This window comes from Peribacillus simplex NBRC 15720 = DSM 1321 (assembly GCF_002243645.1).
In the GTDB taxonomy this organism is placed as follows: Bacteria; Bacillota; Bacilli; order Bacillales; family DSM-1321; genus Peribacillus; species Peribacillus simplex.
Genome location: NZ_CP017704.1, coordinates 1,865,960 through 1,923,630, shown reverse-complemented (window position 1 = coordinate 1,923,630; position 57,671 = coordinate 1,865,960). Strand labels below are relative to the sequence as shown.

58 protein-coding genes and 1 pseudogene (2 of these 59 running past the window's edge) are annotated in these 57,671 nt (G+C 39.7%); 38 read left to right on the top strand and 21 right to left on the bottom strand.

The features are described from left to right. The 7 genes from BS1321_RS09165 to BS1321_RS09135 all read left to right on the top strand — a co-directional run. Positions 1-472, top strand: the 3' portion of a protein-coding gene (locus tag BS1321_RS09165) for a M20 peptidase aminoacylase family protein (protein WP_063234754.1). Its footprint begins 671 nt before the window's first position; only the last 472 of its 1,143 coding nucleotides appear in the window; its start codon lies off the left edge, out of view; its stop codon occupies positions 470-472. A 452-nt stretch (positions 473-924) separates the two neighbouring features. Further along, complete coding sequence (locus BS1321_RS09160) at positions 925-1,929, top strand: LLM class flavin-dependent oxidoreductase (protein WP_063234755.1); 1,005 nt, start codon at positions 925-927, stop codon at positions 1,927-1,929. Between the two features lie 88 nt (positions 1,930-2,017). Then, complete coding sequence (locus tag BS1321_RS09155) at positions 2,018-2,851, top strand: MetQ/NlpA family ABC transporter substrate-binding protein (RefSeq protein WP_063234756.1); 834 nt, start codon at positions 2,018-2,020, stop codon at positions 2,849-2,851. Positions 2,852-2,896: 45 nt separating this feature from the next. Next, the gene (locus BS1321_RS09150; protein WP_063234757.1) at positions 2,897-3,976 is read left to right on the top strand and encodes a methionine ABC transporter ATP-binding protein; all 1,080 of its coding nucleotides are present in this window, start codon (positions 2,897-2,899) and stop codon (positions 3,974-3,976) included. Next, positions 3,918-4,568 (top strand): methionine ABC transporter permease, encoded by a 651-nt coding sequence (locus BS1321_RS09145; RefSeq protein WP_063234758.1) that lies wholly within the window; start codon positions 3,918-3,920, stop codon positions 4,566-4,568. The genes BS1321_RS09150 and BS1321_RS09145 overlap by 59 nt, the downstream gene beginning before the upstream one ends. A 35-nt stretch (positions 4,569-4,603) precedes the next feature. Beyond that, positions 4,604-5,455 carry a MetQ/NlpA family ABC transporter substrate-binding protein gene (locus tag BS1321_RS09140; RefSeq protein WP_081113016.1) on the top strand — a complete coding sequence of 284 codons (852 nt, stop codon included), beginning with the start codon at positions 4,604-4,606 and terminating at the stop codon, positions 5,453-5,455. Between the two features lie 16 nt (positions 5,456-5,471). Then, the gene (locus BS1321_RS09135) at positions 5,472-6,824 is read left to right on the top strand and encodes an LLM class flavin-dependent oxidoreductase (RefSeq protein ID WP_063234760.1); all 1,353 of its coding nucleotides are present in this window, start codon (positions 5,472-5,474) and stop codon (positions 6,822-6,824) included. A 156-nt stretch (positions 6,825-6,980) separates the two neighbouring features. On the opposite strand, the gene BS1321_RS09130 is transcribed toward BS1321_RS09135, so the two are convergent. Both BS1321_RS09130 and BS1321_RS09125 read right to left on the bottom strand, forming a co-directional pair. Beyond that, complete coding sequence (locus tag BS1321_RS09130; protein ID WP_063234761.1) at positions 6,981-7,766, bottom strand: glucose-1-dehydrogenase; 786 nt, start codon at positions 7,764-7,766, stop codon at positions 6,981-6,983. Positions 7,767-7,784: 18 nt separating this feature from the next. Then, on the bottom strand, positions 7,785-8,636 hold the full coding sequence (locus BS1321_RS09125) for a GRP family sugar transporter (RefSeq protein WP_063234762.1): 852 nt from the start codon (positions 8,634-8,636) through the stop codon (positions 7,785-7,787). A 216-nt stretch (positions 8,637-8,852) separates the two neighbouring features. Here BS1321_RS09125 and BS1321_RS09120 point away from each other — a divergent pair, with 216 nt between their 5' ends. Then, positions 8,853-9,413 (top strand): thioredoxin family protein, encoded by a 561-nt coding sequence (locus BS1321_RS09120; RefSeq protein ID WP_063234763.1) that lies wholly within the window; start codon positions 8,853-8,855, stop codon positions 9,411-9,413. A 184-nt stretch (positions 9,414-9,597) separates the two neighbouring features. On the opposite strand, the gene BS1321_RS09115 is transcribed toward BS1321_RS09120, so the two are convergent. Continuing rightward, positions 9,598-10,143, bottom strand: a complete 546-nt coding sequence (locus tag BS1321_RS09115; RefSeq protein WP_063234764.1) for a helix-turn-helix domain-containing protein — start codon at positions 10,141-10,143, stop codon at positions 9,598-9,600. A gap of 384 nt (positions 10,144-10,527) precedes the next feature. Between BS1321_RS09115 and BS1321_RS09110 the strand changes: the two genes are divergently transcribed. From BS1321_RS09110 to BS1321_RS09100, 3 genes are read left to right on the top strand one after another with little or no spacing between them, the layout of a single operon-like run. After that, a complete protein-coding gene (locus tag BS1321_RS09110; protein WP_063234765.1) occupies positions 10,528-10,767 on the top strand; it encodes a PLD nuclease N-terminal domain-containing protein in 240 nt (79 codons plus the stop codon). Then, a complete protein-coding gene (locus BS1321_RS09105; protein ID WP_063234766.1) occupies positions 10,764-11,669 on the top strand; it encodes an ABC transporter ATP-binding protein in 906 nt (301 codons plus the stop codon). The genes BS1321_RS09110 and BS1321_RS09105 overlap by 4 nt, the downstream gene beginning before the upstream one ends. After that, positions 11,666-12,451 carry an ABC transporter permease gene (locus tag BS1321_RS09100; protein ID WP_063234767.1) on the top strand — a complete coding sequence of 262 codons (786 nt, stop codon included), beginning with the start codon at positions 11,666-11,668 and terminating at the stop codon, positions 12,449-12,451. Before BS1321_RS09105 ends, BS1321_RS09100 begins: the two co-directional genes overlap by 4 nt. 276 nt (positions 12,452-12,727) lie before the next feature. On the opposite strand, the gene BS1321_RS09095 is transcribed toward BS1321_RS09100, so the two are convergent. Then, on the bottom strand, positions 12,728-14,119 hold the full coding sequence (locus BS1321_RS09095; RefSeq protein ID WP_063234768.1) for a hypothetical protein: 1,392 nt from the start codon (positions 14,117-14,119) through the stop codon (positions 12,728-12,730). Positions 14,120-14,631: 512 nt separating this feature from the next. Here BS1321_RS09095 and BS1321_RS09090 point away from each other — a divergent pair. The 5 genes from BS1321_RS09090 to BS1321_RS09070 all read left to right on the top strand — a co-directional run bounded on the left by BS1321_RS09090 (position 14,632) and on the right by BS1321_RS09070 (position 19,416). Further along, on the top strand, positions 14,632-15,696 hold the full coding sequence (locus BS1321_RS09090; protein WP_063234769.1) for a C45 family autoproteolytic acyltransferase/hydrolase: 1,065 nt from the start codon (positions 14,632-14,634) through the stop codon (positions 15,694-15,696). Positions 15,697-15,912: 216 nt separating this feature from the next. Then, on the top strand, positions 15,913-16,203 hold the full coding sequence (locus tag BS1321_RS09085; RefSeq protein ID WP_063234770.1) for a DUF3817 domain-containing protein: 291 nt from the start codon (positions 15,913-15,915) through the stop codon (positions 16,201-16,203). A gap of 180 nt (positions 16,204-16,383) precedes the next feature. Further along, entirely contained in the window at positions 16,384-17,151 is a 768-nt protein-coding gene (locus BS1321_RS09080; RefSeq protein ID WP_063234771.1) for an ABC transporter ATP-binding protein, read from the top strand. Then, entirely contained in the window at positions 17,138-19,057 is a 1,920-nt protein-coding gene (locus BS1321_RS09075) for an ABC transporter permease (RefSeq protein WP_063234772.1), read from the top strand. Before BS1321_RS09080 ends, BS1321_RS09075 begins: the two co-directional genes overlap by 14 nt. A 5-nt stretch (positions 19,058-19,062) precedes the next feature. Continuing rightward, a complete protein-coding gene (locus tag BS1321_RS09070; RefSeq protein WP_063234773.1) occupies positions 19,063-19,416 on the top strand; it encodes a YxeA family protein in 354 nt (117 codons plus the stop codon). Between the two features lie 58 nt (positions 19,417-19,474). Here BS1321_RS09070 and BS1321_RS09065 read toward each other — a convergent pair whose 3' ends face one another. Next, positions 19,475-20,875, bottom strand: a complete 1,401-nt coding sequence (locus BS1321_RS09065) for a sensor histidine kinase (RefSeq protein ID WP_063234774.1) — start codon at positions 20,873-20,875, stop codon at positions 19,475-19,477. Beyond that, positions 20,872-21,582 carry a response regulator transcription factor gene (locus BS1321_RS09060; protein WP_063234775.1) on the bottom strand — a complete coding sequence of 237 codons (711 nt, stop codon included), beginning with the start codon at positions 21,580-21,582 and terminating at the stop codon, positions 20,872-20,874. Before BS1321_RS09060 ends, BS1321_RS09065 begins: the two co-directional genes overlap by 4 nt. 378 nt (positions 21,583-21,960) lie before the next feature. Between BS1321_RS09060 and BS1321_RS09055 the strand changes: the two genes are divergently transcribed. Then, positions 21,961-23,136: an MFS transporter gene (locus BS1321_RS09055; RefSeq protein ID WP_063234776.1), complete on the top strand. Its 1,176-nt coding sequence runs from the start codon at positions 21,961-21,963 to the stop codon at positions 23,134-23,136. Between the two features lie 72 nt (positions 23,137-23,208). Here the strand turns inward: BS1321_RS09055 and BS1321_RS09050 are convergent, their stop codons facing one another. The 8 genes and pseudogenes from BS1321_RS09050 to BS1321_RS09020 form a co-directional block, all read right to left on the bottom strand. After that, a complete protein-coding gene (locus BS1321_RS09050) occupies positions 23,209-23,946 on the bottom strand; it encodes an amino acid ABC transporter ATP-binding protein (RefSeq protein ID WP_063234777.1) in 738 nt (245 codons plus the stop codon). Positions 23,947-23,975: 29 nt separating this feature from the next. Continuing rightward, positions 23,976-24,680 (bottom strand): amino acid ABC transporter permease, encoded by a 705-nt coding sequence (locus BS1321_RS09045; protein ID WP_063234778.1) that lies wholly within the window; start codon positions 24,678-24,680, stop codon positions 23,976-23,978. Next, on the bottom strand, positions 24,664-25,488 hold the full coding sequence (locus BS1321_RS09040; RefSeq protein WP_063234779.1) for an amino acid ABC transporter substrate-binding protein: 825 nt from the start codon (positions 25,486-25,488) through the stop codon (positions 24,664-24,666). Before BS1321_RS09040 ends, BS1321_RS09045 begins: the two co-directional genes overlap by 17 nt. A gap of 312 nt (positions 25,489-25,800) precedes the next feature. Next, a complete protein-coding gene (locus BS1321_RS09035; RefSeq protein WP_063234780.1) occupies positions 25,801-27,390 on the bottom strand; it encodes a PHP domain-containing protein in 1,590 nt (529 codons plus the stop codon). A 240-nt stretch (positions 27,391-27,630) separates the two neighbouring features. Continuing rightward, a complete protein-coding gene (locus BS1321_RS09030; protein WP_063234781.1) occupies positions 27,631-28,215 on the bottom strand; it encodes a YjgB family protein in 585 nt (194 codons plus the stop codon). A 91-nt stretch (positions 28,216-28,306) separates the two neighbouring features. Beyond that, positions 28,307-28,456: pseudogene (locus BS1321_RS27450) on the bottom strand (IS5/IS1182 family transposase); the annotation flags it as partial. Between the two features lie 315 nt (positions 28,457-28,771). After that, positions 28,772-29,242 (bottom strand): DinB family protein, encoded by a 471-nt coding sequence (locus BS1321_RS09025; RefSeq protein ID WP_063234782.1) that lies wholly within the window; start codon positions 29,240-29,242, stop codon positions 28,772-28,774. A gap of 450 nt (positions 29,243-29,692) precedes the next feature. Further along, positions 29,693-30,103: a GNAT family N-acetyltransferase gene (locus tag BS1321_RS09020; protein WP_063234783.1), complete on the bottom strand. Its 411-nt coding sequence runs from the start codon at positions 30,101-30,103 to the stop codon at positions 29,693-29,695. 560 nt (positions 30,104-30,663) lie between these two features. Here BS1321_RS09020 and BS1321_RS09010 point away from each other — a divergent pair. The 5 genes from BS1321_RS09010 (at position 30,664) to BS1321_RS08985 (ending at position 34,792) form a co-directional block, all read left to right on the top strand. Next, positions 30,664-31,554, top strand: a complete 891-nt coding sequence (locus BS1321_RS09010) for a TIGR01777 family oxidoreductase (protein WP_063234785.1) — start codon at positions 30,664-30,666, stop codon at positions 31,552-31,554. Between the two features lie 62 nt (positions 31,555-31,616). Continuing rightward, positions 31,617-32,795 carry an LL-diaminopimelate aminotransferase gene (locus BS1321_RS09005; RefSeq protein ID WP_063234786.1) on the top strand — a complete coding sequence of 393 codons (1,179 nt, stop codon included), beginning with the start codon at positions 31,617-31,619 and terminating at the stop codon, positions 32,793-32,795. Between the two features lie 436 nt (positions 32,796-33,231). Continuing rightward, positions 33,232-33,522: an ATP-binding cassette domain-containing protein gene (locus tag BS1321_RS08995; RefSeq protein ID WP_094246598.1), complete on the top strand. Its 291-nt coding sequence runs from the start codon at positions 33,232-33,234 to the stop codon at positions 33,520-33,522. Between the two features lie 316 nt (positions 33,523-33,838). Then, positions 33,839-34,111: a phage holin gene (locus BS1321_RS08990; RefSeq protein ID WP_063234789.1), complete on the top strand. Its 273-nt coding sequence runs from the start codon at positions 33,839-33,841 to the stop codon at positions 34,109-34,111. A gap of 201 nt (positions 34,112-34,312) precedes the next feature. After that, on the top strand, positions 34,313-34,792 hold the full coding sequence (locus BS1321_RS08985; RefSeq protein ID WP_063234790.1) for a C40 family peptidase: 480 nt from the start codon (positions 34,313-34,315) through the stop codon (positions 34,790-34,792). 89 nt (positions 34,793-34,881) lie between these two features. Here the strand turns inward: BS1321_RS08985 and BS1321_RS08980 are convergent, their stop codons facing one another. Both BS1321_RS08980 and BS1321_RS08975 read right to left on the bottom strand, forming a co-directional pair. Further along, entirely contained in the window at positions 34,882-35,418 is a 537-nt protein-coding gene (locus BS1321_RS08980; RefSeq protein WP_063234791.1) for a GDYXXLXY domain-containing protein, read from the bottom strand. Further along, positions 35,411-36,469, bottom strand: a complete 1,059-nt coding sequence (locus BS1321_RS08975; RefSeq protein ID WP_063234792.1) for a DUF2157 domain-containing protein — start codon at positions 36,467-36,469, stop codon at positions 35,411-35,413. Before BS1321_RS08975 ends, BS1321_RS08980 begins: the two co-directional genes overlap by 8 nt. Positions 36,470-36,702: 233 nt before the next feature. On the opposite strand from BS1321_RS08975, the gene BS1321_RS08970 reads away from it, so the two are divergent. From BS1321_RS08970 to BS1321_RS08960, 3 genes are read left to right on the top strand one after another with little or no spacing between them, the layout of a single operon-like run. Beyond that, positions 36,703-37,023 carry a PadR family transcriptional regulator gene (locus BS1321_RS08970; RefSeq protein WP_061461705.1) on the top strand — a complete coding sequence of 107 codons (321 nt, stop codon included), beginning with the start codon at positions 36,703-36,705 and terminating at the stop codon, positions 37,021-37,023. Next, the gene (locus BS1321_RS08965) at positions 37,020-37,574 is read left to right on the top strand and encodes a DUF1700 domain-containing protein (protein ID WP_063234793.1); all 555 of its coding nucleotides are present in this window, start codon (positions 37,020-37,022) and stop codon (positions 37,572-37,574) included. Before BS1321_RS08970 ends, BS1321_RS08965 begins: the two co-directional genes overlap by 4 nt. Then, positions 37,567-38,361 carry a DUF4097 family beta strand repeat-containing protein gene (locus tag BS1321_RS08960; protein ID WP_063234794.1) on the top strand — a complete coding sequence of 265 codons (795 nt, stop codon included), beginning with the start codon at positions 37,567-37,569 and terminating at the stop codon, positions 38,359-38,361. Before BS1321_RS08965 ends, BS1321_RS08960 begins: the two co-directional genes overlap by 8 nt. A 46-nt stretch (positions 38,362-38,407) precedes the next feature. Here BS1321_RS08960 and BS1321_RS08955 read toward each other — a convergent pair whose 3' ends face one another. Beyond that, entirely contained in the window at positions 38,408-38,596 is a 189-nt protein-coding gene (locus tag BS1321_RS08955; RefSeq protein WP_063234795.1) for a hypothetical protein, read from the bottom strand. 146 nt (positions 38,597-38,742) lie between these two features. Here BS1321_RS08955 and BS1321_RS08950 point away from each other — a divergent pair, with 146 nt between their 5' ends. From BS1321_RS08950 to BS1321_RS08940, 3 genes are all read left to right on the top strand, one after another. After that, positions 38,743-39,705: a sensor domain-containing diguanylate cyclase gene (locus tag BS1321_RS08950; RefSeq protein ID WP_063234796.1), complete on the top strand. Its 963-nt coding sequence runs from the start codon at positions 38,743-38,745 to the stop codon at positions 39,703-39,705. Positions 39,706-40,114: 409 nt separating this feature from the next. Next, the gene (locus BS1321_RS08945; protein WP_063234797.1) at positions 40,115-41,320 is read left to right on the top strand and encodes an MFS transporter; all 1,206 of its coding nucleotides are present in this window, start codon (positions 40,115-40,117) and stop codon (positions 41,318-41,320) included. Between the two features lie 173 nt (positions 41,321-41,493). Next, positions 41,494-46,164: a hypothetical protein gene (locus BS1321_RS08940; protein WP_063234798.1), complete on the top strand. Its 4,671-nt coding sequence runs from the start codon at positions 41,494-41,496 to the stop codon at positions 46,162-46,164. A gap of 114 nt (positions 46,165-46,278) precedes the next feature. Here the strand turns inward: BS1321_RS08940 and BS1321_RS08935 are convergent, their stop codons facing one another. Beyond that, positions 46,279-47,205, bottom strand: a complete 927-nt coding sequence (locus BS1321_RS08935; protein WP_063234799.1) for a glycine-rich domain-containing protein — start codon at positions 47,203-47,205, stop codon at positions 46,279-46,281. 261 nt (positions 47,206-47,466) lie between these two features. Between BS1321_RS08935 and BS1321_RS08930 the strand changes: the two genes are divergently transcribed. The 5 genes from BS1321_RS08930 (at position 47,467) to BS1321_RS08910 (ending at position 51,559) form a co-directional block, all read left to right on the top strand. Continuing rightward, on the top strand, positions 47,467-47,697 hold the full coding sequence (locus BS1321_RS08930; protein WP_063234800.1) for an excisionase family DNA-binding protein: 231 nt from the start codon (positions 47,467-47,469) through the stop codon (positions 47,695-47,697). Between the two features lie 222 nt (positions 47,698-47,919). Then, positions 47,920-48,939, top strand: a complete 1,020-nt coding sequence (locus BS1321_RS08925; protein ID WP_063234801.1) for an AI-2E family transporter — start codon at positions 47,920-47,922, stop codon at positions 48,937-48,939. Between the two features lie 341 nt (positions 48,940-49,280). Beyond that, a complete protein-coding gene (locus BS1321_RS08920) occupies positions 49,281-50,105 on the top strand; it encodes a basic amino acid ABC transporter substrate-binding protein (protein ID WP_063234802.1) in 825 nt (274 codons plus the stop codon). 78 nt (positions 50,106-50,183) lie between these two features. Next, a complete protein-coding gene (locus BS1321_RS08915; protein ID WP_063234803.1) occupies positions 50,184-50,840 on the top strand; it encodes an amino acid ABC transporter permease in 657 nt (218 codons plus the stop codon). After that, positions 50,837-51,559, top strand: coding sequence for an amino acid ABC transporter ATP-binding protein (locus BS1321_RS08910; RefSeq protein WP_063234804.1), 723 nt, complete (start codon positions 50,837-50,839; stop codon positions 51,557-51,559). Before BS1321_RS08915 ends, BS1321_RS08910 begins: the two co-directional genes overlap by 4 nt. Before the next feature lie 62 nt (positions 51,560-51,621). On the opposite strand, the gene BS1321_RS08905 is transcribed toward BS1321_RS08910, so the two are convergent. The 3 genes from BS1321_RS08905 to BS1321_RS08895 all read right to left on the bottom strand — a co-directional run bounded on the left by BS1321_RS08905 (position 51,622) and on the right by BS1321_RS08895 (position 53,627). Continuing rightward, on the bottom strand, positions 51,622-51,993 hold the full coding sequence (locus BS1321_RS08905; RefSeq protein WP_063234805.1) for a hypothetical protein: 372 nt from the start codon (positions 51,991-51,993) through the stop codon (positions 51,622-51,624). 159 nt (positions 51,994-52,152) lie between these two features. Further along, positions 52,153-53,037, bottom strand: coding sequence for a cidABC operon transcriptional activator CidR (cidR, locus tag BS1321_RS08900; protein WP_063234806.1), 885 nt, complete (start codon positions 53,035-53,037; stop codon positions 52,153-52,155). Between the two features lie 164 nt (positions 53,038-53,201). After that, positions 53,202-53,627, bottom strand: coding sequence for a universal stress protein (locus BS1321_RS08895; protein ID WP_063234807.1), 426 nt, complete (start codon positions 53,625-53,627; stop codon positions 53,202-53,204). A 164-nt stretch (positions 53,628-53,791) separates the two neighbouring features. Here BS1321_RS08895 and BS1321_RS08890 point away from each other — a divergent pair, with 164 nt between their 5' ends. The 5 genes from BS1321_RS08890 to BS1321_RS08870 all read left to right on the top strand — a co-directional run. Then, positions 53,792-54,187, top strand: coding sequence for a MerR family transcriptional regulator (locus tag BS1321_RS08890; RefSeq protein ID WP_063234808.1), 396 nt, complete (start codon positions 53,792-53,794; stop codon positions 54,185-54,187). A gap of 73 nt (positions 54,188-54,260) precedes the next feature. After that, positions 54,261-55,028, top strand: coding sequence for a 3-hydroxyacyl-CoA dehydrogenase (locus BS1321_RS08885; protein ID WP_063234809.1), 768 nt, complete (start codon positions 54,261-54,263; stop codon positions 55,026-55,028). Positions 55,029-55,108: 80 nt separating this feature from the next. After that, entirely contained in the window at positions 55,109-56,254 is a 1,146-nt protein-coding gene (locus BS1321_RS08880) for an acyl-CoA dehydrogenase family protein (RefSeq protein WP_063234810.1), read from the top strand. Positions 56,255-56,281: 27 nt separating this feature from the next. Next, positions 56,282-57,433 (top strand): thiolase family protein, encoded by a 1,152-nt coding sequence (locus BS1321_RS08875; RefSeq protein ID WP_063234811.1) that lies wholly within the window; start codon positions 56,282-56,284, stop codon positions 57,431-57,433. A 132-nt stretch (positions 57,434-57,565) separates the two neighbouring features. After that, positions 57,566-57,671: the start of a fatty acid--CoA ligase gene (locus BS1321_RS08870; RefSeq protein ID WP_063234812.1), read on the top strand. Its footprint extends 1,475 nt past the window's final position; the window shows 106 of its 1,581 coding nt (coding positions 1-106); it begins with the start codon at positions 57,566-57,568; the stop codon falls past the right edge of the window.

Genomic DNA, 57,671 nt, shown 5'->3' with positions numbered 1-57,671 from the left:
TGCTGTGGTGAGTGTCACGAGAATAACAGGCGGAAACACTTGGAATGTAATTCCGGGCGACGTCATATTGGAAGGAACGATTCGAACCTTTAATTCTGAGATACGCGAAGAAGTAAAAGAAAAGTTTTATTCAATTGTGAATCATATTGCAGCTGCTTTTTCACTGGAAGCTGCGATTGGTTGGTTTCCTGGGCCCCCCGCGCTTCTTAATCATCCGGCAGTCACCGAGATGGCCCGCTTGTCTGCTCGGCAACAATCATTGCATGTAATCCATCCAGAACCTTCAATGGGTGGTGAAGATTTCGCTTATTACCTACAACATATCCCCGGTACCTTTGCCTTTTTTGGTACAAACGGAAACGAAGACTGGCATCATCCAGCTTTTACTGTTGATGAAAAATCCATTATTAAAGCCGCTCATTTTTTATCTGAAAGTGCCAAGGATTTATTATCTAACCATGGTAAGTGGTGAACATATTTGACAAAGGTGCCAGACACGATTTCGTGCCTAGCACCTTTGTTGTTATAATTCCAAAGGCTTCGTTCCAACTTGATTTCAAGCATAGTCATGATGCGAACATTCCCCCCATTTTACCTACCATACATAGCCACTCTTCATTCTTTCATTCCAGCTTTTCATAGACTTCTCTCTCCTTTTCTCTTCCTCTCATTGATGAATCCTATTCTGATTGCGGTAAGAAGAATAGATCTCAAACCATGATAGGCGGGAGCTTGGTTAATTATTAGGCAAAGGCATTCCAAATTCATAAGCAATTGATAGAATTTTTTTATCAATTAAATAAATTTTTCTATCAAATAAGGTGTTGTCAAGTGCTTGTTTACAATGTTAGGATGAATTTCAATTACATTAAAACAACTAATTCGATTTGTTAACTCGGTATTAATGATTGGAGAGAAAGTCATATGAGTTTTAAGCTTGGAATATTAGATCAAAGCCCCATTTTTCCTGGGAATTCGGCAGTTGATGCACTTAAGCAAACCGTAAACCTAGCTCAAAAAGCTGAAGAATGGGGATATAGCCGTTTTTGGGTATCGGAACATCATCATATGGAACAAGTTGCTGGATCTTCACCAGAAGTATTAATTTCTTATTTATTATCGATAACCACATCCATTCGTGTAGGTTCGGGAGGTGTCATGCTTCAGCATTACAGTCCTTATAAAGTCGCTGAAAATTTTCATGTTTTATCCACTCTTGCCCCGGGCAGGGTAGATCTTGGCATTGGTAAAGCACCAGGTGGATTTCCTTTATCAACAAAGGCGTTACAATTTGGAACTGTGAATGATGGAAAAGATTTTGGGGAACGTGCATCCTTATTGCAAAAGATAATTGAAAATTCAATCGATGATGATCACTTGCTCTCTGGTATTCAAGCAACACCGATACCTCCTGAAAAGCCAGAAACCTTTCTGCTAGGTGCAAGTTCAGACAGCGCTCAACTAGCCGCTAACCTCGGAATGGATTTTGTATTCGCCAGATTTATTAATAGTGATGATACCATGCTGTATGAAGCGTCTTCTGCTTACCGAAGCAAGTACCCAGAAGGTCGCTTTATCGTATCAGTAGCGGTTGTGGCAGCTCCTACCCAGCAAAAAGCAGAGGAGCTGGCAAGCGAACACAAACTGTTTAAAGTTCATCTACAAAGTGGACGGACGCTGACAGTTCAATCACGTGAGCAGGCTGAGTCATTTGAGAAGCAGGCTGGTGAAGCTTACGAAATAGAAGAGCAGACCGCAAGTGTTATTGCTGGGACTCCAGGATATGTTAACGGGATTTTAAAGGAACTTCAGAAAGTTTTTCAAGTGGATGAATTTATTTTGCATACACCGCTTCGAAGAGAAGCAGAACGGATCCAATCCTTTCAGTTGTTGAGTCCGCTTCTCTTAGGGGAAGAGACTATCATATAGAAGGAAAAGAAAAGATCCAGAGGGCATGAAGCAGCTGATAAATATTTGTTATTCCAATATAAAAGGATAAAAAAAGGAGCGAGAAACATTGAAGAAAATTAAATGGCTGTCCGTAACGGTTTTAACAGTAGTATTGCTGATATTGGGTGCTTGTGGAAGTAATGAGCAAACATCATCGGAGAGTAAAGGAGACAAGGATGAGGAAGTGACTTTGAAAATTAGTGCAGCCTCAATACCACATGCAGAAATTTTAGAGTTTATTGCACCGGATTTAGAAAAACAAGGCGTGAAACTGGATGTAGTGATTTCTACGGATGGTATTCAAACGAATCAACAAACAGCAGACAAAGAATTGGATGCAAACTTCTTTCAACATACCCCTTACTTAGAGCAAGTAAATAAAGATAGTGGTCTGAATTTGGTTAATGTGAAGGGTGTACATATTGAACCATTTGGTGTCTATTCCAAAAAAATTAAGTCTATAGGTGAATTGTCAGACGGAGCGAAAGTAGCCGTACCGAAAGATCCAGTAAACTTTTCGCGATCGTTACAGCTTTTTGCGGCAAATAATATCATTGAGTTGGAAGCTTCCAAGTCAGGTGATTATACGATTGAGGACATTACAAAAAATGCTAAAAAAATAGAATTCATTCCAGTCGATTCCCCTCTTTTAGTTCACTCGCTAGATGATGTGGAAGCATCGGCCATTAACACAAACTATGCTTTAGAAGGAGGGTTAAAACCTCTCGATGATGCACTGATAATTGAAGGGAAAGATTCACCATATGTTAACATTTTAGTTGCTCGTCCAGACAATAAGGACGATAAAGCGATCCAAAAGCTTGCGAATGCATTAACGACGGAAAAGGTCAAAGAATTTATTTTAGATCAATATGAAGGAGCCGTCGTGCCCGCGTTTTAAGGGTGGCTTCTATACCAAGCTGATTAAAAAGAGGAGGTGGCCACTTTGATAGAATTTCGTCGGGTTTCAAAAGTTTTTGATGACGGGGAGAAGAAAATTGAAGCGTTAAAGGAGATTAATATAACCGTTGAAAAAGGGGATATATTCGGGGTTATCGGTTTTAGTGGAGCCGGAAAAAGTACACTCATCCGAACTGTGAATCTACTGGAATATCCTACTTCAGGTGAAGTGATTGTAGAAGGAAAAAATCTTGCCAAGATGTCTGAAAAAGATTTGCGTGAAGCTAAGAAAAATATTGGCATGATTTTTCAGCATTTTAATTTACTTAATTCCAAAACAGTCTTTGATAATGTGGCGATGCCATTATTGTTAAGTAAAAAAAAGAAAAATGAGATTGAAGAACGAGTTAATGAGATTCTCCGCTTTGTTGGTCTAGAAGACAAAGCAATGAACTATCCAAATCAGCTTTCAGGTGGACAAAAGCAGCGTGTCGGGATTGCCCGTGCTTTGGCCACAAACCCTTCGATTTTATTATGTGATGAAGCAACATCAGCATTGGATCCACAAACAACAAAATCAATCCTGAATCTGCTGAAACGGATAAATGAAGAATATAAAATTACCATTCTAATTATCACGCACGAAATGGAAGTGATTAAAGAAATTTGTAATCGGGTTGCAGTGATGGAGGATGGGAGCGTGATTGAATCAGGAAATGTGATCGATATTTTTGCCCGTCCGCGAACAGAAACAACTCGTAACTTCATTCGATCGGTTGTTCGCGATGAAGTGCCATCAAGTGTTTATGGATTGCTCAATGAGGATGCCTATTTCAGCCGGATTTTTAAAATTGATTTTTTGGGATCGAGCTCTGGGCAGCCTATCGTTTCAAAAACAGCGAAGAGGTTTAATGTGGAAATAAACGTTCTGTTCGGCAATATTACTGAGTTACAAGGCATCCCATTTGGTAATTTAATTGTTGAAATAATAGGTAATGAAGATGAAATTGATCGGGCATTACAGTTTATAAAGAATCAAAATGTCAAAGTGAAGGAGGTGACGAAGGATGGAAGTAAGCCAAGAGCTCATTTTAAACGCCTTGTGGGAAACGCTGTACATGGTTAGTATTTCACTTTTTTTTGGAAGCATCATTGGAATATTCTTAGGCATTTTATTGGTTGTAACAAGAAAAGGTCATATTTATGAAAATAGATTTATTTTTTCTATAGTGAATCCGATTGTAAACATTTTCCGGTCGATTCCGTTTATTATCTTGCTTGTGGCGATTATTCCATTTACAAGACTAATTGTTGGTACGTCGATTGGTACGACAGCAGCAATTGTGCCACTAGTGCTTCATATTGGCCCATATATCTCAAGACTTGTGGAGAATTCACTATTGGAAGTGGATGAAGGCATTATTGAAGCCGCGAAAGCCATGGGAGCAACGCCGTTACAAATTATTTTCAGGTTTTTAATGCCTGAAGCTTTTGCGTCATTAATTCTAAGTATAACAACTGCAACAATTGGTTTAGTGGGCGCTACAGCAATGGCAGGAGCTATAGGTGGCGGTGGACTTGGAGATGTAGCGATAACATATGGCTATCAACGCTTTAGCACTATTACGATATTCGTCACCGTTGTAATTCTAGTAATTGTTGTTCAGGGAGTACAAAGTTTAGGAAATATTTTCGAACGGAAAATTAGAAGAGTGTAGTTGCGGTAGTATACAGAGGGAGAGTGGAATGAATGATGAAAAAATGTATTTTACCTATACTGCTTATCTTGGGGGTGTTATTGGCAGGTTGTTCAAGTGATTCAACGAATGCAGGAGGGAAACAAACGAAAGTGAAGGTAGGGATTAGAAATTCTGAACTTCGAACATGGGAATTTTTAAAGGAACAGGCTGAAAAAGAAGGGGTGGAAATTGAAATTGTTAATTTCTCATCGGCTTATGATCCGAACGAAGCGCTGGCAGAAGGGGATATTGATATCAACGCCTTTCAACATGTTGCCTATTTAGATTCATTTAATGCGAATAATAATACAGACATCGTTCCAATTGGGACTACAATTATTGCTCCTCTCGGTTTGTATTCAAGCAAATATAAATCGGTGGAAGAGATCCCAAATGGTGCACAAATTGCTGTGCCCAATGACCAAGCTAACTGGGGAAGAGCTTTATTGTTATTACAAGAAGCAAAACTCTTAAAGGTTGTGGAAGACTTTGACGGGAATGGTGGACAGGACAAAATAAAGGAAAATCCGAAGAAAATCAAAATTGTTCCTGTCGATGGTGCCAGTGCCCCACGTGTGATGGAAGATACAGCTGGTTCGGTGATTAATAATGGAGTTGCGGTAGAAGCGGGACTAAATTTAAAAGATGCTCTTATTTATGAAAGTAGTACTGCAAAGCCTTATATTAATATCATAGCGGCTAGGAGTAAAGATCAAGACAATGAAATTTACCGAAAATTAGTTGATCTCTATCAATCAGAGAAAACGGCTAAATTTATTGAAGAAACTTACAATGGAAACTATATTCCAACATTCATTTCCTTGAAAGAATTGAGCAGTTATAAAGAGATATATTCTAATAAATAAGGAAGGAGAGATTAGAATGGCTCAAGACAGAAAGATGAAGTTAGCTGCTTATCTGATTGGAACAGGTATGCATGTTGCGTCGTGGCGGCATCCGGCATCAAATCCGAATGCAAGTATTGATGTGAAAGCTTTGCAAAGACTCTCAAAAATTGCGGAAAAAGGGAAATTTGACCTTGCCTTTGTGGCAGATAGCTTGGCCATTAATCATGAATCGCATCCTCAAATACTTAATCGATTTGATCCGATTGTACTAATTACAGCATTAGCTGCAGCGACAGAAAAAATCGGCATTGGGGCGACAGCTTCTACAACGTACAGTGAACCATATGTACTCGCTCGCCAATTTGCTTCTGTTGATCATATAAGCGGCGGACGGGTGGGATGGAATGTTGTTACTACAGCTGATGCGACCGGAGAGACGGCCTTGAATTTCAGTCGTGATAAACATTGGGCACACGATCATCGTTATGAACGAGCGGAGGAGTTCCTCGACGTTGTCCAAGGGTTATGGGATTCGTGGGAAGATGATGCGTTTGTGCATAACAAAGAAACGGGACAATTTTTTAATCCTGATAAAGTGCATGAGCTTCGGTATAAAGGCAACTATTTTTCGGTAAAAGGTCCGTTGAATATTGCACGTTCGGCGCAGGGGCAGCCCGTTATCATTCAAGCGGGTGCGTCAATACCAGGGCAGCGATTAGCCGCTCGAACAGCCGAAGTCGTTTTCACACATTGGGATAACATTGAAGAATCCAAACGATATTATCAAGAATTAAAATCGTCTTTAATGGATTTTGGAAGAGGTGTGGAAGAGCTCCACATCCTTCACGGCATTTCCCCTATTATCGGAGAAACCGAGGAAATAGCCATTCAAAAATACAATAAACTCCAAAGTCTCGTCGACCCTTATGAGAGTTTGAAATTCGTTTCTGGTTATATGGGCAACGTAGATTTTTCAAAATATTCTTTAGATACACCAGCGAAGGATGTTGAATTTCCATCAGTAAATAGCATACAAAGTAACTTTAATGAAATGAAGAAAATTATTGGTGAAGAAGACATAAAAGTGGGTGAATTATATGCGAGATTTTTCAGTCCTGCCAGACGAGATAGATTTGTCGGTACACCAACTCAAGTAGCTGATGAAATGGAGGTATGGTTTACTGAAAAAGCTGCAGATGGCTTTATGCTTCAATTTCCACTGTTACCAGGCGACTTAGAGGATTTCGTCGAGAAGGTTGTTCCAATTTTACAAGAGAGGGGTTTGTTCCGTTTGGACTATGAAGGAGACACTCTCCGTAATCACCTTGGATTAAAGAATCCAAAAAATCGCTTTGCCAATGAAGAAATAGCAAATTATTTGGAATAAGGAATATCTCGCATTTTCATTAGAATCTATTCAAATAAGGTCATATATATGGTGAGGACAAAGAAAAGAGAGACTAAGGAGAAATCCCCAGTCCCTCAAATTCTTTTCTCCTACTCCATATACATAAATGTTTCTTGCTAATAAGCTAAGTTAAGTTCAGCCTTTTCCTGCTTGGAATCCTGGATATTTGGTCATTCCGCCATCAGCATATAAGGTCATTCCCGTTACGTAGCTAGATTCTGCGGACGCTAGCCAAGCGGCACAAGCGGCAATTTGTTCCGGTTTTCCGATGTATCCCATTGGTATCAGGTCGATGACTTCTTGTTTGGCTTTTGGGTCATTGAATTTTTCGGCATTGATGGGTGTGTCGATTGCCCCAGGTGAAATATTATTAATGCGAATCCCTTTAGGAGCATATTCAAGTGCAAGTGTTTCAGTCATCATCTTCACTCCGCCCTTACTTGCTGCATAGTGGACAAAATGAGGCCAAGGTATCCGGTCATGAACGGATGACATGTTAATGATATTGCCCTTGATACCATGATCGAGCATGTAACTGATTGCTTCCCTGCTTGTCAGGAACATCCCCGTTAGATTTACATCGATGACTTTCTGCCAATCTTCCAGAGCCAATTTTTCGCTGGGCACTTCATTTTCAATACCAGCATTGTTGATCATGATGTCGATTGTACCAAAGGTGTCCGCAGCGAATGAAAGCAATTTCTTCACATCAGCTTCCTTTGAAACGTCGCCTTGAATAGCTGCGGCTTTCCCGCCTGCTGTTTCAATCGTTTTGATGATTTCCTCATGGTCACCATTTTCAGTGTGATAATTTAATACGACATGTGCTTTTTCTTTACCGAACCTTTCGGCTATGGCTTTTCCTAACCCTTTTGCCGCCCCAGTAATGACTACCACTTTTTTCTCTAAATCTTCATACATCATTCATCGCTCCTTTGACTATTCTTTTGTGAAGCCTATCATGACTCCGCCAGCAATTACGAGTACACACCCGATGATGACGAAGGCCATTTGCTTTTTGGATTTTTTCTCTCCTAAAAGAAAGATGCCTCCTAAAGTGGAAATGACGATTCCCATTTGGGAAAATGAGAATGCAATGGCAACGCCCACTTTTGGATTAGCGAGCAGGAGACCGATATTACCGACTGCCCACATCAATCCGGTTAGAATATTACGCCTAGCATACTTATTAAACGGTTTATGTTTGATGGAAAGGAGCAGTGCAGCCAGGAACATGCCGATTGCTTGCGGCAGGATCGCCGACCATCCGTCAACTTCATTCCATCTGACAACAATGACATATGTAACATAACCCACCGTTGAAATGGCAAGGTAAAAAACCCCTTTTTTTAAGCTTCCTGCTTTTTTGTTATCACCATCGCCGTAGCTCGTCAGCAAGACACCTGTAATCAAACAGATTATTGCAACAATGCCGATGATGATTGTCATCTTGTCATTCCATTCCCTGAAAATGATAACCGCAAAAAATGTATTTCCTAGAATTTGCAATCCTGTTGAGATGGGGACTGTTTTCGATACCCCGATTTCCTTGACGCTATTGAATTGAAATAACTGCCCGAATGCCCAGCCTATCCCGGAAATGCTGCCGACAATCCACACTAGACTGTTCCATTCCGGCGGATTGATGAAAGACATCATGATGGCGAACAGTAATGAACCGAATGTGATGCCCAGCGTTTGATTATAAGAGTTGCCTCCGAGTTTTTCGGAAACAAGCACTAAGCTGCCCCATGTCAATGCAGGGAGTAGTGCAAAGAGAAAACCTTCCACAAAATTTCATCTCCTAAACTAAAAAACAATGTATTAATGAAAATAAAAAATAGGTAGTTAGTAAGCTATTGAATGTATTTATAGTTTTCCCTTTACACGGGAAAGAAAAACATGGTTTTAATTTACCAATTTGTCATTTTATTTTTCAGGATGGAAACAATGAAATAATAAGTGGTTTATGGTACTTTTAATTTAAAAATAGTTAGGAGAAATAGTATGACGACACTGAATGAATGGTTTGAAAAGGGGATTCCTGCTAAAGAATTTGTATCTTCGATGAAAGTTCATAAAGAAAACTTACAATCAATTCAGGAGGTTTTTTCCATTTCTGTAGAGGACAAAGGGTTCTTTGATGAATTAAAGACGAAGGAAATTCGAGCCATTGTCATTACTGAAGACTGGTGCGGAGACGCGATGATGAATATTCCTATATTGTTGAATATATCTGAAGCGGCAAATATTGAAACTCGCATGGTTTTACGAGATCAAAATCTTGAACTGATAGATCAATACTTAACGAATGGAACAGCGCGTTCGATCCCCATTTTTATATTCATTGATAAGAATGGTGAAGAAAAAGCTGTTTGGGGACCTCGTGCACCAAAGGTACAAGAGTACGTAATGGAGTTGAGGTCTGACCTGCCGGCCAAGGATGATGAACGTTTCGAGGCAGAGCAAAAAGCAGTTATTAAAAAGATAACTGCGGCTTTTGCTGAAGAAAAACACCTGTGGGACGAAGTATACAGTAGCATCAAGGAAGCATTGGGGAGCTGCTGACAGCGGGTATGGCACCTTTTGACCTGTCCAAAAAAAGGGTGGTAAGCCCATTTTAGAGTTTCTTCCATAATTATGGCTGTTTCAAAACGGAGACTGCAACCTGATTGGTTGAATATATAGATACGATTCCTTCTATAGAATTCACTGTTCTTGAGTCCATGGTTTTGGAACAGCCTTTTCATTTTTAAGATTCTGGAATAATTGTAACGCCGATTGTTCGAATAGGAGAGTCTTGTTTAGCACTTTGATTCGTAGCTTTGTAGTATTTCAACATTAAATCGTTCAATTCATTTTGGAAGTTAATAAAGCTTTCATCATCAAGCTTTAGCTCTATAAGGGAAAAGGTTGAACCATCTTCCGCGCAGTCTCTTTCTTCTAATTTAGTAAGATAGTTTTGATATTGAGTCATAAGGGATAATTGATAATAAGAAAAATAGTTCACCTTTTTCTCATTAGAAGATTTTTTCCATTCTTCTCCGCTAAGTCGTGCTTCTTCTTCATTTAAAACATAGTATTTTTCGGAAACGGATCTCACTTTTTTCTCTTTTACAATGCGAATGACCCCTGAATCCAACAAAACCTGTATATGTCTATATAATGTTGCTTGGGGTACATCTTTAATGATTTTTAACATTTCTAATGGTGTTAAACCATTTTCCCTGTTTCTCATTAAAGCTTGGGAAATCTTTATTCTTACAGGGTGTATTAAAATTTCGGCTTTATTAATCATCTTATTCTCCTCATATTGAAAATTATAACTGAATAATTTTTAATCAATTTTAATGTTGACCATGAATTATAAGTTTAATTCGTCATATATTGTAATATTTGAATCATTCTCATTTAAATAAAAATGACAAGGTTCGAAAAATAATATTACCGAAATATTTTTTCGAAGTAAATAATAAGCCTTTTTCAAATAATATCAATTGTGAAAAATTAATAAATATCGCTATATTTTTATTATTATTCATTATGATAATATTATCATTATAAATAACGATAAAAACTAAAACAATATTTTATTAAAGAAATAATAGGTGAAAAATTCCAATTCACATGCTATCATTATCGATAATGATAATAATATTTCGTTTTCAAAGGAGTGATATATATGGAATTGCATTATGGATGGAACGAATTGAAAGATATTGATTTCATGTCTATTCTGCTGGTTATTTTACCGGTGATTGCTATTGGATTGATTTTAGTGCTTATAGCATTAATTGATTTATACAGAAATCGAAAGACGAGGAAAAATGTTTTAGTGTGGACACTCATCATTATTTTTGCAAATACTATCGGTCCAATTCTTTACTTCGTTATTGGTAGAAAGCACAGTGAGAGAATATGAAATTAGAGATTAAAAATGTTACAAAAAAATTCAAAGAAAAAACAGCGGTCAATAATTTTTCAATGGAACTGCAATCAGGGGAATGTGTTGGATTGATAGGGCCAAATGGGGCTGGTAAGTCGACACTAATAAAAGTGATTGCAGATATTATAGATCCAAGTATGGGAGAAGTATTGCTTGATGGTAAGAAAATTTCAAAAATGAAAAAGGAAATAGGCTACTTACCACAATACCCTAACTTCTTTCAATGGATGACTGCCAAAGAAACCCTTACTTTCATGGGGCAGCTCTCGGGTATCAAGAAGGAAGAATTATTAAGCGGCATTCCAGAGATATTGTCGAAAGTGGGGTTGAGCGGGGAAGAGAATTCCAAGGTGCGGACTTTTTCAGGCGGAATGAAACAAAGGCTTGGAATTGCACAGGCGCTGTTACATAAACCAGCATTGATTGTTATGGATGAACCGGTTTCGGCATTAGATCCAATCGGCCGGAGAGAAGTGTTGAATATCATAAAAGAGATAAAGAAAGATACGACAATTTTATTATCGACGCATATATTAAGCGATGCAGAAGAAATATGTGAGAGGTTTGTCATTATAAAAAGTGGTAAAAAAATTGAGGACACAACAATGTCGGAATTATTAAATAGGAATAGCGGAAATAAAATCAATGTCGACATAACCTCTAAAAGTCAAAAATGGATTGAAAATGTTAAAAGCTTGAACTTTGTCAAAGGTGTAGAGGTAATGGGAAATAAATTGAAGATAGAAGTGGAAAACATTGAGTCAAACAAGAATATGTTACTGGCGAATGCTTTGGAGCATAATGTTGATCTTGTAAGGTTCGAAATAGATAACGATACATTGGAAGAGATATTCTTAAAATTGGTGGTGGAAAAGTGAATAATTTTTCTGTTTTAGCTAAAAAGGAATTTATTCAGATGGTACGTGAATTTAAAGTGATTTGGCTGCCGCTTGTATTTATATTATTAGGAATAACTCAACCAGTTGTAAGCTATTATTTACCTTCAATATTAGAGGCACTGGGCGGGGGCCAAGGGATCACCATTGATCCAAGCATGGCTGCCCAAAAAGGCGGCGAAGTTCTTGCTAGTACCTTAGGGTCTCAATTTGATCAGCTAGGGGTCATGATCATCATCGTTTCCATGATGGGAGTCGTACAATCCGATAAAGCAAATGGTATGCTGGCCTTCATTCTTACAAGGCCCGTGACGGTTGGATCTTATATAAGCGGGAAAATCATTTCCAATTATCTGTTTGTTGCTTGCAGTGTAGCATTGGGATATTTGGTTTCATATCTGTATGTAGTTTTTTTGTTTACGAGTGTTGATTTTGCGGATTTAATATTGGCTTTGCTGTTCTATCTGCTGTGGATTCTATTTATCGTTTCATTCACGACGATGATCAGTACCATTTTTAATAGTCAGGGTATTATTGCATTAATTTCTATAGTATTTCTCCTCGGCTGTAGAATCATTGGATTAAGTCCTGTAATTGACAATGTGAATCCGGCAAGCATGAGTAAATATGCCATGGAAGTACTAATTTTAGGCACAGTCAATTCACAGGCGATTTGGGGTGCATTAGCTGCACTTGCGTTGACGGCAGTAACTATATCGGTTACGAACTTATGGATTTCAAAAAAGAAATTCAATAACGAGTAAGTTGGGTATGAAGGAAAAATATATCGACGAAGTCTACAGTTATATCTCCGAAAATAAAAATATATCGACGAAATCTACAGTTATATCTCCGAAAATAGGAATATATCGACGAAATCTACAGTTATATCGACGATTGCATTGCCGGATTAGCATGACACCCGATTTTTATCTGAAATGAAAAAGGACTGATTTTTTACTCAGTCCTTTTTAAATATTGGAATGGAAATTGAGAGGCCGTTCCGTGCTTTAGAGTCTATAAACATCGATGCAGATCACTTAAATGAGAAACATCGCGACTATCGTAGTGACTGCTAAACCAATGGTTACCGGAAGCAGATTCCGGCGGGCGAGTTCAAAGGGACTGACGTTACATATAGCAGCGGCTGGTATCAATGCCCATGGAATAAGGGTACCTCCACCAACCCAAATCGCTGTTATTTGCCCGAGTGCAGTCAAGGTGGCGGTTCCGCTTCCGATTGCCGTGCCAAAAAGTTTGGCGACAGATCCCGCTAAAGAAATGCCTGAGAAGCCTGATCCATCCAAGCCCGTGATGGCACCGATGCCGGTTAATGTGACGGCAGCTATTTCTTTCGTTAAAGGAACGGAGGCCGCTAAGGCGGCACCAAGGTCATTGACGATGCCGAGTGACGTTTTTGGTAAGTAGTCACCGATGATCTGATTGAATCCAGAATCACCTAAATAGAAGAATGCAGCGATTGGAATGACGGGTCCGAATACTTTGAAGCCAAATTGAAAACCTTGAATCAAATAGGCCGTTGATTTTTCAAGGCCTTGTTGTTTATGTGCGACAAGAGATAAAATCAGCAAAATGAAAACGGCTGTACCGCCAACCAATGCTGTTGCATCTCCGCCTTGCAACTTCAAAATCGACAATGCCACAACATCCAACAGAAAGGCGATCGGAATGAAAATGGCAAAAAACTTCTTTTGTGTCAGTGTAAGCAGATCTTCACTGATTGTTTGATCTTGGACGATTCCCTCATTATCCGCCGCCTTGATTCTTCCAAGCTTCATATCCCGCTTTAAAAGGATAAAGGCGGAGAGTGTGGTGACGACCCCCATTGTAATGACAAGGGGGATGCTTGCAGCGATGACATCACCGACTGGTATGGAAGCCGCATCACCCGTTAGTTTAGGGGCAGCCTGAATTATGAAATCCCCTGATAATGCTATTCCGTGACCAAAAAGGTTCATCGCCATTGCCACGCCAAGGGCAGGTAAACCAGCCCGTAAGGCAACGGGGAGCAGAACAGCCCCAAGTAAGGCAACGGCAGGTGATGGCCAGAAAAACCAGGATATGATCATCATGACGATTCCAATTACCCAAAAGGCAAGTGTAGGATTCTTAATGAATTTCGCAAACGGTGCAATCATGACATCATTAATGCCGGACTTCGTTAAAACCGTGCTCATGGCAACGATGATTGAAATGATTAAAATCGTGGACATTAATTCCGTGATTGCGAAAATGAAGCTGTTGAATATCCCGCTTATGGAGGATGCTAAACTGCCTGTAGCCACTAAAGCCAAAAGGAAAATACCAATTATACAGATGAGGGTAGTATCACGACGTTTTACCATAAACCCGATTATCAATGCAATAAATACAACATAAATCCAATGGAGTGCCGTTAATTCCATCTCCATGATCCGTCCCCCTCATAAATGTGCCTAGTTACAGATTATGAGGGAGGTACGGGGTGGTGAGTTGTTTCATAAATTAAAAGGCTTATCTTCTTTATTTTCACTAATGAGGTAAATAACGAGATCACAATCCCAGCTAATTCAAAAAAATATAGTAGATTAGGTGTATGGTCAGATATTACTTTCAAGAGATTTAAACACGAAGTGAAAAATCCTACTGGAAAGATTATAAATACTTTTTATTCAAATACTGCATATGGTGTAGGTGCTCCTTATATAAAAGTTAAATATAAATAAGATATGTTCAATTTAGTTTAGTTTAGTCTACTTTAAAAGCCAGAGATGCCTCTTCATTAAAAATATTCCCCAAGCCAGTTAGGACCCGTAAAACAACGGGGAGCAGAACAGGCCCAAGTGAATTGCTTCATAAATTAAAAGGCTTATCTTCTTTATTTTCAACATTACTTCAAGTATTCTTAACTTGAATAGCAACTACTGTAAATGAGGGATAAGCGGTGAAGCAAATATATAGTGATGTCATACAATTTCGGGGTACACATTATGAGTTTGGATACATGCAAGGGGAGGAATTAAAAGATTCACTAACGGTAAAAAATCGTGAAGATCAGTGGAAGATTAGGCAGCCTCGGTTTACGGTTGAAGAAGAAGAGGTCAAGACAGCAATTACACAATTCGCACCTGGAGTTTGGGAAGAATTACTGGGGTTGCAAGAAGCGCTGAAATGGCCAATGGACCGCGTGCTGCAAGAATTCGGTGGATACCGATTGGATTATGTTCGGTCGGGATGCTCCATCATGACAGGCGATGATTATCTCATTCGCAATTATGATTACCACCCAAAGACTTATGAAGGACGCTATGTCTTATTCCAGCCAACCGATCAAGGGTATTCAAGCATCGGCCCGAGTCAGCGAGGGACTGGCCGGATGGATGGAATGAACGAAAAAGGGTTGGTGATAGGATATAACTTCATGAATCGCAAGAACCCTGGTGATGGTTTCATTTGTTGCATGATTGGCAGACTGATTATTGAATCTTGTGCGAACGTTCAGGAAGCGGTCGCGATGTTGAAGGAAATCCCGCATCGTCATTCTTTCACTTACGTCGTCTATGATAAAAGCGGAAGTACCTATATTGTGGAGACCTCTCCGAGAAATGTAGAGGTGCGCACGTCAAATGCCTGTACCAATCACTTTGAAATCATGAAAAATGAAAACCGTAACCATCTTATCGATTCGAAACGCCGATTGGAGATTATACAAGATCATGAAGGGAAACTTTCATCAGCCTACGATGCTTATAGGTTGTTTAATGATACCAACCAAGGGGTCTTCTCGGATTTATATAGCAGCTGGGCGGGAACGATTCATACATCCGCTTATTTACCTCAGGAGATGAAAGCTTGGATTGCATTGGGAGGGAACCAGGAGCCGACTTCAATAGATTTTGCGAAATGGCTCGAAGGGGAAGATGTTGAGTTAGAACGAATCAAAGGTGTAATTGATACGGATATTCCATTTGTGCATATGGATGAGGGAGCGAATTGGTTTCGGAATTGAACGTCTTTAAGTAAATTTGAACCTTACGTTGTTAGCAGGCCCAATCCTTGGATTGGGCTTTTGCTGTTCTAATTTTAGGCAAAAGAATCCTGGTACTATTTATTAGTGGATCTTCCAGTAATATAATATGATAGAGTAACATATTTTGGATTGGGGACAAGAAGCTGGAAGTCTGTTTGTGTGTCGTTCTTGTACAATGAATAAGGGGATGAGCGAATGTTTTCGACAGCTATTGGTTGGTTTCGGTTTATTACAATAATTGAGGGAATCTCGTATGTTCTATTGCTTGCCATTGGTATGCCCATTAAGTACATATTGGATATTGGGGAAGCAACACTCATTTTAGGCAGCATCCATGGTTTCTTATTTGTCGTGTTTGGGCTTTTATTACTTTATGTGAGCATCGTATCAAAATGGTCCTTTTTAAAAATGGCGATGATTTTCATCGTTTCATTCATCCCATTTGGAAATTTTGTAATCGATCGCAGGCTATTGAAGCAAGGTTAAATGATAAAGAACCATGCCCTGATACTTTTACTTTTGAAAAATCCATAATAAAAACGTCTTTCTATTTAAATGGAAGGCGTTTTTTTTATGGATTTAAGCTTGCTGTAAGGTTGGCACAAAGATGCTGTAAGAATGAGCATGTAAAGTATAAGAATCAACAATACTGAAGAGGTGAAACAAATGGAACCATTATTAAAAGTGGAAAATATAAAAAAAACATATGGTAAATCAAGCGCTGCCTACACAGCGTTGGAAAATATATCTTTTGACATTCATGAAGGAGAGTTTGTAGGGATCATGGGACCTTCTGGAGCGGGGAAATCGACGTTGCTCAATATGTTAGCAACCATTGACTCGCCGACTGAAGGGGAAATTTATATGAATGATACGAGCATTCACGATATGAAAGGAGCTGACTTAACGGATTTCAGACGTGATAATCTTGGTTTCATCTTCCAGGATTACAATTTGCTAGACTCATTGACTGTGAAGGAAAATATATTATTACCACTGGCGATTGCGAAAATTCCAGCAAACGAAATTACTACCTTGGTGAATCGTATTGCTAAAGCATTTGGGATTGAAGATTTATTAGCTAAATATCCATACCAAATCTCCGGAGGGCAAAAGCAAAGAACAGCTGCAGCCAGAGCGCTTGTGACAGAGCCTGCATTGATCCTGGCTGATGAGCCAACAGGTGCACTTGATTCTAAATCAGCAACTGGTTTGCTGGAAAGTTTAAGTGAACTAAATGAAAATAATAATTCCACCATCATGTTGGTGACACATGATGCATATGCCGCAAGCTTCTGCCGGCGGATCATTTTCATCAAGGATGGTACGCTTTCAACAGAAATATATCGTCGTGGTCAATCACGTAAAGCTTTCTTCCAAGAAATTATGGATGTCCTTGCAACAATTGGAGGTGAGGTAGATGACGTTATTTAGTCTAGCGAGAAAAAATATTGCTCGAAACTTCTCCCAATATTTTTTATATATCGCATCCATGGTATTTAGCATTATCATCTACTTCACATTTGTAACATTAAAATATAGCGATACAGTTGCAGAACATACGGCTTCATCACAGAAATTAGATTCATTAATGAGTGGTGCGGCAGTCATCCTGATTTTCTTCGTTGCCATTTTTATTGCCTATTCCAATTCATTTTTTATGAAAAAACGTAAAAAAGAAGTGGCATTATATGCATTGCTTGGCGTACGTAATCGTCAGATTGGTTTGATGCTCTTCTTTGAAAACCTATTGCTAGGTTTGGTTTCATTAGTTGTGGGGATTTTACTTGGATTTCTTTGTTCAAAAGGGTTCATGACGATTTTGATCTATTTAATGGGCTATGATGTCATAGCACCATTTACATTTTCGGGATCTGCAGCTTTGAACACCTCTCTCGTATTTCTTATTATTTTCTTGGTGACATCATTCCAGGGCTATCGTTTGATTTATCAATTTAAATTAATTGATCTCTTCCATGCATCGAAAAAGGGGGAGGTTGCTCCGAAGCCATCAATGATTGTAGCCTTTCTGGGAATTTTCCTGATTGTCATGGGTTATTGGTTGGCGATGCAAGATCTTTTTACTTCTAAAGTGTGGGAAAAAGTCGGCTTTTTAATGACGGCACTCATTATTTTGACAACTGTTATTGCCGGTACGTTTTTATTGTTTCATAGCGTGACAGGCTTTGTGTTAGCGGTGATTAAGAAAAATGAAAAATGGCTATGGAAAGGTCTGCATCTGATGACGATCTCGCAACTGCTATATCGCATTCGGGGTAATGCACGTACATTGACCGTAATTGCGGTGTTAAGTGCTACAACGGTAACAGCTGGCGGTTCGGTTTATGGTCTTTATTACAACGCGAATGACCAAGTTATGACCGTTGATCCGAATACCTTCATGTATCAGCAAACGGATGCAAATAGCGATCATCAAGTCAGCGCTGTATTGCCAGATACAAAGTATGATGAAAATGTCGAAGCACTATCTGTCACATTTAATACGAAAGAATTTAATAAGGGATCTGCATTCGATAGCTCGGATAAAAGAATTTACACGGTTATCGATGAAAGAACATATAACGAATTAGCAGAAGTGCAAGGCAAGGAAGCACTGCATGTGAATAATGGCAAAGCAGTCATTTTAGATATTGGATATGACAAAAGATTCTCACCTGAATACAAGGACAAGACCATCAGGACAGAAAACAACACGGCAATCACATTCCAAAGCTTTAAAACACAAACAGTATTAAATGCCGGAACAGCAGGCATTGCAGTGGTCGTATCGAATGATCAATTTAAATCATTGCAAAAAGAAGGGGAAGAGCTAAAATATCGTGTCATCGGTGTTGATCATGCTTCCACGGATTTATCTGGAAAAATTGCAAAACAAGTACCTGAAGAAGCGCTATTTTCTAGTGCCCCTCAAGATTTCCAAACAAGCATCGAAAGTGTAGGCTCATTGCTATTTATCGGAAGTTTTCTTGGTCTGGTTTTTTTAGCGGCAACAGGCAGTATCATTTACTTTAAAGTTCTAACGGAAGCAGAGGAAGATAAATCACAATACAATATGCTTCATAAAATGGGCGTTAACGCAAAAGAAATGCGGAAATCCATTGCATCACAAGTGTTTGTAATCTTTTTCGTTCCACTGGCAGTGGGGTTATTACACAGTGCGGTTGCTTTAAAAGCCTTCTCGGGCTTATTGATGATGAATCTTGCAAAACCTGTGTTGATCTGGATGATCGCTTATACGGTTATTTACGGTCTGTATTATATCTTAACGGTAGCTTCCTATAATCGTATTATCACACAAAATAATAAAACAGAAGGATGATCGAGATGAAGAAATTTCTTATGGTAGTTGGCATTTTGTTTATACTGGGAGCGGCAGGAGTCTTCGCGCTTACTAAAATAGACTTTAACCGCATGAATGCCGATAATTATTATTTGCAAATTACTGAGGATGGGGTACAACATGAAACCAAACTGGATGATGGTTCAGTGATGACTTATTATTCTTATAAACTGGATGCCAAAAATGCAGATGGTGAAACGATACCGCTTGAATTCACGGCACAAAAAAATCTTCGAAAAGATGCTTACTTAAAGATGTACGTGAAAAATGGTGATGAAGTTTCGTCATATGATGAAGTGAAATTTGAGGATATTCCAAAAAAGGCACAAACAAAATAAATAGGAAAGAAGGGTTGTCTGTAAGTTATGGACAGCCCTTTCTCTGTAAGAAAAATAATTATAAAAGTATCGTAATTGTGGTTCCCTTATTTTCAATGCTAGTCAAATCCAGTTTACCTTTATGAGCCAGAATAATGTCCCTTGCAATGGCCATTCCTAAACCGGTCCCATGTGTACTGGCAGTATTCGTACCTCGATAGTAGCGTTCAAAAACCTGTTCTAAATCTTTGGCGGGAATACCGCGGCCATTATCGGCAATCGTAATTTGGGTATGCAGTTCTGATTGTAGATGAATATCATCAATTTGTATTTTCACAACGACATTTTCCTCGTTATGCACGAGTGCATTATAGATAAGGTTAAAAATCGCCCGTTTCAGCAATTTTTTATCCACTTTATGTGTTGCTTTGTCCACATTTGCCACAAACTCAACCTGTTGATCACCAAATTGTGAATCATTTAAAAGCTCGATCGTCATTTCTCTTATAAACCCAACGATATCAACATCTTCAAATTGCAAGGGAAGTCGTTGGTTGCGCAAACGCATCGTTAAATTCAGGTCATCCAACAAATCTTTCATATAAACGGACTGTCTATTAATAATGGATGTAAACTCATACAATTCATGTGGTGTTAATTCAGTGGCGTTATCTTTCATCAATTCTGTATAACCATGGATAGAAGCAAGTGGTGTCCTCATGTCATGAGAAACATTGCTAATCCATTCCTCACGCATTTGGTCGAGTTGATTACGTTCTTTTTCATACTGATCCAATTTCACCGATAGTTCATTCATATTGCGAAATACATCTTCATAAACGCCTTTTGGTATGCTCATTTTTTTAAAGCGCCGCTCCCGAAGCTGCTGAATTCCTTCTATTAATATGTTCAGCGGACTCGTTAATTTTTTTCCAAATAAGAATCCAATGACTAATGCAATAATGATATCCACGATTAAAAATATTACTAGTAAGATGTTAAAGTTCTTAAAAACTTTTTCATAATCATAAGTAATTACATAGCGGCCAATTCCCTGTTCCTTAACTCCTACAAAATAGCTGAAATTATGGGCTTCGCCGACAAAAACAGTCGTCTCTGCATCAATTTCCTTATACTTATACATTTGGACGATTTCAATAGGAGAATATACGGTTTGCAATTTTTGAGGTGTATAAAAGGCTGCAACTTGCTCACCCTTATCATTCAAAAATTGTATCCAGGCGTTATTGTTCCTCAGTTTTTTAAGCCCTTCTTCATTTACGATTGGTTTGTTATCTTTTAGTTCCACATATTGTGAAAATGTTCTGCTAAAGTTTTCTGCAGATACTTCTTCTGCCTCGAAATTATGCATGGCTCGATAAAAGAGTAGAGATAAAAGTAAAATTGTATTTACGATCCCTACGATTACAACAATTGTCACAACGGATCCTAAAAAGCGCCGTGTCAATTTCCACTTCATCTTGATTCACCCTTGGTTTGTAATTTATAACCAAGTCCTTTAACGGTTATTAAAAAAGAAGGCTTTGAAGGATCTGCCTCGATTTTTTCGCGTAAACGGCGAATATGTACCATCACTGTATTATCAGAGCCAAAGAAATCATCGCCCCACACATGTTCAAATAAAGTTTCCTTGCTCAAAATCTGATTCGGGTGATGCATAAAACAGCTCATCAGTCCGATTTCTTTAGCTGTGAGCTCAAGCGTTTTGCCATCCTTTTTCACTTCATTTTCATTTGCACTAAGCTCAAAAGGACCAACTTGAAATTTTTTCGGAGTCGCTTTTTCCTCTGAAAAGCCCGCACGCCTCAGCTGCGCCTTTACTCGATATGCAACTTCTTTCGGACTGAATGGCTTGGTAATATAATCATCCCCGCCAATCGCCAACCCTAAAAGCTTATCAATTTCCTCATCCTTTGCCGACAAAAATAAAATGGGCACATTCGACACTTCACGAATTTGCTTGCATAAATCATAGCCTTCACCATCTGGCAACATAATATCTAGCAAGACTAGTGATGGATGGAACTTCTGAAACTTTACCCACCCATCCGCAATCGTCCCCGCCGTAACAATATTCGGGATACCTTCTTTATGTAAAACTGTCTCCATGAGACGTGCCAAATCTTCTTCATCGTCAATAATTAAAATCCACTGATCATTAGACATTCTTCTACCTCCCAAACATCAATCATACCCTACAGTATAGAGTACCCCTTAAGAAAAAATAAGGGGAGGAAAAGATTTTTAACGAACTCATTCCATTATCTTCACGAAACAGAGTGGAAAAAACGAAAGTACCATTACATGAAAAATTACTGTAGTGATCCGGATTCTGATGCGTGGTTCTTATTTTGTTAAGGGAGTTTCCGAAAGAAGATCGTGCTTCATACTGATTTGGTAAAGGTTGTATGATAAACTGTTTAAAGTATTGTTAGGAATATTATGCTAGGTAATATGATTAAGGAATTCGTTGCTGTTCTTTTGACCCAAATCTTTCTATAAAAGTATGTAGCGAATGTGGAAGAATAAAAGGAGAAAAATATAATGGAAACAAAAAAGGTGTTACCCGTACTTTTTTTAGTGATGTTTTTAGTCATGGTCGGATTTGGTATCATCATTCCCGTCATTCCGTTCCTTGCTGAAAAGGTAGGTGGCAGTCCTACACAACTTGGTCTTTTAATGGCTGTTTATTCACTGATGCAATTATTTTTTGCCCCGATGTGGGGACGTATATCTGACCGGATAGGACGTAAGCCTGTCATGATAATCGGGATTGCTGGACTGGCCCTTTCGTTTTTCATCCAGGCTTCGGCAGATTCCTTATGGGTATTATTTGTAGCCAGAATCATTGGCGGGATTTTGTCATCGGCAAACATGCCGACCGCAATGGCGTATGTGGCTGATATCACGACGCCGGAAGATCGGGGAAAAGGGATGGGAATCATCGGGGCCGCTACAGGGCTTGGATTCATCTTTGGACCTGCGATTGGCGGGGTATTCTCCAAATCAAGTTTGAATTTACCGTTTTACATTGCTGGAATTTCCTCTTTGATTACTTTATTCTTAGTGATTGCGATACTGAAGGAATCACATACAGTTGAAAAGAGGGCCCAACAGTCAAAAAATAAAGAGTCCATGTGGAAAGCCTTTAAAGGGCCTCTTAAAACCATGTTTTTCCTGCAATTGATCGTTACTCTTTCAATGGCAGGACTCGAAACGACTTTTGCCTATTTTGCAGCCAAAAAGGCTGATATAAGTCTTGTACAATTAGGCTATATCTTTATGATCATGGGGGTTGGAAGTGCGATCGTTCAAGGTGGATTAGTGGGTAGGATGACAAAGAAATATGGGGAAGGCGCTGTCATAAGAATGGGAATCATCGTATCGGCAGTTGGTTTCATTCTGATCCTGTTTTCTTCCGGTTTTTGGACATCGGCGGTCTTCCTGACGATTTTCGGAGTGGGTAATGGGTTCATCCGGCCGGCAATTTCGGCACTGTTGACCAAAAGTTCAATGACAGGCCATGGCAGTGTCACTGGACTGCTATCTTCCTTCGACTCGTTCGGCAGGATTGCAGGTCCTCCGATAGGCGGTTGGTTATTTTCGATTTCGATTGATTTACCATTTATATCGGGCGCGATCCTTTCCGTTTTTGCTTTGATTCTTTTTCAGTTATACCATGTAAGGACACAGACTAGACAGGTCCAAGCATCTCATTAATTTAATGATGGGCAAAAACCCCCATTTCTAAAAAATGGGGGGCCGCGAGCGGTGCTTGAATAGCACCGTTTTTTATTGAATCATATTGAGGAATTTACGTGTACGCGCTTCTTTAGGGTTTGTAAAAATTTGCTCGGGTTTTCCCCGCTCCATTATTTTTCCTTCATCCATGAAAATGACTTCGTCGGCGACTTCACGGGCGAAACGCATTTCATGGGTTACCACGATCATTGTCATGCCTTCTTCTTTCGCCAGGTCTTTCATGACCTGTAACACATCTCCAACCAGTTCTGGATCTAAAGCGGAAGTGGGTTCATCGAATAGCATGACCTTAGGCTCCATGGCCAGGGCCCTGGCAATTCCGACTCGTTGCTGCTGTCCGCCGGACAATTGAAACGGATAAAAATCGATTTTTTCACCTAAGCCCACTTTTGTAAGAAGGGCAGCAGCAGTTTCTTTCGCTTGATGTTTGGCTATGTTTTTTACTATGATGGGGCCTTCCATTACATTTTCCAATGCTGTTTTGTGGGGGAAGAGGTTATAGCTTTGAAAAACCATCCCTGTCAAACTGCGAAAAGATGTAATCGATTTTTTTCTAACGGTTTTTTTGAAGTCCATTACCGTTTCATCGATTTCAATCGTCCCGTCCGTTGGCACCTCAAGGAGATTCAAACACCGAAGAAAGGTTGTTTTGCCTGAACCCGAAGGACCGATCAATACAATGACTTTACCTTGCTCCACTTCCAAATCGATGCCCTTTAAAACTTCAAGGTCACCAAACGATTTATGAAGATTCTTAATGTTGATCATTTTAAAATCTCCTTTAACTACTGCGGTTCTTATTTTGCTACATAACGATTAAGTCTGTCTTCTAAACTTCCTTGTATGAAAGATAGAATGGTACACAAAATCCAATATAAAGCAGCCGCTTCCATGTAAAGTAGTAGAAATTCATAGTTTTTTGCAGCGATCTCTTGTGCTTTACGGAATAATTCCGTTACAAGAATGAGTGATGCAAGCGATGTATCTTTTAAAAGGCTAATGAACGTGTTGGATAATGGGGGAACGGATACACGCGCTGCTTGCGGCAAGACGATCCGCTTTAAAGCTTGGGTATATGACATCCCGATCGAATAGCCCGCTTCCCATTGCCCTTTAGGTATGGATAAAATGGCTGCTCTTATAATTTCCGAAGCGTATGCTCCAACACTTAATGAGAATCCGATTATAGCCGATATAAAAGGACTGATGGTAACACCTAAATTTGGAAGTCCATAGAAAATGATAAATAATTGCACAAGTAAAGGTGTCCCGCGGATGATTGACACATATACTCGCGCAATTATTTGAAAGATCCTAATGGAAGATAATCTAGCCAATGCTGTGAGTACAGCGAGAATAAGGCCGAGAACAAATGATATTAGCGTTAGTGGAATCGTATATTGAATAGCTCCCTCTATCATCGGATAGAGGGAGGTTTGAGCGATGGAAACAAGCTGGTTCATACGCTCGGGTTCGGTGAAAATATTACTTAGGAGAAACATCTTCACCGAACCATTTATCCGAGATTTTTGCGTACGTGCCGTCGTCTTTCATTGCTTTTAATGCTTTGTTTACTTCTTCCACTAATTTGCCGCTGTCTTTTCTGAACATTAAACCACTGGCGACTCCGCTTTCTTCCTCATCAGCGACTTTGATAGGTGCATCCGGATGTTGCTTTTTATAATCAAGGTACGACAATTTGTCATTGATTGTCGCATCTACACGTTTTGAACCAATAAGCTGTACAGATTGAGAAAATCCTTCAATACCGGTAACTTCAGCACCATGTGATTTGGCTAGATCATTGTAGTTACTTGTTAAAGATTGTGCAGAGGTCTTACCTTTCAAATCATCGAAGGATTTAATATCCGAATTATCTTTGTGTACAAGTAATACGGCTCCTGATTGAATATATGGGTCAGAGAAATCATATTTCTTTTGACGGTCTTCATCGATGCCCACTTGGTTTGCGATCATATCAAAACGTTTTGCATCCAATCCTGCAAACATGCCGTCCCATTGTGTTTCCTTGAATTCAGCTTTCACTCCAAGGCGTTTTGCCACTTCTTTAGCAATTTCAACATCAAACCCCGTTAGTTTATCTGAATCATCGTGGAATGTGAAAGGGGGGTATGTACCTTCTGTTCCAACAGTTAATACGCCGTCTTTTTTGACTTTATCATATAGACTTTCTTGTGAAGAAGATTTATTGTCGGTATCGTTTGCCTCATTTTTTGTATTGGTACCACAAGCGGTAAGTACAATCGTGAAAGCCAACAATAGCGATAAAAGTGCAACCATTTTTTTCATTTGGGTAAACCTCCTAGTAATCTGATAGGGATTGATACTCTGTGATACTATACAAGAAAAGGAAAAAAGTCAATGAAAATAACTTATATTATTAGTGTTAATGAAACTTGGTGAATTATACGGATTTTTCACGCATTGAAGTGAAATAATACTAAAACAAAGGTGTATTGTTATCCGAGGAAGGATTTTAAAGAAAGGGAAGGATCATTAAGAATCTAAGGGGAAAAAAGCCCCTCATCCACGTTGATTATTAGCTAAGTCGATGAGGGGCTTTTTTGGAATGTCCAGAACTATTGCAGAATTTTATTTAACTTAGTGTTTATCATGATTTTTATCCTCTACGCTGACGAAAATAGGGTTCGAATAGAACCAAAGGTCTTTATAGTTACGTTTGTTTATTTCTGAAAAACGCGTTTCGTTATCCTCGATTTCAGTCTTTGTATCGATCAGCGGTTCACCGTCAATCGTTTCTCCATAGACATTTTCCCCTAGATTCGTGCCACGCAAACGGAAATATTGATCCTTATTTGCTTTGACTTTGTAAGTGATGGTATGAAAACCATCGCGATCGGTTTTCCAGTCTTTATTTGTAAAGCGTTTAACTACTTTTGTAGTATCATTGGTGGATTTATTATAAGCAGGTGTTCCAGGCACTGCTTTCCCGGTTACTTCCCCGGAAATTAGGTCCACGTGATCCACCTTGACGGGATCCCCGTTGTTGTTCTTTTGGGGGCTCTTGAATCGGATGGTGATCTTGACCATCTGTCCTTCCTTCACTTTAAGGTCCCCGCCCATATCAACCTTGTTGTTTCCGTTTTTAGCTTGGAAATCAAGAGCATCGATCAAGTCACCAAAAACGGAGAAGGATTTACCTGAACGCATGCCATCAAGGACGGATTTTATTGATGAGCCATTTACCCATGTATAATTCTTGGAATATTCTCCTGGCCAGTAACCGCTGGAGTATAGGCGGTTTTCACTGATTTCAAAATGGGAGTCCGAATTGGAAAAATTCCAGAACTTACGACCTTCCCCAAGAAGCGCATCCCATGCGCCTCCTACCTTAGCAAGCATGTAATCGGAACCGCCATAGGTCCGGTTTTCCGGTGTTGTCAGATTTAAACCGCCTCTATCTGGCTCCATCTGGTTACCTGGCATACCTTCAAATCCGAACATGACATCCGGGGCGATATTGTTGAAGTCGCGAAAATCAGATATGTTGTATACCCTTTTTCTTGATGGGTGGTTCAATATGACATAACTTGTATTCTTATAATTTTTCTCAAGCCATGCCAATGCTGTTCGAGCATCCTCGGATGTCTTATTGGCTCTTTGATCCTGTGCTTTCCAGACAGCTACATCCGCAGGATCGAACATCTTTTCATCCTGGTTGGTGAACAGATATTCGAACTGATTGCCAGCTTTCAGACTTTTAGGTGAGCCCGGCTGATCTCCCAAAATGCCTATGCCGACATGCTCGTATGTGGGCATGTCCCATTCGAAGCCTGAAAAGATGACTTTATTTTTAAATTTGCCCTCTTTTTGCAGTTGTTCTATTTTCGGGGCTTGATATTGAATGATTCCCTGAGACAGCGGTATCGGCCCGCCTGGAATTAAATGTCCCTCATCATTCCTTGAAGACATTCTCAAATGGTCGGAAATTCCCATCCAATCCATGCCATACTTATCAAATGCGTTATTTAGCAAGCTTTCAAGGCTCTGTGATCCCTCGGTATCATCGGACTGAGTGGTATGGGCATGATATTCCCCCTTCATCCATCTGCCTCCCGGATTTTTCTGATTGTCTTCTGCATCTTTTGCAGCAACCGCGACCGGAAGACCCTGAAAAAGGATGGCTATGCTTAGAACCGATACTGTGAAAGACCTGAACTTATTAATCATCTTACCGACACCCTCCATATATTGAAATAATGTTGAACAAGCTAATTTTATTGTAAAAATGTTAAGAATCCGTTTGGGGTGAGTATGGTTTATGTAAATGAAATGACCGGTTTGCTTCCATTATATGTTTTTGGGGAGGTGACAGTGGTTTGGAAGTTGAAAGGGAAAGAAGGGGGAGGGGCTGAAACAAAAAAGGTTGTAGAGAAAGTTTTCTTTCTCTACAACCTGCGGCGACTATTTTTATTTAGCTTCGAGTAGATTGATATGATCTACAGTTTGATCTTCACCGACAATGAATTGCAGTTCATAATTTCCTGTCTTGTAAATGTAGTTGATTTCATTCGTACTGGAAATATGGCGTATTTCGTCAGCACTGCCGAGTTGTTTCCCTAAAACTTTAGGTGTGATGCTTCCCAGATTATGGTCCCGTTCTACATTTGTCCCAAAATATCGGATTTGTGAGATGGTCTTGTCATCGTTATAGGCAAATGCAAATCCTGGATGCCCCATTTCTGCATGGTAATAGACAAAAGTTTCATCTGTGTTACCTGGTTCAGGGGGAGAACCAAATGTCTCATATACTTCTTTTTGGGTGTTTTCATTAATTTTCAAACCCATGGCAGTATAAGGCATTTCTCCTGAAAAAGCTTTGTTGTAAATTTTAGATAAGGTGGTAAGAGCGTGTTCCTTAGCTATTCCGGAAGCGGAATCCAATGTGGATGCAGCTTCAACCGGCTCTGTTGAAAACGATGCACCTGCCCCTAAAAGAGAACCGGTTAAAATAACAGCACTGACCATTCTGGCCGCTGGTTTTTTAGACAACATTTCTTATCCCTCCTATATCATTACTTTTCCACAATTTCCTAACATGAAACATTTTCTTGAAGATCAATTGGATTGATTATGGTGGAGCATCAGGGAATTTATAAGCTGCATCTGCGGCAACGGCTTCCGGTTTTCCAACTTTCTCAATCACTTGTTCGACAAGTGGCTCTAAGATTTGACTGTCATGTGTATTTCCAGGTGCTACAATCGTTCCCAATACAAAACTTTTGCGGTCTGCGGCACCAGTTGATTTAAAGTAATCATTTCAAGTTGATCTCTAGAATCATGTTTAGCAAGCATCTTCATCACCTCAAGTTTAAATAACTCTATTTTAAAACAATAAAGAATAGGCAAAAGGGTTCTATCTAAAATTTAAAACTAAGTTAATTGGAGCGGAAGGTGCGAGACTCCTGCGGGGAAAGCGAGTGCCTGGAGCGGAAATCAACGTCCAAATTGTACAAGCAATAAAAAAACTGTAGGCAAACTCGATTTTTATCGAGTTTGCCTACAGTCTGGTGCTACACCATGAATGAAACACCCTTTGAAAATGAAGTGATTAATCCCAAACGCTTATTCTAGGAACTCCAGCAGTTCTTAAATAGTCCAATAATTGACCAGTATGTACAGACTCATGATAAGCAATTCTTAGCAACATGTCTCCTAAATCCCTGATATAGCCTATATTAGAGCGATCGATTTTAATATTGGATAAGTCGTCTTTGCTGAAGGATATGATCGTTTCCAAAAAATCACGCCTGTAAGGTTCGGCAAAGTTTAATTCCGCTTCAACAGAGATGAGTGGCTGTTTTTCAAATGGTGATTCATAAACTGGTAAGCTACCCTGATTTTTAATAGATAAATGATAGTAATGCTCACTATCAAGGACATGTCTAACCATTTCTAAACAGCTCATTGCCTTGTCGTCTGGTTTCCAATGAACTATGCCTTTAGGTATTGAAGTCCATAGTTTAATGTTTCTTCTTCTAACCTCTTCCAGATTTAAGATGATTAGTTCTATCGATTTCATAATTCTCTCCCCTTTTAGCAGGTATACACACACTATAGCACGAATGAATGCTGAAAATATGGAATACTTTTGAAAATATAGAAAATTCAATGATTAATTTGAGGTAGTGAATTTATGGCGTATTCCTTCTATTATTTATAGTACCGCTCCTGTTTAATTCAATTTAGATAACCGTATGCTATGCCAGTTTTTACTGGTTGCCATTTTTAACCTGATCCCTAATATCAAGTGATTGGGGTTTTAAAGAAAGGCTGATGAGACTACCTGGAAAATGCCTATAATTCGTGTAGAATTTACAGGCGATTTCATTCCCTAGTTTTGTATGAAGGAACACATGATTCATATATTAATCCTAATATTACTTATTTGTAATAGACAGAGCTAAAAACAGATTGTATTTTTTCTTAATCTATCTTCTTATTTACGCTAATAGGCGGCAGGAGGATCCTTTTAAACTAGTGATTGAATTAGAATGTCATCATGATAAATTAAAACCGGTTTAAACCCAAGGTCTTTAAACTTTTGTAATGCTTCAGGGTTATTTTTGTTCACAAAACCGGACACTACAAGGATCCTTTTTTCTCTCACATAAGCTACTAATTCTGGTAAAAGGGATTGCAGAATTCCTTTTCCTCTATATTTTTTATCAAGGACTATATAATTAATATGAGCCACTTTATATAAGTAAAGATTATAACAAAGAAACCCCACTACTTTACCTTTATCATTACAAATTACAAGTACCTTATGTGACTTTTGCAAAATTTCATTCACTTTATTAGACGAAACCCGAAAATTACTTACCGTAATATCCGTTAATTTCTTGATGTCTTTTTTAGGTTTCCATTCTCGAAAATACATCATAACTTCTCCTTTAGCTCTATTAGATATAACAGCTATTCACCAGAAATATATAGCTGGTACATGTAAATACATAACCAAAATTCAGAAAACAGTAGTCAACATGGAATCCCTTTAGAATAGTCCAAAGGGATTCCATGTTAATCTCAAAAAAGCAACCTTCTAATTTTCAAATTCCTTGTTAGAAGTGGGTTGCTTGATGGAAGTAGGTTCCTTAATTGAAGTACCTCTATTATTGTTTAATAAATTTTGTAAGACTCTTCTCAAGGCAGACCTGAGGCTGCTATTGCCAGTTCCAGAATTACCAGTTCCAGAATTAACAGTTCTTCTTAGCTTTTTGTTTGACACTGCAATCATCCCTTTGTTTTATAAATTTACACATTACTAATTTATGTGTAATATTCCTTTTTGCTTGGACAAGTTCACCAATTGTTGCACGCGTATGTTATGTAATCCTGATACCAATTAATGTAATAATATGGTACGATTGTGAAGTGGTTCACAAAAAAGGGCTAAACTAGTTATCATGCGATCTATTTAAAAGAAAGCGGGTTGGTTATATGCTGAAGAAAGTGGTTTTAGCTGGCGGGACTGGTTTTGTCGGTCAATACTTTGAAAAGCATTTCAGGAATTTGGGGTATGAGGTAAGGATCATCTCCAGGCAAACCCCGCATACTGGCTGGGAAGATAAAGAAGGAATAAGGGAAACGATCGATAATTCGGATATGTTAATCAACCTAGCAGGAAAAACGGTCAATTGCCGCTACAATGCTAAGAATAAGAAAGAAATATTGGATTCACGAACTGATACGACTGAAGCGCTAGGTGAGGCGATTGAACAATGTGAAAATCCTCCTTCATTATGGATAAACTCAAGTACGGCAACGATATACAGGCATGCTGAAGATAAACCAATGACGGAGGAGGATGGTGTAATCGGTTCAGGCTTTTCCGTTGATGTTGCGAAAGCGTGGGAGCGCTCATTTTTCGATTTCCGATTACCCAAGACGAGACAAATTGCTTTACGGATCGCTATTGTATTGGGAGATGGGGGCGTGATGACCCCATATAGGAATTTGGTTAAATTCGGACTGGGTGGCCATCAAGGATCAGGAAATCAGAAATTCAGTTGGATACATATAGAAGATTTATTTAACATTGTCCTTTTTCTGAGAAAGAATCAGGAGTTGAGCGGGGTATTCAATTGTTCATCGCCGCAACCAGTTACAAATCGTGAATTGATGGCTCATTTGAGAAAGCTCATGAATATTAGGATAGGGCTTCCCTGTCCAACACCGATGCTTGAAATGGGGGCTTTCTTTATGGGGACTGAAACGGAATTGATATTAAAAAGCCGGTGGGTCATACCTGAGAGATTGGAAAAGGCGGGGTATGCATTTAAATTCCATCATCTTGATGAGGCTCTGGAACAGATACTGATGAATTCTTAAAATACTCGAGATTAATTGCTATAATGATAGATAGAAAATCATTAATGGAGGGGAATCGTAGAATGAATATGACTCCATCTGAAAAAGTCGGAAGATTCACAACAGGGATATTTTCAGAGTTGGCGGCCCGCAAGCAGGATGCAATGAAACGAGGAATGGATGTTATCGATTTGAGTGTAGGAAGTCCGGATTTACCACCACCTGATTTTGTTATGGATACGCTTGTGAAGTATGCGCAGGATCCCAATTCCTACGGGTATACGTTAAAAGGTACGCCTGAATTCCATGAGGCAGTCCGTTATTTTTATCGGAAGCGTTATGGAGTGGAGCTGGATGCAGAAAGGGAAGTCCTCCAACTGATGGGATCGCAGGATGGCCTTGCACACTTGGCAATCGCGATGATAAACCCTGGAGATTATGTGCTGGTGCCAGATCCGGGATATCCAATTTATGAAGCAAGTGTAGAGCTTGCCGGCGGAATCATTCATCCGATGCCGCTTACTGCCGAAAATGGATTCCTGCCGCAGCTCAACGGAATTCCGGATGAAATAGTGAAAAAGACCAAAATGATGATTATCAGTTATCCAGGAAATCCTGTCACGGCCCTTGCTGATGAAGCTTTCTTTACGGAAGTCATATCATTTGCGAAAAAGAACCAGATTATGGTGGTTCACGATTTTGCTTATTCAGAGTTGATTTTTGATGATCATCCGCAAATTAGTTTTATGTCCATTCCTGGTGCCAAGGAAGTGGGGATTGAATTTAACTCACTTTCCAAAACTTTTAATATGGCCGGCTGCCGCATTGGGTATGCGGTGGGCAATCGAGAGGCGCTGAACATCCTGGGAACATTGAAATCACATATCGATTATGGGGTTTTTTATCCCATCCAAAAAGCTGCCGAGATGGCACTTACTTCCAATCTCACGCTGCTGTCCGAACAGGTTAAGGAATACCAGTCCCGACGTGATGCCTTGATATCAGGTCTAGCGGAAGGGGGATGGCATGTGCCGAAAACCTCTGCTACCATGTTTATTTGGGCTCAGATTCCTGCTGGCTGGAAATCACGGGATTTTGCCTATGCATTGATTGAAAAAGCAGGGGTTACGGTCGTCCCAGGTGATGCTTTTGGGAAGCAGGGTGAAGGGTATGTTCGGTTGGCCTTAGTCCAGCCGGCCGAGAGATTGACAGAAGCTGCTGAACGGATCCGATTATTTTTGGAGGAAAAAATTGGGGTGTGAAAAATCTATTATTCAATATTTTCAAGTTATAAGAACGCTCGATCACGGATCGAACGTTCTTTTTTTGTTTTCCCCGCTTATTTATTTTTCGTGACTTTATTTTAAAATGAAACAGGTAGACAATGCAGCAAGTATCATTAAGGCATTTGCGAACGTTGAACAAAAATAACCTCATGGGATAATGCCCCGCCGATATGCCGAAAGTTGGAAAAAGAAAATAGCATACCAGCCTCAAACTTTGATGGGCTGTGACTCTTTTACGGGAAATGAATTAATGGTCTTATTCTCTAAATGGTATCCGAATTGGGATGATAATTGGTTGGGTAATATGGTGGATAATTTCGAGATACCTATGAATAAGAAGTATGGAAAATTATCACAGGGGAATCAACAGAAGTTACTAGCGTCTCTGACCTTGTCCAGAAATGCCTAACTATTGATTCTGGATGAACCGACTGCACATATGGATATCGTCTCAAAACGGAAGTATACGAACTTTTTGATTGAGTGGATGGAGAGGGAAGAAAAGACGATTTTCATTTCCACTCATCAAATGGAGGATATTCGCAGGCTTGCCGATTACCTGATATTTATAAACCGGGGGCAAATGGTAGGAGAGTTCGAAAAAGACAAATTGGCCAGCAGTATAAACGGTTTTGGCTGGCAAAGGACTTGCCGTCAGTATCCATTCCGGGGGAGATTGAGAGAAAAGGTTTGCGGACGGTGACTACCAATTCACCTATAGAGGCAGAAGCTTATTTTCTAAAGGAAGGAATCAACTGGCACTCTGAGGAGTATGTAGAACTTGAGGAAGTTGTTACTTACTTGTTAGAGTGAGGCACTCTCTAGTGTTTTAAAATACTACTTTGAAGTTTAAGAGAAGGTCCATCCTCAGATGGGCTTTTTTATGTTTATGGGAAACTAGAGTGATAGATTATAAAATGGAATTTCCGAACGTAAAAAGGACAAGCCGCATAATATATAGCAAGTCCGCAACCATCTTCAATGAAGCGGACTTAATTTGATAGAGAGGGGGAAAAGCAATGATCAACTGGAAAGTGCGTCTTAAGAATCCTACGTTTATATTCACGGTACTCCTTCCTGGGCTTTTATTATTGGCGCAGATGGTTGCCGCGTTCATAAACAATTTCATTACCCCTATAGGCTTTACGATTACTGATGATGCATTGAACGGGGCTTTAGGCATCATTAACTTCATAGCGCTTACATTCTTTGGGGTCGGCGGTGTGGTCGATCATACTACTAAAGGTCTAAGCGACAGTGAGAATGCTCGACAATACAAGGATCCTAAGTAAAGTAATGGGCACTATTCTTTCATCTATTGAAGAGTAGAATATACCAGATAACACCGTACTAGTTACAAAACGGTGTTATCTGGTTATTTGTTTTTTTGCAGAGATGATGATGGACGAATTAAAAATGATTTTTGGTCTGAAAACCGAAATGCAACATACATTTAAAATTGTGGTTCATTTTCAGTTTGGGGAGGAAAAAGGATGAGTTATAGTTTACCAGTTTCAAAATGGCTTGCAGCCATAGTTTTAATCGGAGCATTATTGACGGCATTCATATTCAGTCCGGCTAATGCTTCAGCCTCTATTAATTATGGTGATGAAGTTGCCGCTTTGGCAAAGAAGCAGGTGGGAAGCAAATATAAATATGGGGGGACGACACCAAAAGGATTTGATGCTAGCGGTCTTACCCAGTATGTATATAAAAATGCCGCCACAGAAATGAAGATTCCAAGAACGAGTGCGGAACAGTATAAAACCGGAAAGGCCGTGAACCAAAAAGATTTAAAAGCGGGAGATTTGGTCTTCTATGCGACAGGTAAGAAAGGGCAGGTCTCTTTTGTGGGAATCTATTATGGAAATGGTACATTTGTCGGGACCACCACCAAAGGGGTCAAGGTGGTCAAAATGAGTGATAAGTATTGGAAAGAAAAATATATAGGTGCAAAACGAGTCATTAAGTAGTAATCTGATGTTCATATGAAAAAACTCCAGCAAAAAAAAGAGCATCGAAAAACCGATGCTCTTTTTGCTAGTCATATCCGGGGGTCATTTCATTCAATGATGATATCCGTTAAAACAACATTGCCATTACGAACCTTTACCACGGCCACTGAAGGATTGGCCAATGCATCCTTCTCCATTTCCTTTGCCTTTTCTTCGGATGCGAAATAATTGTCCAGACCGTATCTGATCTGAATAGTTTCAGTATTTTGCAGCTCATATGGGATTTCCAATTCCCCTTTTAGGTAAACGCCTTTGGTGGGTTTTTCTTTCGTTACGTATTCAACATCGTATAGTCCATCAGTGTTTTGTTTTAAACGTACATATACCTTTTTATAATCACCCATATTTCTTGTATTGAACTCGGTTTTAATCGAGTCATCGACTTGTGATGGCTTAACGGATTCAATTTCGTATTTCAAAGCTACATAGCTGCCCCTAAACAAGTCAGTCGGATCGACCGGGGCTGTTTTGATCTTGATTACATCTCCTGTCATTGTTGTCCAGACCGGAGGAATCGCCAAGACTAACAGAATCAAGACTGGAATGGAAAATACGATGAGTGGACGGAATGATGGATTACTCATTGAGTTCCCCTCCTTTTTTTCGTTGATTTTCAAAGAAGAAGCCAAAACCGATAAGCATGATTCCGCCGATGATGAATGTAAGCGATTTTGGCAGGAAGTCAAAGGAGTAGATGTAATATCTGAAAATCAGTGCACATATTATCACGATGCTGGTCAAACTGCCTTTTAGGATGAGATACAGCAGAAAAACGAAATAAGCTAAAGGAAACCAGATTGAAAAATCAAAGGTAAGGAAGAGTGCAGTAATACCATGTAAGATGTGCCCTTGTATGTGGGTGATGTTTTGTAATTTGGCTCTTACCGGAATATAGGCAAGCACGATTCCCAGCACAAACAGAATGGAAAGCACAATCGTATTCGAATTTTCAAAACCGGCCTTCGGCACGAATTCCATTAGAAATAAGGCGATTGTATTGATGGCTAAAGCATTAATGAAAAAGGTCAGATATTTAGGGTAATCGAATTTCTTTAACAGAATGTATAAAGCCGGTAGAAATACAAGAATGGCAAGCGGATAAGATGTTTCATCAACGAATATACTTCCGTTAATATAAATGAAAAGCAGGAAAGATGTAAAAAGGAGGATGAAGACATCCTTTAAATAGTATCCGATGAGTACCGTTCCGATTGCCCATAATAAAAAGGAACTGTTGAAATTGATGCTAATGTTAAACATCTGCTCGATTAGAAAAATCCCTGCACCAAAAATCAGAATACCTGCATAATGCAAACTTCGTGACGTTTTGGGAAAGCGTACCTGCACTTTCACGCCAGCAAAGTTCACTCCGATGAGGCATGCAATGATAAGCAGGAATTTAACCGCTTTACTTAAATAGATCCAGTTACTGGCTACGAAGGTCAATACGCCTAAACCTAAAAGAAGTGCCCCAATGGATAACAGAATAGTGATGAAGCTCAAATTACCTTTTACATCATAGGAACCTAACATCCTCACTTTCTCTTGCTGGGAGATGACTCCTTCTTTTTCAAGGTAATTAAATTCATGTTCAAGAAACTCGAATTGCTTTTTCGTTATTTCTTTGTTGGCCAAAGTAACTCCCCCTTCCATATTTTACTATTATACATCGTATTCTCTTGTAGCTTTGAATATAATGTTAATTTTCTTCTACCCTAATTGGAATGTATGTAAGACCCAAAAAATATTTTTAGTACCTTGCAATAAACAGTACCATGTGGTAAATTATTTACATAAGATGTATTGTTCGATGTTCAGTACTGTTTATTAAACTATACTAAAAGACTCTTGGAAGGAGTGATGGTGCTATGAATGTACAATTTAAGAAGGGTGTCCTGGAACTGTGTGTACTGGTCTTATTGGATAAGCAGGATCGTTATGGCTATGAACTTGTACAGAAGATTTCGGATCAAATTGAGATATCTGAAGGGTCTGTATATCCACTTTTACGACGATTGACGAAGGAAGAGTATTTTACGACTTATTTGCAAGAATCAACAGAAGGGCCTCCGCGCAAGTATTATAAGTTAACCGACAAAGGCCGGAGATACCTTCAAGAGCTGCTGACGGAATGGAATGAATTTTCCAATGGGGTCAACCAATTAATCAAGGAAGGTGTGAACCAATGAATAAAGAACAGTTTTTAAAACAATTGAATGCCTCTTTAACCAGACTTTCCTTAGAGGAACGGGAAGATATCCTCCAAGATTATGAAGAGTATTTCGAAATTGGAATGGAAAAAGGGAAGTCAGAGCAGGAAATCTCAACATCCCTTGGGAATCCTAAACAGATTTCCAAGGAGCTGATGGCAACCTATCATCTTGGCCAGGTCGAACAAACGACTTCTGCCGCTAATGTAATGCGGGCAGTTTGGGCAGTCATTGGTTTGGGATTCTTTAATTTAGTGATCGTTTTGGGTCCATTTATAGCATTGATCGGAGTTGTCATTGCAGGATGGGCTTCGGCGATAGCATTCATTCTAGCTCCGTTTGGCGTTTTGTTTAACCTTGCGATAGGTAACTTTCAATTATTCGATCTTTTCTTCGCATTGGGGCTATGCGGGATTGGCATTTTCATTGCCATGGGAATGTTTGTCGCTACGAGTGCTTTAACTAAAGGATTCATCCGCTATTTAAAATTTAACGCTTCCCTTGTGAAAGGCGGTTTGAAAAATGATTAATGTAAAAAAATTATCGATCATTGCACTTGTATTGTTATTGATTGGAGTAATAGGTAGTCTGTTTACGTTTTCCCAAGTGACGAATAAGGAAACGACTACAGAGGAAAAAACGATTTCGGAGATCGTGACGGACATTCAGATCGACACTGACAATGCAGCTGTAGAGATCGTTCCAACGAAAGATAAGGAGACCAGGATAGAGTTGGTTTCAAAAGGGATGGATGTTTCCAAGTTGGATTTCACTGCAGTTGTGGAAGGGAAGAAGCTTTCGGTACAATTAAAAGATCGACGTACTTTTAGCTTTGGTTTTCATATTCAATCCTTACATTTAAAGGTGTATGTGCCTGATGAATCTTATAAATCCTTTGTCGTCGAATCTGATAATGGAAAATTGCAAATATCAGGATTGAAAAGTGAAGATCTAAATGTGAAATCTCAAAATGGCCGGGTAGAATTAAATGATATAATAACCGAAAAAGTTGAAGTGAAATCTGCTAACGGAAAAGTAGATCTTAATAATGTAGAGGGAAAACTGGTTGGGTCATCGAATAACGGTAAAATCACATTGGTCACGAAAGACTTGGATAGGGAGATCGACTTCGAAAGTGATAATGGTAAAATCATGATTAAAACGGAGAATGAACCGACAAATACAACTTTCGATGTTCATGTTGACAATGGGAGAGTAGACATCCTTGGTAAGTATGAGGGCAATACTGTCATTGGAAAAGGTGAAAATCTAGTTAAATTGGAAACGAATAATGGAAAAATCGAGATAACGAAATAGTCGTGAGGCATGAAAAAGTCGATCCAATTGGGGTCGGCTTTTTCAGTTATAAGGCCATTTTATCTTCATATACAGAAGCCAATATTTGTTGGAACAAAGTACTGATCGGCAGGACAGGAATAGACGAGTTTCCAATAATAGAGAAGATGTTGGTGATTCTTCCGTTTTTCATTTTATCATAGCGTGGGTATTTTACTAGAAGCGGTCCCCCTTCTAAGGAAATAATGAAAAACATTTAAAGTTTTTCCTTTTAAATGTTTTGGAATTATAATATGGAAAGGATAATTATGTTAAAAGTAATGAATGAACCGTGTAAGTCCGCCATCAAATCTAAGGAAAAGATTTTAATGAAATTGACTTCAAAAGTATGGGGGCTGTAGAATGAAATTCAATAAATTGTCATTAGATATATTTAAACGTACGATCTTCACTCGCAAGAAAAGGGAAAAGGACTATTTGAAGAAAGGATTCGAAGAGCAAAAAAAGGTTTTTAATATCGTGGAAAGTTCAAAGGATATTATCTACTGCTACGAATCAAGTCCAAGTTCCAAGTTCAGGTATCTAAGTCCATCCATCAATACTCTTTTAGGTCAAGGCGTCTTGGAAGAAGCATACAATGACCCTTTCTCGCCTTTTGAAAGGATTCATCCTGATGACTTTGAAATCCTAAATGAAAAGATATACGTTGGGATTGATTATACTAAGCCGGTCATTCAACGCTGGAGAGATATCGAGGGGAATTATTTGTGGTTCGAGGAATATGCTACACCTATATATGAAAAAGAGCAATTGGTAGCCGTTCAAGGAATCATTCGGAATATCGATGAAAGAGTGAGATTCTTACAGGGTATTGAATATCAAATGTCCCATGACCCATTAACGAATATCCATAATCGACAGTTTTTCGATAATATTTCTGCGAAATCCAATCTGGATTTTGACACTCCGGTTGCCATGATATTGTGTGATTTAGATGAGCTGAAATTTATGAATGATACGTATGGCCATAAGAAGGGGGATGAATTGATTAAAGAAGCGGCCAATCTATTGAAACGGATTTTTTCGGACATCGCTGTTGTATCAAGAGTGGGAGGAGATGAGTTTGCCATTCTGCTGATTGATAGAAGCAAGCGAGAAGTTGAATCTCTTTGTGAATTATTAAAGGAAGAAATCCTTCTGCAAAACTCCCTAAATAAAGGTCCTCATATCAGTATGTCATTCGGGCATGCTTACCGTTCGCATTCCAAAGGGAATATGGATAGCTTATTCATGGAAGCGGATCAAAAAATGTTTCAAGATAAACGGCGAAGAAAAGAACAGAAACTCGTTCGGGCAGGTAGATGAACGATATGGGATACAATAAGATAGGGCGAGACTACCATTCCTCACTATCAGAATGGTTGATTCCTGGATTGTTTAATGGAATTTTGAATTTAAGGAAATTCCATTAGATTGGCGGGAGTCGTTTCAACTAAAAGTATTCGGAGTCGTTCCGCTGTATGAATGATGAATAGAAGCAATGGAATTTTGTATTACAGCATGGCGAACCCAAATTATTAGTTTGCATATGGAAGGTAAGTGGACGGAAATAGTTATGTAAGCTTTTCATTATGAATGTTAAAAGGGGGAGCCCAGTGTCATACTGGGCTTTTATTTATATATATATATTTAGGTACACGAAATAAATCATTCGCTTATTTTAACCAATTTTAGTAAACTGGCAATAACTATTTTAATTAGAAGGTGAAGGGATATGAGGGAAACCTTAGTGGATGATCGGGTAAGAGGGACTGATAAAATCTGGACACGTGATTTCATCATGATCTGTTTGGCAAATATGTGCATCTTCATGGGGTTTCAAATGACGATGCCGACCCTCCCGCTGTTTGTAGAACAGCTTGGCGGTGACGACCGCCTGGTGGGGGCTGTCCTTGGTATCTTCACTTTTTCGGCCTTGCTTGTTCGGCCAATTGCCGGCAGGTTATTGGAGACGAAGGGAAGGCGCATCGTTTTTCTTGCCGGGTTAGCCATTTTTGCATTGTCGGTGGGTTCCTTCGGTTTTATGGGGAGCATCGGCTTGTTATTCATGATGCGGATTGTACAGGGCGTCGGCTGGGGATTCTCTTCAACGGCTTCAGGGACGATTGCTTCCGATATAATCCCTGCGAAACGGCGTGGTGAGGGGATGGGGTATTACGGATTATCGGGTAACTTAGCACTGGCGTTCGGGCCATCATTGGGTCTTTTTCTAGTTACGGTCCTTCCTTTTCAAGAGTTGTTTTTGATCTGCTCATTATTAGGATTGTTTGCCATCATTGCAGCATCACTTATCCGGTATCAAAAAGCGGAAAGTGATCCTTCGGCGGCTGTCAGAGCCAAAAGGTTTGATATATATGAAAAAAGTGCCCTTCAGCCATCTTTGCTCATTTTCTTCATCTCCGTTACATTCGGTGGAATTGCAACCTTCCTTCCCCTGTATACAGCGGAAAAAGGTGTAGATGGAATTCAGTGGTACTTTTTAGTATATGCAATGGCCCTTATGGTCACGAGATTATTCGCGGGTCGATTATATGACCGAAGGGGACATCGAGCCATATTCGTGCCTTCAACAGTACTTATCATGGCTGGGATGCTGCTGCTTGCGTGGATGCCGAGTGAAACGGTCCTTTACATTGCGGCAGTGCTATATGGATTTGGATTCGGTTCTGTCCAGCCAACGCTGCAGGCATGGTCGATTGAAAAGACGGCACCTAATCGGAAGGCGATGGCGAATGCAACATACTTTTCATTTTTCGATCTTGGAGTGGGCATAGGTGCCATCGTGTTCGGGCAGATAGGCTTCCTCTTCGGCTATAGGAGCATCTATATCACGGCAGCAGCCTCGATTTTCATATCAATGATTGTTTATTTATGCATAATCAGGAGCGAGGATAAAGTAAAATTAATGGAAAGACGTTGAATGGCTTCAATGGAAGTCATTCTTTTTTTTGAGTCAGGAGGAACAACACTGGCTTCGTTGTTTCATATGCATAGCATCCTAAATATTTAAAAAATGGAAAAACTTTGTTATTACCGAAAAGAGATTATACATAAGATGATAGAAGGTCTATTTGAAGGAAGGGGAATCTTGGGATGAATGATTCTTCAAACGAAGAAATGACATTAGAAAGAAGGAAGCGTATTTTCCAAGAAGAGCTGGATGTTTTATTGGAAAGGCGGCTCATTCCTAAATCAGAATATATCCGGATTAGCAGGGCATATAATCGGCATTTCCAATTAGCCCTCCATAAACAAAAGCGCTTAGAGCATGAAAAAAAGAAGTCCATCCGAGCACATGAAACGATTATCGGTGAAAGTGCCGAGATGAAGGTTCAAGATAGGCTGATTGAAGAATCTTCATTGAAATTACGGGAATCTGGTAAATCGAAAGAATCGATAATGAAGAATGAGAAGGCCGGGTATGATCCTATTGAATCCGTTTTGGAGGATAGTCTTGAACCTGTCAAGGAGATCACTGATAGGAAACCGGTTATTGAACAGCAGGCCATCAAGCGGGAGAAACCGGTAAAACCGACAAAGCCGAAGAAAACACCTGAGCAAATCAGGGAACGGAATATCTCTGTCATCCTGCTCACTGGGGTCATATTGCTTCTGTTTGGAGGGTTGATTTTAGCAACCTCTTCATGGGGGGATCTAAATGCGGTCCTGAAAGTTTTCTTCATTGGAATGGTATCCGTCATTTTTACAGGGATGGCCTTCATCGCTTCGAAGCTGAAAATTAAACAGACCGCTTTTGCATTCCTGACGCTAGCGGGTTTATTCATTCCGATTACGATTTTATCAGCTTCATATTATCGGATTTTTGGAGAGTACCTTTCACTTAATGGTGGGGGGCGAGGGCTTCTGGGTTTTCTTGGAGGGTTACTTTGCTTATCCATTTATTGTAAGATTGCTGACTACTTTAAGTCGAAAATATTCATTTTCATTTCGATATTCACGTTCGGCATTACCTGCTATTTCGGATTGGCTTTTGTGACGCCGACTATCGAGTGGATGTTTTGGGCGATTGGCATTCTTAATTTAATACTATTATGGAATATTGAGCAATTGAAAAATCAAAAAGCATTAACGTTATTTAAACCATTCATTTTTCAATTCATCCAGTTTAAGATCATCGTGGAAGCCTTTGTGATACTGACGTTATTTTCAAGTAACTTGGTGTATTCGCTAACGTTGATGGTCTTTTCCGTTTTGTTTTTAATTTTTTCGGTCAAATTCCAAAAAAAATATTATGAAATGGCTTTTAGCGCCGTATTCACGTATGGATATATCCATTTTATTTTTAACTCATTTTTAAGTGAGTACATGATCATTGCTTTTGCATTTGTACCAATCATTTTTACTGTGCTATCGAAATATCTGGCTAAATCCAAAATGACTAAGCTTTCCAAGAACTTCATGTTCACCAGTTTGATTGAGAGCGGGATCGTTTTCTTATATAGTAATGCGATGGTGTACCAGGAGAACTATGCGCAAATATTCATCGCGCTCATGATAGTATCCGCTCAGCTTGTCTATGTTTCCCTTCATTCGAGAAATTCAAGCTTCACGTACCCAGCTGTGGTTGTTTTCGACTTAGCGTTCCTATATCTTTTCTTTGCCTTGCCAGTCTCTTTTTCTACCATATTAAATCTGTTTTTTGTTGTACAGGTCATTCAATATCTTGGAGTCTATATATATAACCGTCACCCAAGGTATAGCCTGTTTAAGAAGAGTATCTTACTTATCTCCCCAATGATCATGTTAGTGATACTGACCAGTAAATTCAGCGAAATGGATTGGCTTGCAGTTAGTGCAGAGCTCGCCATGATCTCTGGGCTCTTCTTCATCACATATATAAAAGACGAATCAAAGCATATGAAGGAAAAAGCCATATACGGATTTCCAATCACTTTCGTACTGGCTTTGGTTGCTTTCTATCCATATTTGTTGGAGAGTTTAGAGTGGGTCCGATCAAATATAATGTTCAGCGTCTATTTAATGGGGGTTTCACTGATTTCCATCGGTGCAGCTTACACATTTAAAAAGGGATATCATAAATTCTTTCCTGTTTTTGCATGTAGCGGACAGATTCTTTCCTTCCTTTCCTTGATATCGATTCCATTCGATTCACTGAATCCTTTGGAGGCAAGCGGAGCCATTGCCATAGCTACTGTAATAAACGGCTGGTCCGTCCATATACATCGGAAGCACATATTCTGGGTGCCTGTCGTGATTACAAGTGCCGGCCTATATGCTTCACTCTACGATGTTTTTGATTTTGGTTCAATGGTGTTGAAGATTGCGTTTGTGCTGCTAGGTCCTATTATCTTTTTCCTTTTAGGAGAATGGCTTGGGAAATATTCGAAAAATGGGAAATTGTACTTTCAATATACTAGTCACCTTGCCAATTTACTGGCGATTCCCGTTGGATATTTGCTTATTGTTTATTCGGAAAGTTCACCGTTCCTATATGTTGCACAACTGTTGATTTATATTTTGAGTGCTTTAAGGGCACATGTGAAATGGGAAAAATACGTCTTTACGTACCTAGGGTTTTCAGCCCTTTTCCTGCAGGCCCATTTATTTTTAACAAACGTGGGGCAAATGGCATTCATTACATCAATATGCATGATGATAACAGCAGGACTCATAACCATTCTGTGGTCGGTTTCCAATAAGAATTGGAAAGGCATAATGGAGTATTATCTTATTCCATTCATTCATTTAGGAATAAGCATATCTATATTGGAAACTGCAATCCGGGATTTTCCGCTTAACAGGGAATTGGTCTGGGTAGGAGTGATGACTGTACAGATCTTGTTTGCCTGGTATCTGCTCATGAAAAGGAATTGGCGGAACTATGTTGTGGTTCCTCTAAGTCTGGCGTTCATCTTCTATAATATGTATGTAAATATATTACCTTTGGTTATGGCAATTATCGTATTGCTTGTATGTATGGCTGTGATGGTGATGGCTAGCAGACGCCATTTCAAAGGATTGCTCAACCAAGAGGGAACGAAGAGAGTCATTGATTATTATCGGATTTTTGGCTTGTTATATCTGTGTACTCTGAATCTGGAAGTGTTTATGAGCGATACAGGTTCTGCGATTTTGGGGATATTTGTTACCCTGCTGTTACCTAGCTACTTCATCCTTATGGGAAGATTCACGATCTATAAGAAAGAAAAAAGCATTTACTCGGGAATAGCGGCCATCATCGGCATTTTCCCATTCATCAATATCATAGACTATGCCCATACACTCCCAATCGTCACGAGTTTGGCAGTTCTTTTTGGCTGTATGGTAGGAATGTTGTTGTTAAGCAGGCTGTATTCCAGCGGGTTACTCAAGAAAAATGGATCTGGCATCATCAACTTTGATCCTTTCAGGATCTATGGTTTATTCTTTTTGATCGATATGAATGTGGAGGTTTTTAATGATGCTAAGTATCAGTTACTCCAAGTCTTTGTTTCGCTTCTGTTAACCGCTTATTTCATTTTCCTGAGAAGCTTGACAGCGGAAAAGCTAGAAAGGAAAATCTATTCCAATATTGCTGCACTAGTCAGTCTGTATCCCTTCTTAATCATCGTGGGCTATGCCGACAGTTTATCGGTTGTAATGGGATTGATATTCCTTTTCGGCTGTATGTCAGGGATGCTGCTTTTAAGCCGGCGTTATTTCGATGGTTTAATCAAAAAGGAAGAAACAGGTATTAACATTGATGCATACAGGATATATGGCCTGCTGTTTTTACTGGCCATGAATCGGGGAATTCCAGTAACTGAAACATTGACCCAGTTACTCGAAGTTTTTGTATCACTCTTGATCACGGTATACTTCATCTTGATTGGAAGTTTCACAAAGGATGTAAAAGAAAAAGGCATCTACGTTTGGCTGACGGGAGTTCTCAGTTTGTATCCGTATTGGACCATCATCATGTACGCGGACACATTACAGCCTTTCGTTGGAGCGGCAGTCCTTTTTGGGTGTATGGCCATAATGGTACTGCTAAGCAGGAAATTCTTTAAAGGATTGCTTGATAAGGGCGGGGCAGTACTTCAATTGGATTTTTACAGAGTCTATGGTCTGCTGTTTCTTCTTGCCATGAATATGGATGTTTTGACGGGGGGACCAGCACATTTCATTTTGGAAATCTTCGTGGCACTTCTGATTCCGGCCTATTTCATTTTGATGAGAAGCATCACTACAGGCATGTTGGAAAGAAGATCCCAGTTGGCTGCAGCAATATTGTTCAGTCTATATCCGTATTGGGTCATTGTCGATCAGCTCACGATACCTCCTGTACTTGAGGAAGAGGTGAATATTCTGCCGCTGTTCATTGTCAGCACCACTCTGATGAGGAAAATCTTTGTTAAAGGAAAAATCACACAATATATCGAGAGTGGTATTGTTTTCCTCTTATTTTTAGCCTTGATTATTGATGCAATGGCAGGTAACACCTTATATGATGCCCTCATTATCGGCACGGTTTCATTGGCAGCAATGCTCTTTGGATTCATGATGAAATACAAATCCTATTTCATCGCTGGAACTGGGACCATTTTATTCAATGTCTATATGAATACCAATTCGATGTGGGGCGAGATGCCATGGTGGCTGTATTTAATCATCGGCGGAGGTCTGCTTATCGGAATTGCATCTTTCTTTGAATGGAAAAAACAAAAAGACAACCGGACATCGAAGGAGGTACTTGAGAAAAATAAACAAAGGATCAAGAATTGGTTCAATCGGTGGAATTAATTAATCGTTAATTCACTGTTTGGTTAATGAAGAAGATGCGGGGACATGAAAAAGGCGTAACGGATAATAGGGCAAAGTAAAAACGCTTGGGTTTTCCAAGCGTTTTTTTGATGCTCAAGACGAACAGGAACTGCATGAAGAACAGCTGGAAGAGGAATCAGAACTGCCGTCATGAGAACTGTTATGATCACCATGACCGGCATGGCTGGATCCAGAGGAAACTGTGTTCGATTCATTCCCGAAAATATCTTTAAATTCGCTGTCAAAATCATCGGTGCTTGCATAAGTGAAATAGGCAGGAGCTGCGTAGTCCGTCTGGTCGTACGTTTTCCGCCAATTCAATTCTGTCATGGGGCGATTTTCTTTAAATTGGGAAGTGAAAGATTCAAAGGTCCGTTCCGCTTGTATACTTGTCGGGTTCCGCATATATTTCTCTTTTAACTGCTCCAGCTCCAACGTTTCAAAATCGCGGAGAAGCGTTTGCCCTTTATCATGTTTGAAAAATTTGCCCCATTTTTGAATGGAATGGGAGTCCACCGTAAATAGCTGTACATAGTAAAAGTCAAAAAGAGTGCGCTCTTCGGGTTTGAAAACAGGTTCTGAATGAGGATGGTGCTGAATGGTCCTACCGATGAAAGCCTGGCAAAACTCATCATATTCCTGTCTATATTTCAACATGATATGCCATAACTCATCGATGACTGAATTAAACATTTCAACTTTTCCAAACACTGCAGCCATAATCATATAGCGTTTCAATTCACGCCAAGCCTGATTGACCTTTATCTGTGAGTCCCGTGGATGCGTCAGTCGGAATTCAGCATTGACCTTTTCCATATAGCTGAAATCCAGTGCTTTATTAAGCTTTTCAATCAATGCTTCTGAAACGATTTCCGTTGCATGCAGATCTAAAGTTTCCGCATGGTATTTGCGGAATTCATTTTGATAGCGTTCTAATTTAGCCGGTTCACTTAGCCCTTTAAAGAAATTGACCAGGAAAACAGCAAAAATTGCCGCAAGAATGACATAAAAGAAGGTCATTTTTGTCCACTCCTCTTAATCTATGGATATATTACTTTAACATTATCTTACATGTTATTGGAAGGGATTGTAAGTTATTGTTTGGGATTTCGTGCAAAATGTTCCATTTGCGGAAATCGAGTAAGCTGGGAGGTTACATGCCAAAAACCCTGAATCCGGTTTCGTCCTTTCCTTGGCATTGAAGGGATTTTCAATCAAAGATCAAGCACTTCAAATAATGCCCCATATCTAGTATAGTTAGAGAGGAAAAGGGGTGAAGGCATGTACTTGACAGTAAAAGAGACTGCGGAATATTTATCAATGCCGGAATCTTATATAGAAAGTTTGATCGTTCAAAATAAAATTCGCACCGTTCATGATGGTGAGCAGCATTTGATTTTTAAAGAGCAGTTTAATATGCATCTTGAACAGATGGAGAAATATAAGAAGCAATTAGCGGATTATTATAACGAACGCATCCCCGAAGATATCGATGTGAAGGATGAAGATTAGCATCTGCCCATTTGGCAGATGTTTTTTCATGCAGAAATGGCTGTGAAATTAATGATCGAATTTTCGAAAAAGGTCTTAACTACATCTCCATCATGGGTCTTATTGATTATTCAAATAATTTTGTTGTCAATGGAAGGTAATTGTAGTAGAATCCCTCAATTACGTGTAAAATAAAAGGTAGAAGGAATTATCACGGCAGAATGGTAGTTAGGAGATAGGTAAGTGGTAAAAGAGTATTTGCAAAGCGAAGGTTTTTCAAGGTTAATTACATTAATTGTGTTAGTTCTCTTTTTAATAAGCATCGGCAGTATGGTTAATATCGTGTTATTCACATTTGTTTTCACTTTCCTGATGGGAAGGCTGGAGCAATTTATCATGATTCGGCTGAATAAAGTGGTGCATATCAACTCTAAGGTTGTTATAAGCTTTTTATATGCAGTCGTCATTTCTTGTTTAGCCATCGTTCTTTATAAATATCTACCGGTCATTACGCTACAATTCACGGAATTAGTGACACAAATCGTTTACTTCTTTCAACATCCACCAGATAGTAGGGTCATTCAATATGCCATTAATATAATGAACGAGCTGCGATCGCCGCTCGATCTTCAAACACAGATGAATACACTCTATCTTTATATATCCGATTTCGGTAAACTGGCATTTCAAATTTTCATTTCCATGTTGCTTAGTCTATTTTTCTTATTGGAAAAAGATAAAATCATTCGTTTCACTTCTAAATTCAAGCGGGCCAAATTCAAATCTTTCTTTATAAACTTAAGCCACTTTGGCGTCAAATTCATCAATTCATTCGGAAAGGTGATTGAGGTCCAGTTCTTGATAGCCATTACGAATGCTGTCCTATCTGTAACTTTCTTATGGATTCTTGGCTTCCCGCAATTACTCGGTCTAGGGATCATGATATTCTTCCTGGGTTTGATTCCGGTTGCAGGGGTCATCATCTCCCTCATTCCACTTAGCATGATTGCCTATAGCATCGGCGGCATGCCCAAAGTGATTGCTGTGTTAATCATGATTGTTGTGATCCATGCACTTGAAAGCTATATTTTAAATCCGAAATTCATGTCGGCAAAAACAAATCTTCCAACATTTTTCACCTTTATCATCCTATTGTTTTCCGAGCATTTCCTTGGGATATGGGGATTGATCATCGGAATACCGATCTTCATCTTCCTGTTGGATATGTTGGATATTGAAGAGGGGAATAAGGAAGTCCCATAATAATCATTTGAGCAGCGGCCACGCTAATATGGCCGCTGCTTATTTTTGTTCTATTAAACCTTTTGAAAGTTGGCACTATCTGTTTTCAATATAACATCCATTTATTCGAGAAAAAGGTAAAAGTCTGTATCTTTCCCCATTAGAGCATAGTTACGGTTCTGATTTACCAAGTTAATTGATTAAAATTTTATTTTACTAAAGTTGTTTATCGACTTTGTATTGCATAAAAAAACAAATAAACGTATAATATTCTTAAAAGAATATACTGAATGTTCTCTAAAGTTAGATTTATCTGTTTTTTTTTGAAAAAGAGAGTTTACGAGAGAGAAGAGGGGATTATTTTGAAAAAGGTTTCTTTTTTAGTGTTTGCCATGGTAGCTTCTTTGTTACTAGTCGTGACAGGATGCGGGAAGGATAAGGAAGTTTCGACAACTGGTAAAGAAGAAGAAGAGTCCAATGGGAAAACACTCAGAATCGTGACGGACGCCAACTATGCTCCATTTGAATATCTTGAAGGCGATAAGATTGTAGGATTCGATGTTGATTTCATCAATGCTGTTGCAAAAGAAGCGGGATATGAAGTTAAATTGGAAAGTGTTGGTTGGGATCCGATTTTTGTTGAAATCGAAGGTAAGAGAGCGGATGTCGCCATATCTGCGATTACAGTGAATGACGAAAGAAAACAATCTTATGACTTCTCGGTTCCGTATTTCTTATCCACAAACAAGATTCTCGTTCCTGAGAATAGCGATATAAAATCAGGAGATGAATTGAAAGGAAACGTCATTGCCGTTCAGACTGGTACCACAGGACAGGAAGCGGTAGAGAAACTCCTTGGAAAGAATCACAAGGATATCAAAAAATTCGAAAATAATAACCTGGCCATTCAGGAATTACTAAAAGGCGGAGCTTCGGCTGTCGTAGCTGATAATACGGTTGTTGAAGAATATGTGAAAAATAACCCCGATCAAAAACTGAAAGTCGTTGAAGATAGCAAAAGTTTCAATGAGGAGTTTTATGGTCTTATGTTCCCAAAAGGCAGTGAATTGAAATCGGAGTTCGATAAAGCCGTGAATGCAATTTATGAGAATGGGAAATATGCAGAAATTTATAAAGAGTGGTTTGGTACTGATCCAGATATTGAAACGTTGAAAGCACAACAATAAAAACAAATGGATAGTAAAAGATTGCGTAACTTTACGTGTGAAGTTACGCAGTTTTTTTGGTCTTAGGAGGGAAACAAAATGAGTTTTCGCTGGGATATTATTTTTGAATATGCTCCTTTCTTATTAAAAGGAACATTGCTTACTATAGGGCTGTCGGCTTCCTCCATCCTCATCGGAACCTTTTTGGGGCTATTGATCGGTTTAGGGAAAATCATGAGAAACAAAGTGCTTGCCTTTCCATTTTACTGTTATGTCACGGTTTTTCGCGGAACACCGCTTTTAGTTCAAATCTTTTTAATCCATTTTGGAATTGTGCCCTTTTTTACCGGGGAAACGAATGCAGTAACTGCCGGTGTCATTGCTTTATCTTTAAATGCAGCCGCATATATTGCCGAAATTTTCAGGGCGGGCATTCAATCCATCGATAAAGGGCAAATGGAAGGGGCGCGTTCATTGGGAATGACCCATATCCAAACAATGATACATGTTGTATTGCCTCAAGCTTTCAAACGAATGATTCCTCCGTTAGGAAATGAATTCATCGTATTATTGAAGGATTCATCCCTGCTTTGTGTCATTGCTGCCCCGGAATTGATGTATTGGGGAAAAGCGATGGGGAGTCAGTACTTTAAAGTGTGGGAGCCATACTTGGCGTGTGCCTTCATCTATCTATTCCTGACCCTCATTTTAAGTTTCGTATTAAATAGACTCGAAAGAAGGTTGAAAACAGAATGATCAAGGTGGAGAATCTAAAGAAGTCATTTGGCGAAAATGATGTATTGAAAAATATCAATGCAATCGTTTCCCCTCGGGAAGTAGTCGTGGTAATTGGTCCTTCTGGGTCGGGTAAATCCACTTTCCTCAGGTGTATCAATCAACTTGAAACGATAACGGGAGGCCATATTTTCATTGAAGGGCTTGATACGACAGACAAGAAGGTCAATATCAATAAAGTCCGGACGGAAGTTGGCATGGTATTTCAGCATTTTAACTTATTTCCACATAAGACTGTTCTTGAGAATATAATGCTTGCGCCTATAAAGGTCCGCAAGTTATCCAAAGAACAGGCTTCCGAAAGAGGGATGGAACTGCTTAAGAAAGTGGGACTTAGCGAGAAAGCGAACGCATATCCAGATTCATTATCGGGGGGACAAAAGCAACGCGTCGCAATTGCAAGGGCGTTAGCGATGGAACCCAAAATCATGCTATTCGACGAGCCAACTTCCGCACTAGATCCAGAAATGGTCGGTGAAGTCCTTGAGGTCATGAAGCAACTGGCTAAGGAAGGCATGACCATGGTAGTTGTGACCCATGAGATGGGGTTCGCAAAAGAAGTTGGAGATCGCGTGATTTTCATGGACGAAGGTTATATTATTGAAGAAAATATTCCTAGTGAGATTTTTAATAATCCCCAGCAGGAAAGAACTAAAGCCTTTTTGAGTAAAGTACTTTAATTACCGTAAAGAAAAAAACCTTCCATTAAGGAAGGTTTTTTTTCGGAGAATATCAGGGGGCTTCATTTGATGTATGAAGCGCCTAAAAGCGATTCAGGGCTTTTACCGAGCACAAGCATACTGATTTTGGCATATCCAATATTTTCATTTTGGGAGAAGGTCTGAAGTAATACCTGGATATTCGGATCATCCTTTAACTTTTGAACTTCCTCTATATATAATCCGATAACGGAGGGCATAACGAATTCAGGGGTGTATTCGTTAGGGTTTTCATCCATGATTAATGTGCCCATAAATTGATATTTAAATTGAAGAGCCCGTGTTAAGGCAACGACATGGAACAGTTTATTAAATAGTTCGGGGTATGAATATTTAATTTTCTCCAGAGCTGATTCTGTTGCCTGTAACTCATCGACACTAGATAAAGTGATCATGAATATCTCCTTTTAAGAATATATGGAATCCATCAGCATTTACCATGCTTTTTACTCATACTAGTCTACCCCCGCCGTAACGCATTGTAAAATGGTTAGATGTTATCATGTTCATAACCCAAATCTATGATAGTGCTTACATCAATCATGCCGAATCATTCAATACTTATGAGACAATGCTTCCTTCGTATATTTCAGCCATTCTTTTGCAGCGTATGAAAGATAGTGGTCCTTACTCCAAATAAATCCTAAATTCCAACTAATGGAGGGATTTTTAACCTTGATTGTCTTTACGCGCTCATCATGACGGCATAAACTTTCAGGTAATAGAGCAACGCCAAGTTTACAGTAAACCATTTCCTCAATAAAATCCCAGCGTGAGCTTTCCGTGACGATATGTGGAGAAAAACCAGCTTCATTACAGGACGAAATGATGAGATCTCGAAGGACGTAATCTTTATTGAATAAGATGAAAGATTCGTTTTCCAGGTCGGCCAAATCGATTTCTTCCCCATAAGCATGCGGATGGGAGGGGTGAACAATCAAGTTGATATCTTCTTCCAAAAAAGCAAAATGATGAAAAAGTGCGGTGTTGGTTGGCAGGACTATTACGCCTATATCAATTAAGTCATTTTGGACGGATTCTTCTATTTTCTTTGAACCATCCTCTACTAATTGAAAGGTAATATTGGGATAGTCCTCGTGAAAACGGCTAAGAATTCGGGGGAAGAAAGAAGCGTCGATGATCGGTGGCAGGCCGATGCGTATATGTCCCTTTTTTAAACCTAATAAATTGTCCATTTCCGTTTCTAAATTGTGAAAGGCCTTATCAATCAATTTTGCCTGCTCTAAGACAACCCTGCCTGCATCGGTCAAGATCAGTTGCTTACGTGAACGATCAAAAAGCTCAACACCTAGCTCGGTTTCCAGGTTTTTAATCATCTTGCTGATGGTCGGCTGAGTAATGAATAAATGGTCGGCAGCCCGAGTGAAGCTATTGAAATTGGTTACCTCTATAAAGTATTGCAAATGTTTAATATCCATTGCGTCACCTGTTATCCTTGTTTAAAATTAGTTTCATTTTACCCGTAAACGGAAGTGTTTGTAAAACATGATAAGTTTTGATAGAGTTCATGCACGGATAAATAAACTGGATTCCAAAGGGGAACCCAGCTTATGAAAGGTGGCAAGAATATCTGGCTAAAATTTTATTTGACCAATAAGACGGGCACTGGGGAATGTTGAACGATATAGTGGCTTACGCTGCCCAGGAATTCCTTGAAACCACTCAAACCGCGACTGCCCATGATGATAAGGTCACAATTCTGGGATTTTGCATGTTCCAATAAAGTCGTGATGGCTGAACCCTCTACGACAAATGTCTGGGATGAATTCGGGATTTCGGATAAAAGCCCTTCCGCTTTTTTAATCACTTCGTTGCCATACTTGAGCATGGATTCTTCAATTTCCTGAAAGGCATTGCCATATATATTTGGTTTGATTGGCAGCGTTACAGCGTGAAGCACCTGGATTTCGATAGCGGGATCTAGCTTTGCTAATTCAATCGCTTTTTCTAAAGATTTAAGTGCCAATTCAGATTCATCATAAGCAACTAATATTTTTGAACATAGCATTGATCGATCAGTCCCTTCTTTTAAAGAATATACCCCTAGTATATCAATTTAAATCTTTCATGCAGTTTCATATATTATAAATTTTGTGAATATTTATTGAAGTTTACGTTAACGTCAATGTTAAAATAAAGGTAATTAATCCCTTTGCAAAGTGTGGTTTTAGCATGTACACCATTTCTGAGTTAGCAAAAGAATTCGGATTGACGACAAGGACCCTCCGATATTATGAGGAACTGGGTATGCTTAGGCCAAAGCGTACCGAAACGGGAAAAAGAGTTTATGGAAAGAAAGAATATGCACAGCTCAAAATCATAATGCGCGGTAAGAAGTATGGTTTTTCGTTAGTGGAAATAAAGGATATAGTCCTTTTATTCGATAAGGATAGGACAGGCATAAAGCAATTGGAAAAAACGATTGAAACTGCAGGACAGAAGTTAAACGAAATAAATGAACGCATTAAAGAGCTGGATGGGTTGAAGCAGGATTTTGAACAGGTAATAAAAGGCTTTACCGAAACCCTTCATGACTTGAAAGTGAACGATAAAACAGGCAAGCGGTGAAATTAATCTTGAAAATAGGTTTTGATGATAGTGAAAGATGAATATATATTCTAGAAACAAATGGGGTGAGGATTTGGAAATTCAAGAAACCATTGCAGTAGTGACAGGCGGGGCTTCAGGTCTGGGAGCCGCGACAGTAAGAAACATCATTAAAAAAGGTGGAAAAGCGGTCATATTTGACCTCTCGGAAGAAAATGGCGCTAAAATGGCTCAGGAATTGGGAGATTCAGTCCTGTTTATTAAAGCGGATGTAACTAGTGAAGAAAGCGTAGAGGTAGCATTGGATGAAGGAATAAAAAAATTCGGAAGCATCAATACGGTCATCAATTGTGCAGGCATTGCGATTGCCGAGAAGGTCATAGGCAGAAAAGGTATACATGAATTGAAAGCGTTCTCAAATGTCGTGCAAATCAATTTGGTCGGTACGTTTAACGTTATCCGGCTTGCGGCGAAAAAAATGGTCGAAAATGAACCGAACCAAGAGGGGGAGCGTGGGGTCATTATCAATACAGCTTCGGTAGCTGCCTTTGAAGGACAAATCGGACAAGCTGCATATAGTGCCTCTAAGGGAGGGATTGTTGGTATGACTCTGCCGATCGCTAGGGAGCTTGCCACCAAAGGGATACGTGTCGTATCGATTGCACCCGGTCTATTCCACACTCCGATGTTCGATTCATTACCTGAAGAAGCGAGGACGTCATTAGGTAAAACCGTGCCATTCCCATCAAGGCTCGGGTATCCCGAAGAGTACGCTAAACTAACGGAAAGCATCATAACGAATCCGATGTTGAATGGGGAAACCATCAGACTTGATGGGGCCATTAGAATGTCACCCAGGTAAGTTGTTAATTCTTTCAGGGCAATCCATTGTAAATCTAGAAAAAGAGCCTCCGACAAAGAAATGGAGAGGAGAAAAAACAGATGAAGCATCCATACTTAAGTGAAGATCATGAAATTTTCCGTAAGTCATTCCGAAAGTTCTTAGAGAAAGAAGCAGTTCCCCACTATGAACGATGGGAAGAAGAGAGGATAATTCCCAGGTCATTTTGGGTGAAAATGGGGGAACAGGGTTTTTTATGTCCAGACCTTGAAGAAGATTATGGGGGTTCCGGGGTAGATTGGGGCTTTGCGGTCATAATTAATGAGGAGTTGGAAAGAGTCGGTTCTGGTTTCATTGGTTTCGGACTTCACAGTGACATCACCGTTCCGTATATTTGCGCATACGGAAATGAGTCGCAGAAACAGCGCTGGCTTCCTAAATGCACGACAGGGGAAATCATTACTGCAATTGCCATGACAGAGCCTGGCACAGGTTCTGATTTGGCCAATATTAAAACGACTGCTATTTTGGATGGAGATCATTACATATTAAAAGGCCAAAAGACTTTCATCACAAATGGCATTCATTCGGACTTGGTCATCGTTGCCTGTAAAACGGATCCAAGTGCCGTTCCGAAACATAAAGGTGTAAGCTTAGTCGTGGTCGAAAGGGATACACCCGGGTTTTCCAGGGGGCGAAAACTGAAGAAACTTGGCCTGCACAGTCAGGATACAGCAGAACTCATCTTCGAGGATTGCCGTGTTCCAAAGGAAAACTTGCTTGGTGAAGAAGGCAAGGGGTTTACTTACTTAATGGAAAAACTGCAGCAGGAACGCCTTGTGGTGGCAATTTGTGCTCAAACCGCATCTGAGGATATGCTGGCCGATACGATTGAGTACGTGAAGAGCAGGGAAGCGTTCGGAAAATCCGTAAGTCAGTTTCAAAATACTCAATTCAAAATCGCGGAAATGGCAACGGAAATAAAAATGGGGCGTGCCTTCCTAGATCAATTGATCGCCAAACATATGGCTGGTGAACAAGTTGTAACGGAAGTGTCGATGGCAAAATGGCGTTTGACGGAGACTGCCAGAAAAATATCCATTGAATGCATGCAGCTCCATGGCGGCTATGGGTATATGGAGGAATACAAGATTGCCAGAAGGTATCGGGATGTTCCGGTAGCAAGCATCTATGCCGGGACAAATGAAATCATGAAGAAAATCATCGCTAAGAATCTGGGCCTATAATAACAGGATGAGAAGGGAAGAGAGTATATGCGGGAAGTGGTTATTGTTGAAGGGATTCGCACGCCGGTAGGCAGAAGGAACGGTGTCTTGAAAGACGTTCGCCCTGATGATCTGGCAGGGGAAGTATTGAAGAAGCTGATTGAAAAGGCGGGTATCGATCCGGCTATTGTCGATGATGTCATTTTAGGTTGTGTTTCACAGTTGGGCGAACAGGCCGGTGATATAGCAAGGGTTGCTGCACTGATTGCCGGATTTCCGATTGAAGTGCCGGGAACGACGATTGACCGTCAATGCGGATCTAGTCAGCAGGCAGTCCATTTCGCTTCCCAGGCCATCTTGTCGGGTGATATGGATGTGGTAGTGGCCGGTGGAGTGGAAAACATGTCACGAGTTCCCATGGGGTCCAATTATCAAGGTGCTGTAACAAGCCAAAAGTATATGGACTTGCATGAGGTGATCAACCAAGGTTTATCAGCTGAGAGAATCGCGGATAAGTGGGGAATAACACGTGAAGATTGTGATCAGTTTTCCGTTGAGAGTCATGCCAAGGCAATACGTGCTCAAAAAGAAGGGCATTTTAACCGTGAAATGATATCAGTAACGGGTACTGATAAAGAAGGAAATCAAATCGAAGTTACGGAAGATCAAGGACCAAGGGGTGGAACTACGCTTGAAGTACTTGCTGGATTGAAACCGGTTTTTCAAAAAGGCGGTTTAATCCATGCAGGGAACTCAAGTCAGATCAGTGACGGTGCTGCCGCTTTATTATTGATGGAACGCAGGAAAGCCGAAGAACTTGGATTGAAACCGCGCTTTAAAGTGCATACACGGGTTGTTGTCGGGTCAGATCCCACCCTGATGCTTACGGGACCGATTCCCGCCACCCAAAAAGCTTTGGAAAAAGCAGGTCTTACAATTGATGATATCGATATCTTTGAAGTGAATGAGGCTTTCGCTCCTGTACCGCTTGCCTGGCTAAAAGAAACGGGGGCAGACCCCAAGAAGCTGAATCCAAATGGCGGGGCGATTGCCTTGGGTCATCCTCTTGGCGGCAGCGGGGCCCGATTGATGGTGTCGATGATCCATGAGTTAGAAAGGACGGGCGGCCGTTATGGGCTGCAAACAATGTGTGAAGGCCACGGCATGGCGAATGCCACCATCATTGAAAGATTGGACTGAAGCTGGACTATCCATTTATGAACATTCGTAATTCACACGAAAGTATAAGCTGAAAAAGGGATGAAGCCGACCATCGGCAGGCTTTGCCTGAGCTCTTCCTGTTGATGGTGGTTACTTGAGGAGGAAAATGATATGTCAGTAACGATTAAAAATATCTTTGATCAGACGGTTCAGAAATTCCCCATTAAAGAGGCTATCTACGACGTGAGAAGAAATATCCGCTATACTTACATTCAAT

What these genes read in the sequence shown, in the direction of transcription:
- BS1321_RS09095 (WP_063234768.1), bottom strand. Translation starts at nt 14,119, where the DNA reads ATGGAGATGGAATTAACGGCACTCCATTGGATTTATGTTGTATTTATT.
- BS1321_RS09065 (WP_063234774.1), bottom strand. Translation starts at nt 20,875, where the DNA reads ATGAAGTGGAAATTGACACGGCGCTTTTTAGGATCCGTTGTGACAATT.
- BS1321_RS08935 (WP_063234799.1), bottom strand. Translation starts at nt 47,205, where the DNA reads ATGACCTTCTTTTATGTCATTCTTGCGGCAATTTTTGCTGTTTTCCTG.
- BS1321_RS09145 (WP_063234758.1), top strand. Translation starts at nt 3,918, where the DNA reads ATGGAAGTAAGCCAAGAGCTCATTTTAAACGCCTTGTGGGAAACGCTG.
- BS1321_RS08930 (WP_063234800.1), top strand. Translation starts at nt 47,467, where the DNA reads ATGTACTTGACAGTAAAAGAGACTGCGGAATATTTATCAATGCCGGAA.
- BS1321_RS09085 (WP_063234770.1), top strand. Translation starts at nt 15,913, where the DNA reads ATGTTTTCGACAGCTATTGGTTGGTTTCGGTTTATTACAATAATTGAG.
- BS1321_RS08955 (WP_063234795.1), bottom strand. Translation starts at nt 38,596, where the DNA reads ATGTTTTTCATTATTTCCTTAGAAGGGGGACCGCTTCTAGTAAAATAC.
- BS1321_RS09115 (WP_063234764.1), bottom strand. Translation starts at nt 10,143, where the DNA reads ATGATTAATAAAGCCGAAATTTTAATACACCCTGTAAGAATAAAGATT.
- BS1321_RS09110 (WP_063234765.1), top strand. Translation starts at nt 10,528, where the DNA reads ATGGAATTGCATTATGGATGGAACGAATTGAAAGATATTGATTTCATG.
- BS1321_RS09050 (WP_063234777.1), bottom strand. Translation starts at nt 23,946, where the DNA reads ATGATCAACATTAAGAATCTTCATAAATCGTTTGGTGACCTTGAAGTT.
- BS1321_RS09045 (WP_063234778.1), bottom strand. Translation starts at nt 24,680, where the DNA reads ATGTTTCTCCTAAGTAATATTTTCACCGAACCCGAGCGTATGAACCAG.
- BS1321_RS09020 (WP_063234783.1), bottom strand. Translation starts at nt 30,103, where the DNA reads ATGTATTTTCGAGAATGGAAACCTAAAAAAGACATCAAGAAATTAACG.
- BS1321_RS09070 (WP_063234773.1), top strand. Translation starts at nt 19,063, where the DNA reads ATGAAGAAATTTCTTATGGTAGTTGGCATTTTGTTTATACTGGGAGCG.
- cidR (WP_063234806.1), bottom strand. Translation starts at nt 53,037, where the DNA reads ATGGATATTAAACATTTGCAATACTTTATAGAGGTAACCAATTTCAAT.
- BS1321_RS09030 (WP_063234781.1), bottom strand. Translation starts at nt 28,215, where the DNA reads ATGTTGTCTAAAAAACCAGCGGCCAGAATGGTCAGTGCTGTTATTTTA.
- BS1321_RS09105 (WP_063234766.1), top strand. Translation starts at nt 10,764, where the DNA reads ATGAAATTAGAGATTAAAAATGTTACAAAAAAATTCAAAGAAAAAACA.
- BS1321_RS09005 (WP_063234786.1), top strand. Translation starts at nt 31,617, where the DNA reads ATGAATATGACTCCATCTGAAAAAGTCGGAAGATTCACAACAGGGATA.
- BS1321_RS09140 (WP_081113016.1), top strand. Translation starts at nt 4,604, where the DNA reads ATGAAAAAATGTATTTTACCTATACTGCTTATCTTGGGGGTGTTATTG.
- BS1321_RS09035 (WP_063234780.1), bottom strand. Translation starts at nt 27,390, where the DNA reads ATGATTAATAAGTTCAGGTCTTTCACAGTATCGGTTCTAAGCATAGCC.
- BS1321_RS09120 (WP_063234763.1), top strand. Translation starts at nt 8,853, where the DNA reads ATGACGACACTGAATGAATGGTTTGAAAAGGGGATTCCTGCTAAAGAA.
- BS1321_RS08990 (WP_063234789.1), top strand. Translation starts at nt 33,839, where the DNA reads ATGATCAACTGGAAAGTGCGTCTTAAGAATCCTACGTTTATATTCACG.
- BS1321_RS08965 (WP_063234793.1), top strand. Translation starts at nt 37,020, where the DNA reads ATGAATAAAGAACAGTTTTTAAAACAATTGAATGCCTCTTTAACCAGA.
- BS1321_RS09010 (WP_063234785.1), top strand. Translation starts at nt 30,664, where the DNA reads ATGCTGAAGAAAGTGGTTTTAGCTGGCGGGACTGGTTTTGTCGGTCAA.
- BS1321_RS08910 (WP_063234804.1), top strand. Translation starts at nt 50,837, where the DNA reads ATGATCAAGGTGGAGAATCTAAAGAAGTCATTTGGCGAAAATGATGTA.
- BS1321_RS09135 (WP_063234760.1), top strand. Translation starts at nt 5,472, where the DNA reads ATGGCTCAAGACAGAAAGATGAAGTTAGCTGCTTATCTGATTGGAACA.
- BS1321_RS09060 (WP_063234775.1), bottom strand. Translation starts at nt 21,582, where the DNA reads ATGTCTAATGATCAGTGGATTTTAATTATTGACGATGAAGAAGATTTG.
- BS1321_RS08970 (WP_061461705.1), top strand. Translation starts at nt 36,703, where the DNA reads ATGAATGTACAATTTAAGAAGGGTGTCCTGGAACTGTGTGTACTGGTC.
- BS1321_RS08960 (WP_063234794.1), top strand. Translation starts at nt 37,567, where the DNA reads ATGATTAATGTAAAAAAATTATCGATCATTGCACTTGTATTGTTATTG.
- BS1321_RS09040 (WP_063234779.1), bottom strand. Translation starts at nt 25,488, where the DNA reads ATGAAAAAAATGGTTGCACTTTTATCGCTATTGTTGGCTTTCACGATT.
- BS1321_RS08945 (WP_063234797.1), top strand. Translation starts at nt 40,115, where the DNA reads ATGAGGGAAACCTTAGTGGATGATCGGGTAAGAGGGACTGATAAAATC.
- BS1321_RS08880 (WP_063234810.1), top strand. Translation starts at nt 55,109, where the DNA reads ATGAAGCATCCATACTTAAGTGAAGATCATGAAATTTTCCGTAAGTCA.
- BS1321_RS08890 (WP_063234808.1), top strand. Translation starts at nt 53,792, where the DNA reads ATGTACACCATTTCTGAGTTAGCAAAAGAATTCGGATTGACGACAAGG.
- BS1321_RS08915 (WP_063234803.1), top strand. Translation starts at nt 50,184, where the DNA reads ATGAGTTTTCGCTGGGATATTATTTTTGAATATGCTCCTTTCTTATTA.
- BS1321_RS09130 (WP_063234761.1), bottom strand. Translation starts at nt 7,766, where the DNA reads ATGTATGAAGATTTAGAGAAAAAAGTGGTAGTCATTACTGGGGCGGCA.
- BS1321_RS09075 (WP_063234772.1), top strand. Translation starts at nt 17,138, where the DNA reads ATGACGTTATTTAGTCTAGCGAGAAAAAATATTGCTCGAAACTTCTCC.
- BS1321_RS08985 (WP_063234790.1), top strand. Translation starts at nt 34,313, where the DNA reads ATGAGTTATAGTTTACCAGTTTCAAAATGGCTTGCAGCCATAGTTTTA.
- BS1321_RS09160 (WP_063234755.1), top strand. Translation starts at nt 925, where the DNA reads ATGAGTTTTAAGCTTGGAATATTAGATCAAAGCCCCATTTTTCCTGGG.
- BS1321_RS08950 (WP_063234796.1), top strand. Translation starts at nt 38,743, where the DNA reads ATGAAATTCAATAAATTGTCATTAGATATATTTAAACGTACGATCTTC.
- BS1321_RS08875 (WP_063234811.1), top strand. Translation starts at nt 56,282, where the DNA reads ATGCGGGAAGTGGTTATTGTTGAAGGGATTCGCACGCCGGTAGGCAGA.
- BS1321_RS08895 (WP_063234807.1), bottom strand. Translation starts at nt 53,627, where the DNA reads ATGCTATGTTCAAAAATATTAGTTGCTTATGATGAATCTGAATTGGCA.
- BS1321_RS08980 (WP_063234791.1), bottom strand. Translation starts at nt 35,418, where the DNA reads ATGAGTAATCCATCATTCCGTCCACTCATCGTATTTTCCATTCCAGTC.
- BS1321_RS09025 (WP_063234782.1), bottom strand. Translation starts at nt 29,242, where the DNA reads ATGAAATCGATAGAACTAATCATCTTAAATCTGGAAGAGGTTAGAAGA.
- BS1321_RS09055 (WP_063234776.1), top strand. Translation starts at nt 21,961, where the DNA reads ATGGAAACAAAAAAGGTGTTACCCGTACTTTTTTTAGTGATGTTTTTA.
- BS1321_RS08905 (WP_063234805.1), bottom strand. Translation starts at nt 51,993, where the DNA reads ATGATCACTTTATCTAGTGTCGATGAGTTACAGGCAACAGAATCAGCT.
- BS1321_RS09080 (WP_063234771.1), top strand. Translation starts at nt 16,384, where the DNA reads ATGGAACCATTATTAAAAGTGGAAAATATAAAAAAAACATATGGTAAA.
- BS1321_RS08940 (WP_063234798.1), top strand. Translation starts at nt 41,494, where the DNA reads ATGAATGATTCTTCAAACGAAGAAATGACATTAGAAAGAAGGAAGCGT.